Raw genomic sequence first — 56956 nt, forward strand, 5'->3', positions numbered from 1 at the left:
GCGGCCGCTGGTTCAGCGATTCACCGCCGTCGTCGGTGACGACCACGATGTCCTCGATGCGCGCACCCCACTCGCCGCGGAAGTAGATGCCCGGCTCCACGCTGAATGCCATGCCGGGCCGCAGGACCAGATCGTTCCCCATGACGATGTAGGGCTCCTCGTGCACCGACAGGCCGATGCCGTGCCCGGTGCGATGCACGAAGGCGTGCCCGAGACCGGCTTCGGTCAACGGTTCGCGCGCCGCGGCGTCCACCGAGGCCGCGGTGACGCCGGGGCGGACCGCCGCGACCGCGGCGGCCTGCGCGCGTTCCAGTTCGGCGTATCGGGCGGCCACCTGCGGATCGGGCTCGCCGAGGACGTAGGTGCGAGTGGAGTCGGAGTAGTAGCCGGGCTCGACCGAGCCGCCGATGTCGATGACCACCACGTCGCCGGTCTCGATCCGGCGCTCGGACACGCGGTGATGCGGGTCTCCTCCGTGCGGGCCGCTGCCGACGATGACGAACGCCGCCTCGGTATGCCCCTCGGCCACGATCGCGTCCTCGATGTCGCGGCCGACCTCCGCCTCGGTGCGCCCGGCCCGCAAGAACTCGCCCATGCGCGCGTGCACCCGGTCGATCGCGGCGGCCGCCCGCCGCAGCGCGTCCACCTCGGCCGGATCCTTGATCATGCGCAGTTCGCGCAGGACGGGTGTGGCCGACACCGGAAGACCGGTGAACGACTCGGCCAGCGGCAGCAGATGCAGAGCCGGCATGACGTCGGCAACGGCCACCCGGGAACCGACGTGCAGCGCCGACTTCACCAGCGCGTACGGGTTGTCGGTGCCGTCGACCCACTCCAGCACTTGCAGCCCCAGTTCGCCCGCCGCCGAGGCCTCCAGCGACGCCAGCTCCAGTTTCGGGATCACGACCGACGGCGTCGCTCCGTCCGCCGGGATCACCAGACAGGTCAGCCGCTCGAACGACTCGGCCGCCGAGCCGATCAGGTAGCGCAGGTCCGGGCCGGGGGTGATCAGCATGGCATCCAGGTGGGCGGCCCGGATCAGCTCCACCGCCCGCTCCAGCCGTGCTCCGTAGACGTCCGCCGCGAACCTCGAATCCGTATGCGCGCTCATTCGTCCGACGTTACCCGCCGCGACCGCCCGGCGAACGCCCAACTTCGCCGGGCGGTGTCGGTGCGACCGAGTAGCCTCAGCCCGTGACCTCTGCTTCCGGTGGGCCCCTGCTGCTGTTGGACGGAGCCAGTCTGTGGTTCCGCGCCTTCCACGCCATCCCCGACAAGATCACCGCGCCCGACGGCCGCTCGGTGAACGCGCTGCGTGGTTTCACCGACATGGTGGCGTCGCTGATCACCAGGTTCGCCCCCAGCCGGCTGGTCGTGTGCCTGGATCTGGACTGGCGGCCTGCGTATCGAGTCGAACTGGTCCCGTCCTACAAGGCACACCGGCTGGACACCTCGCCGGAGGCCGCGCCCGGCGCCGAGACCGTTCCCGACACGCTCACCCCGCAGGTCGAGATGATCCTGGAGGTGCTCGACGCCGCCGGGATCGCGACCGGCGGCGCCGAAGGCCTGGAAGCCGACGACGTGCTGGGCACCCTGGCGACCAGGGAGCGCGCCGACGAGGTGGTCGTGGTCAGCGGCGACCGCGACTTGCTGCAACTGGTCCGGGACGAACCCGCACCCCCCGTGCGGGTGTTCTACGCCGGGCGCGGGCTGGCAAAGGCGGAATTGTTCGGCCCGGCCGAGGTGTCGGCGAAGTACGGTGTGCCGCTGCGCAACGCGGGCCCGGCCTACGCCGACATGGCGACGCTGCGCGGTGACGCCTCCGACGGCCTGCCCGGCGTGGCAGGCATCGGCGAGAAGTCCGCCGCCACTCTCATCTCCCGCTTCGGTTCCCTGGACGCCTTGGTCGCCGCCGTCGACGATCCCGGCGCCGACCTGGCGCAAGGCGTGCGCGCCAAGCTGCGCGCCGCCGAGGACTACTTGAAGGCCGCCGCACCGGTCGTGCGGGTGGTCCGCGACGCCGAGGTCACCCTGTCCCGCGACGACGTCCTCCGCACCGAACCGGCCGACCCCGACCGCCTGCGCGCCCTCGCCACCGCCTACAACGCCGAAAGTCCGGTCACACGCCTGATCACGGCACTAGCGGCCCGCACCGCCTGACCCGCAAGCGCGTCGCACGAATCACGCGGGGCGTTGGAAGAGTGCGATACGGCCGGATCCCCAGCGCCGAAGGCGCTGGAAAACCGACCTCCCACCTCAGCTGGGGCGGCCGACCTCGTAGGTGCCGTCGTCCTTGGTGATCTTGATGGTCACCTTCTTGGCCTCGCCGCTGACCTTCACGCTGCACTCGAAGGTGGCGTCCACCTTGACTTCCTGGCCGGACGGGCAGGAGACGTCGCTGATGTCCTGGATGCCGTAGGAGTCCGACAGCACCTTCTTCACGCCGTCCTGCACGGCGGCCTGGTCCAGCTGGTCCTTGGCGGTCAACACGAGCACGAGGGCGACGATGGCGCCGACCACCGCGACACCGAGCACCGACAGCCCGATGATCAGGCCTTTGTTCTTGCCGCCCTGCTGCGGCGGCTGCTGACCGGGAGCACCCCACTGCGGCTGCTGCTGCGGCTGCCCCCACTGCGGCTGCTGACCCTGCTGGCCCCAGTCCTGCTGCTGCGGTTGGCCCCACTGCGGCTGCTGGCCTTGGGCAGGCTGCTGGCCCCACTGCGGTTGCTGGGGCTGCTGCGGCTGCTGACCCCACTGCTGCTGGGGCTGGCCCCACTGCTGCTGGTCACCCCAGTGCTGGGTCGGCTGAGCCGAGGCCGGGGTCTGCGGCTGACCGCCCCACTGCTGCGTGGGACCGGCCCCGCCCGGCGCCTGCTGTCCACCCCACTGCTGGGTGGGATCGTTGCGTCCCTCCCCGGGGTCGTTCGGTCCGTACGGGCCGCTCATCTGCTTGCCTCCACTCGCATCGTTGTACACACGGTAGCCCCCCGCGTGGGCCTCGTCGCATGACACGACTACTCCGCCACGGTCGGTACGCGAAAGAAATCAAATCACAATCGAATCCGCCGTGTTGCTATTGCCGCCCGCCGCGCGCCCGTAGCTCGCGCCGCTCAGGCGGCGTCCACCGCCACGACACCTCGCCGGATCGCCCGCACCGCCTTGGCGGCGGTCGCGGCGACCTCGGGATCGTCGGCGGTGCCGTGGATCTGATCGAGCAGATCGATCACCTGTCTGCACCAGCGCACGAAGTCACCGGCCGACAGCGGCGCGCCCTGATCGCCGCTGGCGAGCAACGACTCGGCCAATCCATCGCCGCGCGCCCATTTGTACACGCCGTCGACGAAGCCGAGATCGGGTTCCCTGGTCGGCGGCAGTTTGTGCCGCGCTTCGTCCGAGCGCAGCTCGGACCACACGCCGATGGTCGCGCCGACCGCGCGACGAATCGGGGCCGTCGGTCCGGACGCGCCGAGATAGCCGCCCTCCTGGCGGGATTCGTACACGAGGATCGAGACCACACCCGCCAGCTCCGCCGGGCCGAGGCCGCGCCACAGTCCCTTCCGGAGGCATTCGGCGACCAGCAGATCGCTTTCGGCGTAGATGCGCGCCAACCGGCGTCCGTCCGCGGTCACCTCGCTCTCGTGCACGAATCCGCGTTCCTCCAGCAGACCGAGAATCCGGTCGAACGTGCGCGCCAGCGAGTTGGTGGTCGCGGCAACCTTCTGGCGCATCGCCTCCGTCTCGCGCAGCAGCCGGTTGTAGCGCTCGCCGATCCGGGCCAGTTGCTCGCGATCGGGCCGGGAGTGCGCCGGATGCGCGCGCAGACTGCGGCGCAACGTGGCAAGTTCGCGGTCGTCGGCCGCGGCGGAGTGCCTGCCGCGGCGTGGCCTGCCCGGCACCGAGATGCCCGTGCTGCGCAGCGCCGAGGCCAGATCGCGGCGGGTGCGCGCGGTACGGTGATCCACCCGGCGCGGCAGCCGCATGTGCCCGAGCGCTTCGGCGGGCACCGGGAAATCGGCGACCGAAACCCGTCCGGCCCACTTGTCCTCGGTGAGCACCAGCGGACGCGGATCGCCCGGCGTCGCGTCCGGCTCCAGGATCACCGCCAGCCCGGCGCGGCGGCCGGACGGAATCGCCACCACGTCACCGCGCCGCAGTGCGCCCAGCGCGTCCACCGCCGCGCCACGCCGGTCGGCACGGCTCTGCTGGGCCAGCTGCCGCTCCCGCTGCTTGATCCGCTCACGCAGCGACAGGTACTCGAGGAATCCGCCTTCGGCGCCGCCGAGCTGGCCGCGCAGCTTGCGCAGGGCCCCCTCGTTGCGTTCGATGCCGCGCACCAGCCCGACCACCGAACGGTCCGCCTGGAACTGGGCGAACGATCGCTCCAGCAGGGCGCGCGACTCGTCGGCGCCCATCCGATCGATGAGGTTGATCGACATGTTGTAGCCCGGCCGGAACGAGCTGCGCAGCGGATAGGTGCGCGTCGAGGCCAGGCCCGCGACCGCGCTGGTGTCCACCTCGGGCTGCCACAGCACCACCGCGTGGCCTTCGACGTCGATGCCGCGCCGCCCCGCACGCCCGGTCAGCTGGGTGTACTCCCCCGGCGTGAGCTCCGCGTGTGACTCCCCGTTGAACTTGACCAGCCGTTCCAGCACCACGGTGCGGGCGGGCATGTTGATGCCGAGCGCCAGCGTCTCGGTGGCGAAGACCGCGCGCACCAGCCCGTTGACGAACAGTTCCTCGACGGTGTGCCGGAACGCGGGCAGCATCCCGGCGTGATGCGCCGCGAGACCGCGGTGCAGCGCCTCGCGCCACTCCCAATAGCCGAGCACCTCCAGATCGGTCTTGGGCAGATCGCCGGTGTGCTTGTCGATGATCGCGTCGACCTCGTCGCGCTCCTCCGGACGGCTCAGGTCCAGCCGCGAGCGCACGCACTGCGCGAGCGCGCCGTCGCAACCCGCCCGGCTGAAGATGAACGTGATCGCGGGCAGCAGGCCCTCTTCGTCCAGCTTGGCGAGCACCTCCGGCCGCGGCAACGGGCGGAAATCCCGGCGCGGGCCGCCGCGACCGTTGCGCGGGGAGCCCCAGCTGTTCATCCGGTCGGCCGCCTCGCGGTGGCGGATGAACCGCACCAGGTCTTCGTCGACGAGGACCTTCTGCTCGGTGGATTTGGTGTCGAACAGGTCGAACATCCGCCGTCCCACCATGACGTGCTGCCACAGCGGCACGGGCCTGGTCTCGTCGACCACAACGGCGGTGTCGCCGCGCACGGTCTCCATCCAGGCGCCGAACTCCTCGGCGTTGCTCACCGTGGCCGAGAGACTGACCAGCCGCACATCCGGGGACAGGTGCAGGATGACCTCTTCCCACACGGCGCCGCGGAACCGGTCGGCGAGGTAGTGCACCTCGTCCATCACGACGTAGGACAACCCGCGCAGCGCGTCGGAGGAGGCGTAGAGCATGTTGCGCAGCACCTCGGTGGTCATCACGACCACCGGCGCGTCCGGATTGATCGATTGGTCGCCGGTCAGCAGTCCGACCTTGTCGCGGCCGTGGCGCTCGGTGAGGTCGGCGAACTTCTGGTTCGACAGCGCCTTGATCGGCGTGGTGTAGAAGCACTTCCCGCCCGCCGCCAGCGCCAGGTGAACGGCGAACTCGCCGACCACCGTCTTACCCGCGCCCGTGGGAGCGCAGACCAGGACACTGTGGCCTTCTTCGAGCGCCGCACAGGCGTCGCGCTGAAACGGATCCAGCCGGAACTTCAGTTCGGCGGAGAATACGGCCAACTCGCCCGTCTGCGACCGGTCAACTGTCACTCGTCAGAGCGTATCGGAGTAGTCCGACACCGGTCGTGTGGATTTCTCCGCGGGCGTACCGATCGACCCGGCCGGATCGATCGGCTCCGGTGCGCCGAGTTCGGAGGCCTCCTCGTCCGACAGCGCGGCCAGATCCTCGCGCTCCTTGCGCGCCCTGCGCAGGTCGTTGACGCGGGAGAACTGGATCGCCACCTCGAACAACACCGTCAGCGCCAAGGCCAGCGCCAGCATCGAGAACGGATCCTGCGGCGTCACGATCGCCGCGAACACGAACAAGCCGAAGGTGATCCCCCGCCGCCACGCCTTGAGGCGCTCGTAGGTCAGGACGCCCACCAGGTTCAGCCCGACGATCAGCAACGGCGTCTCGAAGCTGACCCCGAAGATGATCAGCAACTGAATGATGAACGAGAAGTACTGCGACCCGCTCAGCGCCGTGATCTGCACGTTGTCGCCGATGGTGAGCAAGAAGCTCAACGCGTGCGCGATCACCACATAGGCCAGCACCGCTCCCGCGGCGAACAACACCGTGCCCGAGGACACGAACCCGATCGCGTACTTGCGTTCCTTCGCGTACAGCCCGGGGGTGATGAACGCCCACAATTGATACAGCCAGATCGGCGCCGCCAGCACCACGCCCGCGGTCAAGCCGACCTTCAATCGCAGCGTGAACTGCTCGAACGGCGCGGTCGCGAGCAGACGGCATTCGCCGTCCGGGGTCAGCGACGCACGGGCCGACGAGGGCAGCGAGCAATACGGCCCGCGCAGGATCTCACCGAGGCTCTCGATCCCCAGGAACCCGTGCGCGTACCACAGGAACCCCAGCACCGTCGTCGCGATCACCGCCGCGATCGACACCAGCAACCGGTACCGCAGCTCCTGCAGATGCTCGACCAACGACATGGTGCCGTCGGGATTGGTCCTGCGCTTACTGCGCCGCGGATCGAACGGGATTCGCATGGTTGGTGATCGCCCCTGGGGTCACGTGCCTCGCACGGCTCGGCAACAGCACTGAGTCCGGAGTGAGCTGTTCCTCACTCCGGCGCGAGCGGCTCCGCTCAGACCGACTTCTGCTCGGTGCGGGACTCGGTGGCCTGCGGCGTCGACTGCTGTGCGGCGGGCAACTGCGGCGCGGGCTGCTGAGCCTGCGCGCCGCCCGCGGGCGCGTTGCTCTCGTTCTGCATCTGACTGACTTCGCTCTTGAAGATGCGCAACGACCGGCCCAAGCTGCGGGCCGCGTCGGGCATCCGCTTCGCGCCGAAGAACATCACGAAGACCACCGCAATGATCAGCCAGTGCCAGATGCTCAGACTGCCCATGATCTACCTCCCAAGACTGTGATGTTTCGATGCTACCGGAGGGTGACGTGCGCGAACGCCGCCGTCACCGCTCGTTCGTCCCGCGTTCGGGCCCGCCGCCCGCCGTGGCGGTCCGCAACTGGCCGAGCAGCTCCCCTCCGCTCCACACGCGCCTGCCGCCAAGCTCGGCCGCGACGATCAATTCGGTCAGCCGCTGATTCACCGGCGTCGGCATCCCGACCATCGCGCCCAGTTCGACGATTTCCCCGCACAGCCAGGAGATTTCGGTCTTACGACCCAGTTCGAGGTCGTCGGCCATGGACGAACGCGCCACCGGATCGATCGCCAGCACCTGGCCGGCTACCCGCCGGAACAAGCCGTCGGGCACAGTCAGCAGCGCCGCCATCACCCGAGGCGGCAGCGGCGTCAGCCGGGCGGGGCGAATTCGCGCCTTGTTCATCACCGCGAGCGCTTCGCGCTGGGTCAGCGCGAGACAGCGGCGGTAGTCCCGGTCGGCGAGTTCCTCCCGCAGCGGGAGCCCCGACAGCGCGTTGATCGGGTTGTTGAGGTTCAGCAGCAGCTTCGCCCACTGCACCGGGCGCAGGTCGGGGTACCGGCGCAAGCCGAGCCGCGCTCGCTCGAACACGTCGAGGAACGGCGCCAGGGCCGGATCGTCCTGTACCGCGAGACCGCCTTCGGTGCCCCGATGGAAATGCCCGCCGGGGTGGTGCACGACGTTGAACATCACCATTCCGGCCAGCACCACGCAGTGCGGCAGGATCTCCCGGATCACCGAGTCGTTGCCGATGCCGTTCTGCAGGCTGAGCACCACGGTGCCGGGCCGGATCTTGCCCGCCAGCTCGCGCACCGCCTCCGCCGTCGCCGCCGATTTCACCGTGACCAGCACCAGGTCCGCCGAGCCGACGTCGTCGGGTTCGGTCGCGCGATGGAATCGGTCCGGCGGCAGCGCCTCGTCACCGCCGTCGAGGTCGGTGAGCCGGAGCCCGGACGCGCCGAGCTCGTCCAGCACCCGCTTGCGGCCGACCAGGGTGACCTCCGCGCCCGCCACGCCGAGCTTGCCGCCGACGAAATTGCCGATGCTGCCCGCGCCCACCACCAGCACACGACTGTTCATGCCGGGAGGGCCTGTGCCTTCCTCATCCGGCCTCCGGATATCCGGCTTCCTCGTAGGCGGCCAGCGCGGCGTTCGACCGCTCGCGCACCGCCGCCACCAGCTCCGGCGGGCCGAGGACGGTGACGCCTGCGCCGAAACCGAGCAGCAGGCGGGCCATCCAGTCCAGCGTGGCGAACCGCATGGTCGCCTCCAGGCTGCCGTCGGGATGCACCGCCAGCCGGTGCATCGGGTACTGATCCAGAACCCACGCGTAGTCGGCGTGAATCCGCAAACGCGCCAGAGGAACCGTTGGATCGTCCTGGAACAGGTCCAGGCCCGCCGTCGCGTCGGTGGCGTGCACGGGCGGCCGGGCCGGCTCCGCCAGTTCGGTCGCGGCCTCGATCCGGTCGAAGCGGAACAGCCGCACTCCCTCGGCCTGTCGGCACCAGGCCTGCAGATAGCTGTTGTCGTCCACGAGGACGATGCGGATCGGATCGACGATGCGTTCGGACACCACGTCACGACTGGCGGAGTAGTACACCAGCCGCAGCGCCCGGCCCAGCGCCAGCGCCGACCGCACGGCGGCCACCGCGGGCGCTTCCTGCGGCGGGGTGCGCGACCTCCCGTTCCCGGCGGATTCCGCGCCGCCCGCGATCGCCGCTTCGATCTTCGCGATGGCCGCGTGGGCCGCGGTCGGGTCGACCATGCCGGGCATGTCGACGATCGAGCGCAACGCCACCAGCAGGGCGGTCGCCTCGGTGGAGGTCAGTCGCAGCGGACGATCGATGCCCGCGGAGAAGGTGACCTCGATGCTCTCCTCGGAAAACGACAAGTCGATCAGGTCACCCGGGCCGTACCCGGGCAGTCCGCACATCCACAGCTGATTGAGATCGCTCATCAACTGCTTGGTGGTCACGCCCAGATCGGCGGCGGCCTCGGCGGCGCTGATGCCCGGGTGGGCGATGAAGTACGGGATCATGTTCAGCAACCGGGACAGCCGGACCGACAGCCGTGAACTCATGCCCGCACCTCCGTGCGGTCGAAGACCGAACGCAGCCGCGCGATGACATCGGCACGCAGCGACTCGGGGGCGAGTACCACGGCGTCCGGGCCCAGCCCGGTGATCAGCCGGGCCACCCAATCCCGGGATCGCACCGGAAGCTCGACCACGGTGCCCGCACGGCCGCCGACGACGCGCTCCCCGGTCACCTGGCCGAGCCTGCGGATCTCCCGTCCGCGCCCTTCGGCCACCCACACCGTTGCCGTGCCGCTGACCGGCGCGGTGCTGGTGACCTGGTCGACGATGGCGCGCAGATCGAGATCCTCCGGCTTGTGGACGGCGTTGCGCGGGCCGTACGGAGTGACATCGTCGCCGATGCGCGACAGCCGGAAGCTGCGCACCGCGTCCCGGTCCCGGTCGTGCCCGACGAGGTACCAGCGGCCGTGATGGGTGACGACGCCCCAGGGTTCGACGTCGCGCATCAGATAGGGGGCGTTGATCGCGCCGCGGTGCTCGAACCGCACCGCCTGGCCCGCGTCGATCGCGGCGAGGAGTTTGCCGAGCACGGGTTCCGAGCCGCGAGCGCGGGCCGGAACCGCGGGCACCGATGCCACGGCGGCGTCGGTTTCCACGTGCACGCCCGCCGCGCGCAGCTTGAGCAGCGCGCCTTCCGCGGCGGCGGCCAATTCCGGCGATTCCCACATCTGCACGGCCACCGCGACGGCGGCGGCCTCCTGGTCGGTCAGGTCGATGTCGGGTAGCTCGTAGGCGTCGCGGTTGATCCGGTAGCCCTCCACCGTCGAGTACCGGCTCACCGGACCGACCTCCAGCGGGATGCCCAGATCACGCAGTTCGTTCTTGTCCCGCTCGAACATGCGGCTGAAGGCCTCGTCGCTGGCGGAGTCCTCGTAGCCGGCCACGCTCTCCCGGATCCGCTCGGCGGTCAGGAACTGCCGGGTCGACAGCAGCGCGATGACCAGATTCATCAGCCGCTCGACCTTGGATATCGCCACCCGATAGAGGGTAATCTGCGCGGCCAGGCTGTGTTGTTTTGGCCGCGACTTCGTCGCGGCGTGTTCGCGGCCCAGGCTCGGTCTCGCTTCGCTCGAAAGGCGTAGTCGAGGTGCGTTGGGCACGCTGGAAGATGCATGTCCCGACCTCGGCGTTTGCCCCTCGGGCAATCGTTTCGGCTGGAATACGACTTCGCGGTGGCGGCCTTGGCCTTGGATTCGCGTCCGAGGAGCGGACCGGGCGCGGCAGCGACAAGGGTCGGTACCGCGCTGCGGAGGTGGACCATCGGCTCGGCTGGAACGCGCGGGTCCTCAGCCTTCGGCCAGGTAGCGCTCCACTTTCTCCACCTTGGCGGTCATCGCGTCCGTCACGCCGGGGCGGATGTCGGCCTTCAGCACCAGGCTGCAGCGCGGCGCGACGGCGAGGATGGCGTCGGTCGCCTGTTTCACCACGGCCATCACCTCGTCCCATTCGCCCTCGATGGTGGTGAACATGGCGTCGGTGCGATTGGGCAGTCCACTGGCACGCACCACGCGGACCGCCTCCGCGACGGCGCGCCCGACGTCGACGCCGGTCCCGAGCGGTGTGACGGAGAAGGCGATGATCATGTCTCGATCATGCACGCAGGCGCAACCTCAGGCACCGAAGCCCCAGCGCACCCCAACGACGACCTTCGAGCGAAGCGAGACCGAGCATCCGCCGTTCCCGGCCCGGCGCCGCGCACACGCGAGCCACAAGAGGGCCGCGAACACCCAGCGCCGCAGGCGCTGGGGATTACATCGACGCGATCAGGCGATCGACGCGCTCGTCGACCGAGCGGAACGGATCCTTGCACAGCACGGTGCGCTGCGCCTGGTCGTTCAGCTTCAGGTGCACCCAGTCGACGGTGAAGTCGCGGCCGGCCTCCTGGGCGGCGGTGATGAAGTCACCGCGCAGCTTCGCCCTGGTGGTCTGCGGCGGGGTGTCGACGGCGGCGTCCACGGCCTCGTCCTCGGTGACGCGCTTGGCCAGGCCCTTGCGCTGCAGCAGGTCGAAGACGCCGCGTCCGCGCTTGATGTCGTGATAGGCCAGATCCAGCTGGGCGATCTTGGGATCGGACAGTTCCATGCCGTAGCGGTCCTGGTAGCGCTGGAACAGCTTGCGCTTGATCACCCAGTCGATCTCGGTGTCGACCTTCGCGAAGTCCTGCGCCTCGACCGCGTCCAAGGTGCGGCCCCACAGGTCCACCACCTGGTCGATCTGCGGATCGCGGTCCCGATTGCGCAGGTGCTCCACGGCGCGGGCGTAGTACTCGCGCTGGATGTCCAGGGCGCTGGCCTGCCGGCCGCCCGCCAGGCGCACCGGACGACGACCGGTCAGGTCGTGGCTGACCTCGCGGATCGCGCGGATCGGATTGTCCAGCGCGAAGTCGCGGAACGAGACGCCCGCCTCGATCATCTCCAGCACCAGGGCGGCCGTGCCGACCTTGAGCATGGTGGTGGTCTCGGACATGTTCGAGTCGCCGACGATCACGTGCAGGCGGCGGTACTTCTCCGCGTCGGCGTGTGGCTCGTCGCGGGTGTTGATGATCGGCCGCGAGCGCGTGGTCGCCGAGGAGACGCCCTCCCAGATGTGCTCGGCACGCTGCGACAGGCAGAAGGTGGCGGCCTTCGGGGTCTGCAGCACCTTGCCCGCGCCGCAGATCAGCTGGCGAGTGACCAGGAACGGCAGCAGCACGTCGGAGATCCGGGAGAACTCCCCCGCCCGCACCACCAGGAAGTTCTCGTGGCAGCCGTAGGAGTTGCCCGCGGAGTCGGTGTTGTTCTTGAACAGGTAGATGTCGCCGCCGATGCCTTCTTCGGCCAGACGCTGCTCGGCGTCGATCAGCAACTCTTCGAGGACCCGCTCGCCCGCACGGTCGTGGGTCACCAATTGCGCCAGGTTGTCGCATTCCGCGGTCGCGTACTCCGGATGCGACCCGACGTCGAGGTAGAGCCGGGCACCGTTGCGGAGGAACACGTTCGAGCTACGGCCCCAGGACACCACCCGGCGGAACAGATACCGGGCCACCTCGTCGGGGGACAGTCGACGGTGACCGTGGAAGGTGCATGTCACACCGAACTCGGTCTCGATCCCCATAATTCGTCGCTGCACACCATCGACATTACAGCCATGTCGGCGTGTTGCGTGGGGCACCGAACAACCCGGATGCATACGTCTTCACAACGATTTGGCCCGCTTTGTCGGAATTCGGCCGGGTGGAACGCCGGTTTCACCGGAGGATGCACGGTTCGGTCCGGCACCGGACATGTCGATACGGCCCGCGAACCTGCCGTGGTTCGCGGGCCGTCGAACTCGTCGCCGCTGGGATCACTCCCGCCGGATCACTCCGCTGACGGAGTCTCCTTCGCCGACGGCTTGTCCTGCTCCGACTCGGAGCCGGACTGGTCCGCAGCGGGCTGCTCGGCGGCTTCCGCCGGGTTCAGCAAACGCTCCAGCGCCGCGTTGGGCACCCGCCGGAACGCCCGGCGTGGACGCGCCTGCTCCAAGGTCGCGACCTCGAGCGAGCTCACACCCAGCACCCGCTTCTCCTTCTCCGCGCCTTCCGGGACGCCCGCTTGCAGCGCGCGCACCGCGACGCCGACCGCCGACGCCAGGTCGAGGCCCGGTTGGTAGGACGACTTCAACGCGGTGACGATCGGCTCGGTCGTGCCGCCCATCACCACGAACTCCCGCTCGTCCACGATCGACCCGTCGAAGGTGATCCGGTACAGCACCGATTGCGCGGCCTGTTCCGGATAACCGACCTCCGCCACACAGATCTCCACCTCGTAGGGCTTGAGCTGATCAGTGAAGATCGTGCCGAGAGTCTGCGCGTAGGCGTTGGCCAACGCGCGGCCGGTGACATCGCGGCGGTCGTACTGATACCCCCGGATGTCGGCCTGCAGGATGCCGCCCCTGCGCAGATTCTCGAACTCGTTGTACTTCCCGACCGCGGCGAACCCGATGCGGTCGTAGAGTTCACTCACCTTGTGCAGCGTCGCGGAGGGGTTCTCGGCGACGAACAGCACACCCTTGTCATACGTCAAGACCACGACGCTGCGCCCCCGAGCGATGCCCTTGCGCGCGAGCTCGGTCTTGTCGCGCATGATCTGCTCGGCCGACGCGTAGTACGGCAACGTCATGATCAGGCGCTCCCTTCTTCGGCGGCCTCGCGGTCGGCGACGATGCCGCGGGTGATCTCCGCCAGCCGCGACTCGGCCACCTCGACCGCACCCTCCTCGTCGATCACGATCGCCGTCGGGAAGATGCCGCGCACCAGATCCGGGCCACCCGTCGCGGTGTCGTCGTCGGCCGCGTCGAACAGCGACTCGACGGCGATGCGCAACGCGCGGTCCTGATCGAGTCCCTTGGCGTACAGCTTCTTCAGCGAAGACTTCGCGAACATCGAGCCGGAACCGACCGCGGCGTACCCGAAACGCTCCTCGCTGCGTCCACCCACCACATCGAACGAAACGATGCGGCCCGCCTTGTCCGGATCGGTGGCGTCCAGGTCGTAGCCGACCAGCATCGGCACCACCGCCAGACCCTGCAGGGCCGCGGGCAGATTCTCGCGCACCATCTTCGACAGCTTGTTGGCCTTGCCGTCGAAGGTCAGCGGCACGCCCTCCAACTTCTCGTAGTGCTCCAGCTCCACCGCGAAGATCCGCACCATCTCCACCGCCATACCCGCGGTGCCTGCGATGCCTGCCGCGGAATAGCTGTCGGTGATGTACACCTTCTCGATATCCCGGCTGGCCAGCAGGTTCCCCTGCGTGGCGCGCCGGTCGCCGGCGATCAGCACACCGCCGCGATAACTCACCGCGACGATGGTGGTGCCGTGCGGAGCGATCTCCTTCGCGGAAGTGCCGCCGGGGATTCCGGCGGCACCCTGGGCGAACCTGTTGCCTGGCAACAGATCCGGTGCATGCATACGGAGATAGTCGGAGAAGGAAGAAAGGGCGTACCCCAGGTGGAGACGCGAGGGGTCACCGACTGTCACTGGCCACCTTTCTGCACGTACGCGCGGACGAAGTCCTCGGCGTTCTCCTCGAGCACGTCATCGATCTCGTCGAGCAGGTCGTCGGTTTCCTCCGCCAGCTTCTCGCGGCGCTCCTGACCGGCGGCGTCTACACCGTCGGGGCCCTCGTCCTCGTCGCCACCCCCGGCGCGCTTGGTCTGCTCTTGTGCCATGGCAGCCGACCTCCTCTGTCCTCATCATGACCGGAACACATGGTGAGCACGATCCCGATCATGAGCATTGTCCGTGCTCGTCCCTCAACACTACCTACCAGCACCGACAGCGTGCCTATTTTGTGTGCGGTGTTGGTTCGGCAGCGCCTTCGGCGCTGTGTCGATTTTGCAGCGACTGCGGCGCCGAGTGTTCGCGGCCCCCTTGTGGCTCGAGCCGCGAACGGACAATGCCCGATCTCGCTTCGCTCGAAACCCGCGGTGGCGCCCGTGTGGTTTACGTCGTCAGCTGCTCCACCAGGTCGGCGGCGGTGGTCACCCCGTCGAGGAGTTTGCCGACGTGGGCCTTGGTGCCGCGGCGCGGTTCCAGGGTGGGGATGCGGACCAGGGAGTCGCCGCCCAGGTCGAAGATCACCGAGTCCCAGCTGGCCGCCGCGATGTCGGCGCCGAAGCGGCGCAGGCACTCGCCGCGGAAGTAGGCGCGGGTGTCGGTGGGCGGATTGGTCATGGCGTCGAGGACCTGCTGCTCGGTGATCAGCCGCTTCATCGAGCCGCGCGCGACCAGGCGGTTGTAGAGACCCTTGTCCAAGCGCACGTCGGAGTACTGCAGGTCCATCAGGTGCAGCTTGGGGGCCGCCCAGCCGAGGCCCTCGCGGCTGCGCATGCCCTCGAGCAGGCGCAGCTTGGCGGGCCAGTCGAGCAGGTTCGCGCACTCCATCGGGTCGCGTTCGAGCAGGTCGAGCACCATGGCCCAGTTCTCGATGATGTCCTGCACGCGCTTGTCGTCGTTGCCGGTGCGGTCGACGAACTTGATCACCCGGTCCAGGTACACACGCTGCAACGCGAGGCCGGTGAGTTCGCGGCCGTCGGCGAGCGCGACGGTCGCCCGCAGCGTGGGGTCGTGGCTGATCGTGTGCACCGCGGTGACCGGGCGCGCCAGCTGCAGATCCGACAGGTCCTCGCCCGCTTCGATCAGGTCGAGGACCAGGGCGGTGGTGCCGACCTTCAGGTAGGTCGACATCTCGGCCAGGTTGGCGTCGCCGATGATGACGTGCAGCCTGCGGTACTTGTCGGCGTCGGCGTGCGGCTCGTCGCGGGTGTTGATGATGCCCCGCTTGAGCGTGGTCTCCAGGCCGACTTCGACCTCGATGTAGTCCGAGCGCTGGGACAGCTGGAAGCCGGCGTGGTCGCCGGACTGGCCGATGCCGACCCGGCCGGACCCGCACACCACCTGGCGGGACACGAAGAACGGCGTGAGCCCGACGATGATCTGGTTGAACGGCGTGTCCCGGCTCATCAGGTAGTTCTCGTGGGTGCCGTAGGAGGCGCCCTTGCCGTCCACGTTGTTCTTGTACAGCTGCAGCCGCGGGGCCCCCGGCACGCTGGAGGCGTGCCGCGCGGCGGCCTCCATCACCCGCTCGCCCGCCTTGTCCCAGATCACCGCGTCCAGCGGGTCGGTGACCTCGGGCGCGGAGTACTCCGGGTGGGCGTGGTCGACGTAGAGCCGGGCGCCGTTGGTGAGGATCATGTTCGCCGCGCCCACCTCGTCGGCGTCGATCACCGGCGCGGGCCCGTTCATCCGGCTCAGGTCGAATCCGCGCGCGTCGCGCAGCGGCGACTCCACCTCGTAGTCCCATCGGGTGCGCTTGGCGCGCGGCACGCCCTCGGCCGCGGCGTAGGCCAGGACCGCCTGGGTCGAGGTGAGGATCGGGTTGGCCGACGGCTCGGTCGGGGTCGAGATGCCGTATTCGACCTCTATTCCGATGATGCGCTGCATGGCATCGAGCCTAGGTCACGCAACCGGCCGGACCCGCCGCGACCGGCGGAGTCCAATGTCATACCGCAGGTGGTACTTCCGGAGGACTCGTCGCGGCGCAGGTCGGCGCGATAGTCGGGACATGTCCGAGTCGACCGCAGCCCGCCCCGTCGAGACCACCGAGCAGCGCCGTCCGGCGCTCGAGCCGCCGCAGGAACCCGCCCGGCTCGTCGCGTTGGACGTGCTGCGCGGGATCGCGATCCTCGGCACGCTCGCCACCAACATCTGGATCGTCACCAACCCGGAGGGGCTGATCGGCTATCTGCACGATCTGGGTGCGCCGGCCGGTGGATGGACCTGGACCGAGCGCGTGCTCCAGCAGGTGGCGCAGGGCAAGTTCCTCGGGCTGCTCACCATCATGTTCGGCGTCGGCCTCGCCATCCAGCAACGCTCGGCCGGCAAGGCAGGGCGCCGCTGGCCGGGGAAGTATCCCTGGCGCGCGGGACTGCTGTTTCTGGACGGTCTGGTCAATTTCGTCTTCGTCGCCGAGTTCGACGTCCTGATGGGTTACGCGGTGACCGGGCTCGTGGTCGCGTTCGTGCTCGCCACCGGTGAGCGGGCGCGGCGGCGCTGGCTGGTCGGCGCGGCGGCCGTGCACGTGGCGCTGCTGACGCTGATCGCGCTCGCTCTGGCGTTCGCGCCGCGACAGGGTGCTGCGGCGCGTCGTGCGCTGGACCCGAATCCCTATGCCGACGGCTCGTTCTGGGAGCTGGCGCTGTTCCGCCTCGGCAACGCCGGGCTGTTCCGGGCGGAGACGATCTTCGTCTTCGCGATGTCGGTCGCGCTGTTCCTGACCGGCGCGCGGCTGTTCCGGGCGGGTGTGTTCGCCCCGGATGGCGCGCGGCTGCGCAAGCGGCTGATGGTCCTCGGCTTCGGGATAGCCGCGCCGATCGACCTCGGCGTCGGGATCCTGGGCGGTGGCGACCTCATCCTGTTCACCCGGTACGGCAGCGCCCCGTTCGTCGCGCTCGGCATTCTGGCCGCGGTCGCCGAGTGGTACCTGCGACGCCCCCGCCCCGGTTTCGCCGGGCGGCGTTTCGCCGAGATCGGCCGCACCGCGCTCAGCTGCTACATCCTGCAGAACCTGGTGGCATCGATGCTCTGCTACGGCTGGGGTTTCGGACTCGCCGCGCGCGTCTCGGCCGACGACCGCGTCCCGTTCACCATCGGTGTCTACGTGCTGGTGGCGCTGATCATCGCGTCCGGAGCGCACCTGTGGCTGCGACGCTTCGAGCGGGGACCGGTGGAGTGGTTCTGGAACGTGAGTTACCGGGCGCTGGCCAGGGAACGCTGAACACCGGGATGCGGACAGGCCGATTCCATTGCGGCCCTGCACTAGTCGCAGCCGCGGCGATCCGGCGGACACGTCGCTCGGCGACCGCTACCGTCGTGCTGTGACGCTCGCCGATCGCTACCCCTTGCTGCACACACCGGCCCACTGGGCGTGGGGCGACCTGGATGTGCGGTTCTCCACCACGCTCCCGTCCGACGGACTGGTCACCAATATCCACGTCGTCTGTTTCGTCGGCGACGAGATCGTGCTGTGCCGTGACGACCGCGATGTCTGGCTGATCCCTGGCGGCACCAGGGAACGCGGCGAGTCGATCGACGCGTGCGTGCGCCGCGAACTGCGGGAGGAGGCGGGAGCACGCCCGGTGGGCCCGATCCGATGGATCGGCGCGCATCACGCGACGAGCAACAGGTGCGCACCGCATCGCGAGTGGCAGCCGCATCCGCACAAGGCGTGGCTGTGGTGCACCGCGGATGTGGTGCTCGACTCCGACCCGACCAATCCGGACGACGCCGAGCAGATCCTCGAGGTGCGTACCTTCCCCTTGGCCGAAGCGACGCGGCGGGCCGGATCGGACGGCGCGTACCTGAGCGAACTCGTGGCATTGGCCGTCGAACTCCACCGGCCCGGCCATCGCGAGTGATCTCGGCCTCCGGCCGCACCTGCTCGGCCACCGCCCACCGGTAGGACCGGGGCAGAATCGAAGTATGGCAACGGCAACTTGGCACGGCCGCGTCCTCGCGACCAGCAATGACACCATCATCGTCGAGGGCAATCACTACTTCCCGCCGGACTCGATCCGGCCCGAGTTCTTCCAGCCCTCCGACACGCACAGCTACTGCCCGTGGAAGGGCACCGCCAGCTACTACACCGTGGTGGTCGACGGAGACAGCAACCCCGACGCCGCCTGGTACTACCCGGAGCCGAAGACCAAGGCGGCACAGATCAAGGATTACGTCGCGTTCTGGCGCGGCGTCGAGGTCACCGAGAGCTGACCGGCGGTAATCGGAGGAATCGGGAATACCACCCGGCTCAAACCGATACGCTCATCCCAGGATTCAGCGCGAGTGTCTCAGCCGGGAGCATCCCATGATGAAGGCTCTGGTCACCAACGGCTTCTCGACGGCGCCGGGGAGCGCGGCGGACGAACCGGCGCGGGCGGGTCTCGCGCTGCTGCGGCCGGGGGTGCTGGCCTTCGCCGGATCGATCGGTCCCACGGAGTTGCACGCGCATCACGCGGTGCAGATCGTCGCCGCGAGCACGCCGATCGTGGTGGTGGACGGTAGCGGTGTCCGCAGGCAGGGCACCCACGTCATCGTGCCGACCGACGCGCCGCACCGGATCGACGTGGGCGCCGCGCACGGCACGGCCGTCTACCTCGACCCCGAGACGGCCGCGGGCGCGGCGGCCGATCGCAGGGCCCACCTCAACGGCTGGGTCGACGACGCCGACAACCTGGGCATCACCGCCGGTGGCGGGGATCTGACCGCGCAGGTCACCGCGGTCGTCGACGATCTGCTGCCCCAGGACGGCGCCGCGGGCCCGGGCGAGCGGCACGCGGTGATCACGGCGGCCCTGCAACTGCTGCCCGCTCTGGTGCGCACGGGGTCGGTGCGCGGCGCGGATGTCGCACGGCAGTTGGGCATTCCCGCGCCCCGGCTGTCCCACCTGTTCACCGAGCAGATGGGAATTCCGTTGCGTCGCTACATCCTGTGGCTGCGGCTGCACATCGCGCGCACCCGCGCGCTGGCCGGAGACGATCTCACGACGGCCGCGCACGCGGCGGGCTTCTCCGACGGCGCTGACCTCACCCGCACCTGCCGCCGGACGTTCGGGTTGTCTCCCGCGGTGCTGAGCCACACCGGCGAATAGACGCACCCGCGCGATGGGAGCGCGGTGCGGCGATGACGCTGTTGCCGGTGCACGGCGGACAAGCGGGGACGGGATCAGTCCGCCGGACGGGCCTCGACGTAGTAGTCCGCCGAGATCGTCTTCAGCACCTGGCGCACACCGAGCGGCGCCCACGCGGCGGACGGGTCATGCCGCACGACCGGGTCGGTCAGCTCGACGACATGGCCGCGGGTTTCCAGGGCGAAACCGCCCGCGGCGCGGATGTTCTTGACCCAGTCGACATCCCGGCCGTAGGTCAGCGCGATCCGGTAGGCGCCGTCCTGCTCGAAGACCATGACCGGGGTGCGGTAGGCCCGTCCCGACTTCCTGCCCTTGTGCAGCACGATGCCGAAGCCGGGCGCGCGTCCCGCGACCAGGCCCGCGGTGGGGTTGGTGACATGCCGGTTGAAATTCGCCAGTGCGTGCGGAAGCACCATGGGCGGCGATCCTCTCTCCCTGTGGCGTGCGGTGTTCACGTTACTCTCGACCCATGTCCGCTCCGCCGTGTCATCGCGAGCCGCCCCACGCCGGAGATCCGGGCGGCGAAACGATCGCGGTCTACGATGCGGCGGGCAACCCGGTGGGCGCCGCCGAGCGGTCAACGGTCTACCGCGACGGATTGTGGCACGCCAGCGCGGGCGTGCTCCTGCGGTCCGGTGACGGCGAGCGCGTCTACGTGCACCGCCGCACCGAGTCCAAGCTCGTTTTCGCGGGCATGCACGACTGCCTCGCCGGTGGTGTGGTCGCGCCGGGCGAAGCGCCACGCCGGACGGCCGTGCGCGAACTGGCCGAGGAACTGGGCGTCACGCCCGACCTCGCCGCCGTCTCCCCCCAACCCCTGGCGACGGTCTCCTGGGACGGTGAGTGGGCCGGGCGGCCGATGCGCTGTCACCTGTTCGCGTACGAGGCGCGCTACGACGGGCCGATCCGCCACCAACCCGACGAAATCGCCGCGGGATGGTGGTGGACCGACGCCGAGCTGCTGGCGCGTCTGGCCGATCCGGACTGGCCGTTCGTCCCGGACACTCGCCTGCTCATCACCGACCTGCTGAGCTGCGCCCGGCCACCGGAGGACGCCGGGACGCGACCCTGATCAGCTGGACGACGCGACGGACGCCGCCCAGGCGGCGAACGCACCGGGGTTGCGCGTCTGCAACAGCACCCGGCCGGGACCGGTGAAATCGAAGACGAAGCCCTCGCCGGATTTCAACGATTGGATCGATCGACCCGACACCGCTCGCCGGATGCTGAAATTCATCGCCAGGTCGTAGGCGACCACGTGCCCGGTGTCGATCGTGATCGGCTCGCCCGGTTGCAGATCGATCACGTCGATCGCGCCGAACACGCCGACCACGATCTCGCCCTCGCCGTGCGCGCGCAGACCGAACCCGCCCTCGCCGCCGAACAGATTGGCGAAACCGCCCCACTTGCTCTCCACCTGCACGCCGTGCGAGTTGGCGATCCAGCCCCCTCGGCTGATGAAGAACGGCCGGTCCGGCGTGATCTGCAAATTGAGCATGTCGCCGGGAAGCGCGGGCGCCACGTCGACCCATCCGCCCTGCGGCGGCGCGGTGAACGTCGAGACGAAGAACGATTCCCCCGCCAGCACCGACCGCTTGAGTCCGGCCAGGATGCCGCCCTCGGCCTTGGCCTGCAACGTGACTCCCGCCGAGTGCGCCACCATGGCGCCGCTCTCGACCCGCATCGGCTCGCCCCCGGCGAGGAAGCACCGCGCGACGGCGGCGGCGGGACTGTGGCGCAGTTGTACCTTCATGTCCGCCGACCCTACCGCCGGGTTCCGTACGGCGGGAACGCGACTCAGAGCAGATCGCGCAGTGCGGCGTCGTCGCGGGCCAGCACCGCGCCGCCGTCGGCGGTGAGCACGATCGGCCGTTGGATCAGCGCTGGATGTTCGACCAGCGCGTCGATCCAGCGGTCCCGGTCCGCGGCGGTCCGCGGCCAGCTCGCCATGCCGAGATCCTTGGCGACCTGCTCGCCGGTGCGGGTGATCTCCCACGGTTCGGCGTCCAGCCGGCGCAACACCTCACGCAGTTCGGCGGCCGTCGGCGGCTGGTCCAGATACTTGCGCACGGTGTAGTCGACACCGGCCTCGTTCAGGAACGCGGTGGCGTTGCGGCTCTTGCTGCACCGCGGGTTGTGCCAGATTTCGGTCTGCCCGGAAGTCATGCACGCAGGGTACCGAGGGCGCGCGTCCTCGTCCGCCGCGCGTCCACTGGCGGATCTCGGACTTCGTAGCGCCGAGCGCGGCGCGTGCTCCGATACTGGAAGCCATGACTGAGCACGCGTCGCCCGAAAACCCTTACGGCACACCGACCACCTCCGGTCCCGAACGCATTCCCGCGTATCAGGGCGTGATGAATCGGGTCGTGCGCACGCTGCTGCGCGTGCCCGGCCTGTCGGGCATCGTCGGCAAGCGGCTGATGATCCTGCACGTCGTCGGGCGCAAGTCGGGGAAGGTCTACGACGTGCCGGTGGCCTACACCCGGCACGGTGACAGTCTGCTGATCGGCACCGCCCTGCGTCCGTGGGTCAAGAACCTGAAGGCGGGCGATCCGGTGCGGGCCTCCTTCGGCGGCGAGCCGCGCACCTTCGACCCGGTGGTGCACACAGGCGAGGCAGAGGTGCTGCGGCTCTACGAGATCGTCGCGCGGGACAACAAGCAGAACGCCAAGTACAACGGCATCGGCTTCACCGCCGACGGTTCGCCCTCCAAGGCCGATATCTACCAGACCTGGCAGCAGGGCGGCGTGGTGGTGGAACTGACGCCGCACCGAGCGGCTCAGCTGCCGAGGTAGCCGTCGGCGACGTCGAGCACTTCGTCGACGATCTCCAGGCCGGTGCGCAGTTCGTCGGCCGTCGTGGTCAGCGGCGGCGCGATCTGGAAGCGGTTGCCCGCGTTGAACGGCCACAGCCCGCGCGCCTTCGCCGCCGCGGTGACCGCGGTCATCGGTTCGGCGTCCGCGCCCGTCGCCGCGTATGGGATCAGCGGCTGCCTGTCGCGCTGGTCCCGGACCAGTTCCAGCGCCCAGAAGAAGCCCAGCCCGCGCACCTCGCCGACGCTCGGATGACGACCGGCCAGTTCGCGCAGGCCTTTGCCGAGCACATCGGCGCCCACCGCCCGCACGTGATCGAGGATGCCCTCCCGCTCGAACACCGCGATCGAGGCGACGCCCGCCGCGCAGGCCAGCGGGTGGCCCGCGTAGGTGAGTCCGCCCGGATACGCCACATGGTCGTAGCGCTGCGCGATCCGCTCGGCCATGAGCACGCCGCCGAGCGGGACGTAGCCGGAGTTCACCCCCTTGGCGAAGGTGATGATGTCCGGCTCGACGCCGAACGCCTGCACCGCGAACCATTCGCCGACCCGGCCGAACCCGACCATCACCTCGTCGGCGATGTAGACGATGCCGAACTCGTCGCACAGCGCCCGCACGCCGGCGAGGTAACCGGGCGGCGGGACGAGCACACCGTTGGTGCCGACCACCGTCTCCAGGATCAGTCCCGCGATGTGCTGCGGCCCCTCCAGTTCGATGACCTGCCGCAGGTGCCGCAGCGCGGCGGCCGTCTCCTCCTCGGGAGTCGCCGTGCCCCACGGTGACCGGTACGGGTAGGGCCCGAAGAACCGCACCACGTCGACATTGGTCGGTTCCGCGCCCCAGCGGCGCGGTTCCCCGGTCAGGCCGATCGCGACGCCCGTACCGCCGTGGTAGGAGCGGTAGGCGGCGAGCATCTTCGTTCGGCCGGTGTAGCTGCGCGCCAGACGCACCGCGTGCTCGACGGCCTCGGCGCCGCCGGTGGTGAACAAGATCCGGTTCAGGTCGCCGGGAGCCCGCTCGACGATCAGCCGGGCCAGTTCGCTGCGCACGTCGTTGCCGACCGTCGGCGAGATCGTCGCCAACCGCTGCGCCTGCGCGACGATCGCCGCGACGATGTCCGGATGCTGGTGGCCGATGTTCACATTGACCAGCTGGGAGGAGAAATCCAGGTAGCGCTTGCCGGTGTCGTCCCAGAAGTAGGAACCGAACGCCCCGGTGATCGGAGCCGGGTCCAACTCGGCCTGCGCGCTCCAGGGATAGAAGACGTGATCGGCCACGCTAGTCGCTCCCTTCGTTCGATCGGGTCGCGGTGACGAGGGAGGCGAGACTTGGCAGCACCGATTCACCGTACGCCGCCAACGTCGCGTTCTTCGCGTCGTGCTGGAGATACACGGCGAATTGGTGCACGCCGAGCCCCTCCAGCTCGCGCAGCCGGGACAGGTGCTCGTCGGGTGTGCCCAGCAGGCAGAAGCGGTCCACGATGGCGTCGGGCACGAATTCGGCGTGCACATTGTCCGCGCGTCCGTGCAGGTTGTAGTCGTAGCCGCGCCTGCCTTCGACGTAGTCGGTGAGGGCGGCCGGGATTTCGCCAGCGGTACCGTATCTCGCCACCATCTCCGCCACGTGGTTGCCGACCATCCCGCCGAACCACCGGCATTGTTGCCGCGCGTGCGCCAGCGCCGCGTCCGTGCCGTCGGTGACGTACGCGGGTGCGGCGACGCAGATCCGGACCGTCGCCGGGTCGCGGCCCGCGCGCTCGGCCGCGGCGCGCACCCTGGCGATGGTCCATGCCGCGATGTCCGGGTCGGCCAGTTGCAGGATGAACCCGTCGGCGACGGCGCCGGTCAGCTCGAGCGCGCGCGGCCCGTAGCCCGCCGCCCACACCTCCAGCCGGGAGCCGGACGCCCACGGCAACCGCACGACGGTGTCGTCCACCCGCGCGCTGCGACCGTTGCCCAGCTCGCGGATCACCTCGATCGCTTGCCGCAGCGTCGCCAGCGTGGCGGGCTTGCCGCCCAGCGTGCGCACGGCCGAGTCGCCGCGGCCGATCCCGCAGACGGTGCGGTTGCCGAACATCTCGTTGAGCGTGGCGAAGGTCGACGCGGTCACCGTCCAATCCCTGGTGGCCGGGTTGGTCACCATCGGACCGACGACGACCTTGCGGGTGGCGGCCAAAATCTGGCTGTAGATGACGTAGGGCTCCTGCCAGAGCAGATGCGAGTCGAAGGTCCAGACGTGGGAGAACCCGTAGGTCTCCGCGAGCCTGGCCAGTTCGATCACGCGCGAGGCGGGGGGCGTGCATTGCAGCACCACACCGATGTCCATGCGGGCACTTCTCCGTTTCGAGGATCGAAGGTCAGATCAGGTTCTGCGCGAGTCCACGCGTGACGAAACGACCGTGCCCGGCGCGTCCGAGGTAGACGCCGTCGTCCACGATCACCCGGCCCCGCGACAGCACCGTGTCGACATGACCATCGATCTCGAATCCCTCATAGGCCGAGTAGTCCATGTTCATGTGATGGGTCTTGCCGAGACCGATGCTGGTGTGGCCGTCCGGGTCGTAGATGACGATGTCGGCGTCCGCACCCGGGCTGATCACCCCTTTGCGCGGGTACATGCCGAACATCCGGGCCGGTGTGGTGCAGCAGACGTCGATCCAGCGTTCCAGCGGGATCCGGCCGGACCGGACGCCCTGGAACATCAGGTCCATCCGATGTTCGACGCCCCCGATGCCGTTGGGGATCTTGCTGAAGTCGCCGAGCCCCATCTCCTTCTGGTCCTTCAGGCAGAACGGGCAGTGATCGGTGCCCACCGCCGTGACGTCGCCGGTGCGCAGGTAGCGCCACAACTCGTCCTGATGCCCTTCGGCCTTCGACCGCAGCGGCGTGGAGCACACCCATTTGGCGCCTTCGAATCCCGGTGCGCCGAGTTGGTCTTCGAGCGACAGATACAAGTACTGGGGGCAGGTCTCGCCGAAGACGTTGCGCCCGGCGTCGCGGGCGGCGGCGATCCGGGCCAGCGCCTGCTTGGCCGACACGTGCACGACGTAGAGCGGCACACCGGTCAGCTCCGCCAGCATGATCGCGCGGTGGGTGGCTTCCTCCTCGAGCTGCCACGGTCTGGTCGTGCCGTGGAAGTACGGCGCGGTGTCGCCTCGCGCGAGCGCCTGCTCGACCAGCACGTCGATGGCGATCCCGTTCTCCGCGTGCATCATCACCAGCGCGCCCAGCTCCGCCGCGGTCTGCATGGCGCGCAGGATCTGGCCGTCGGTGGAGTAGAAGACACCCGGGTAGGCCATGAAGAGTTTGAAGCTGGTGACGCCTTCGGCCATCAGTTCGCTCATGGCCTTCAGGGACTCGTCGTCGACGTCGCCGATGATCTGATGGAAGCCGTAGTCGATGGCGCACTGCCCGGCCGCCTTCTCGTGCCAGGCGGCAAGGGTGTCCTGGACCCGTTCGCCGTGCCGCTGGACGACGAAGTCGATGATGGTGGTGGTGCCGCCCCAGGCGGCCGCGCGGGTGCCGGTCTCGAAGGTGTCGGAGGCTTCCGTCCCGCCGAAGGGCATCTGCATGTGAGTGTGGCCGTCCACGCCGCCCGGGAGGACGTATCTGCCGGTCGCGTCGAGCACGTGATCGGCGGACGCGGCGAGGTCCGCGCCCAGCCCGACGGATCCCGGCCGCAGGACGGCGGCGATGGTCTCGCCGTCGACGAGCACGTCGAGCGGCTGCGCTCCGGTGGCGGAGACCACCGTGCCGCCGTGGATGAAAGTGCGCGCCATGTCGATCTTCCCGGTCTCAGGGGGCCACCAGCGGCCCGTAGGCGTCGGGGCGGCGGTCGCGGTAGAAGGCCCAGCGGTCGCGCACCACCTTGATCAGATCCATGTCCAGATCGCGGACGACCAGCTCCGGGTCGCTGTCGGAGGCGACATCGCCGACGAACTTGCCCTCTGGATCGACGAAATAGCTGGTGCCGTAGAAATCGTCGTCGCCGTACTCCTCGGCGCCCACCCGGTTGATGGCGCCGATGTAGTACTCGTTGGCCACCGCGGCCGCCGGTTGTTCCAGTCGCCAGAGGTAGCCGGACAGGCCCCGCGACGTGGCCGACGGATTGAACACGAGTTCCGCGCCGGCGAGGGCCAGCGCGCGCCACCCCTCCGGGAAGTGCCGGTCGTAGCAGATGTACACGCCGAGCTTGCCCACCGCGGTGTCGAACACCGGCCAGCCGAGATTGCCCGGCCGGAAATAGAACTTCTCCCAGAATCCGCGCACGTGCGGCAGGTGGTGTTTGCGGTACTTGCCGAGATAGCTGCCGTCGGCGTCGATCACCGCCGCGGTGTTGTACAGCAGACCCGGCTGTTCCTGCTCGTACACCGGCAGGATCATGACCAGGCCCAGTTCCCTCGCGAGTGCGGCGAACCGCTCGGTCGTGGGCCCCGGGACGGATTCGGCGTAGTCGTAGAACCGCGCGTCCTGGCGCTGGCAGAAATACGGCGCGTAGAACAGCTCTTGGAAGCAGATCACCGCGGCCCCGTGCGCGGCGGCGCGGCGCGCGTAGTCCTCGTGCGCCGCGAGCATCGACTCCTTGTCGCCGGTCCAGTTCGTCTGGACCAGCGCTGCTCGAACGATTCCCATGCCCCGTTATACGTCAACGGCAACCGGCTACGTGGCTCGAAAAGTGCCGATAAGTGTTTTGTAGCCAATCCGTGGCAACCGATACACCGACGTCCCAGGGGCCGTGCGCGCCCTGCCAATCGAGCGGTACTCCCCTGCGGAGCCGGGCGAGGTGGAATGATTCGCGCTGCATCGTCCGGTGCGCAACCCCGAGTGAAGGAGATTTCCAGCGGTGAGCAGCGAAGTGCAAGCGCGAGAACTCGTCGACGGCCGGCGGGCGGGGCGCCGGAGCCTACCGTGGCGATCGCTGCGGCTGCTCGGGGTCCTCGCCGTCAGCGTGGCGCTGGTGGCGTCCGCGACGGGTGTCGTCTCGGCGACTCCGTCACCGGCTCGGGAGCAGGGCCCGGCGGGCTGTGGCGTGCCTGCGGCGGGGCAGCCGAACGGCAAGCAGTGGCCCGCCGAACCGGGCATGACCATCGATCCCACCGCGCACTACACCGCGACGCTGATCACCACTTGCGGCACCGTGACCGTCGCCCTGGACGCCGCCCGCGCGCCGCGCACGGTCAACTCCTTCGCTTTCCTGGCCGGGGAACGGTATTTCGACCACACGAGGTGCCATCGGATCACCACCGACGGCATCTACGTCCTGCAATGCGGCGACCCCACCGCGACCGGCATGGGCGGGCCCGGCTACCAATTCCCGGACGAGAACCTGGCGGGCGCGACCTACCCGGCGGGCACGATCGCGATGGCCAACGCGGGCCCCGGCACCAACGGCAGCCAGTTCTTCCTGGTCTACCGGGACGCGCCGCTGCCGCCGAGCTACACCCCATTCGGCCGGGTTACCGCGGGCATGGACGTGCTCGACGCCATCGCCGCCGCCGGGGTGAAGGACGGCTCGTCCGACGGCGAGCCGGCCGTCGACGTGGTGCTCGATTCCGTCGCCGTGCGCAACTGAATTCCGGGCGGCCCACGGTGGCGGCGACGATCGCGTGCCGCCACCGTGAGCGTCAGGACACCGCGGCGCGCCGCCGCAGCAGCAGCGCCATCGCCGGTTCGACGAACCGGCTCACGACCGGTCCGAGAACCGCCATCAGCAGCACGTACGTGGTCGCCAGCGCGGCGAATTCGGCGGGGACCGCGCCCGCGGCCACCGCGAGCCCCGCGATGACGATCGAGAACTCGCCGTGGGCGACCAAGGCGGTGCCCGCGCGCGCCCGGCCCAAGCGGCCGGCACCGGCCCGCTTGGCCGCCCACCATCCGGTGGCGATCTTGCTGGCCGTGGTGACCAGCGCCAGCAGGCACGCCCAGCCCAGCACCGGTGGGATGCTCGCCGGGTCGGTGCTCAGGCCGAACAGGACGAAGAACAGCGCGGCGAACAGATCGCGCAGCGGTTCCAGCAGCTTGGTCGCGTTGTGCGCGGTCGAGTCCGAGATCGCGATGCCGAGCAGGAACGCGCCGACCGCAGCGGACACCTGCACCGCCGAGGCCGCGCCCGCAACCAGCAACGCGGAGCCGAGCAGCTTCAACAGGAAGATCTCGCGGTCGGCGCTGTCGACGATCGCGGAGACGTAGCGGCCGTACCGCAGCGCGACGATCAGCACCACGGTGACCGCCGCCAAGGCGATGCCGAGCGTCTTCAGTCCGGCCAGGAAGCCCACGCCGGCCAGCACCGCGGTCAGCACGGGCAGGTATCCGGCCATCACCAGGTCTTCGAACACCAGGATGGACAGGATCACCGGCGTCTCCCGGTTACCCAGCCTGCCCAGATCGTTGAGCACCTTCGCGACGATGCCCGAGGACGAGATGTAGGTGACCCCGGCCATCGCGATGGCGCCGGTGAACCCCCAGCCGAGGACGAGCGCAACGAGGACACCCGGCGTCGCGTTGAGCACGATGTCCACCACGCCGGCGGCCCATGATCGGCGCATGCCGGTGACCAGCTCCGGCGCGCTGTATTCCAGGCCGAGCAGCAGCAACAGCAGGACGACGCCGATTTCGCTGGCGAGATGGATGAAATCGTCGACCTGCCGCAGCTCGACCAAGCCGCCGGTGCCGAACACCAGCCCGCCGATCAGATACAGCGGAATGGGCGACATGCCGATGCGCGCGGCGATCCGGCCGAGCAGGCCCAGGCCGAAGAACACCGCGCCCAGCTGGATCAGCGCGAGCGCGGTCTCGTGTGCCACCATGCGCTCAGCCGTCTAACAGGATCTTGGCGGCGGCCTCGAGGCCATCGACCGTGCCGACGACGACGAGCACGTCCCCGGCGGTGAAGGTGAAGTCCGGCCCCGGCGACGGGATCGGTTGCCCGCTGCGGACCACAGCGACGATGGACGCTTTCGTCCTGGTGCGCATCTGGGTCTCCCCCAGCCTGCGGCCGTCGAAACGGGAGCGGTCCGGGATGGACAGCTGCCGGGTGGTCAATCCGGTGAACGCGCGGTGCTCTTCGCGCAGTTGCTCGACCAGTTGCGGCGCGCCGAGCAGGCTGGCCAGCACGGCCGCCTCCTTGCCCGACAGCGGTACCTGTTCGGTCTCGTCGGGGTTGTCCGGCTTGCTCACGATGAGATCCATCGTGCCGTCGCGATGGTCGATCACCCCTATCCGGCGTCGTGTATTGGTCAGCGGGAAATCCTTGCGTACACCGATACCCGGCAGGGGTGTCACCTCGACATTCACGATCCCACCCTATCGACCGGCCCGCCGCGCATGACGGACAGGTGCCCGAATTGTCCGTATTATCCGCCGTTTCCGCACGCCACTCCGGCCCGGCGAGTTGGACCGCGGTTCACCGCCCGTGGTAAGAGAAATGACGTGTCCCGTACCCGCCTCCGTCGCCGAGCCGTCGCGTTCCGTCGCCGCGACGAACGCGCCGTGCGAGTCCGGTGACCGTCTCGCGAGCGGTGAACCGGTTGCTCCGGCCGGGCGCGGTCGCCACCGCGGCGGCGCCGCGGGCGGGGGCCGCCGAGTACCGGCACGATCTGGACGGGCTGCGCGGCGTGGCGATAGCGCTGGTCGTCGCGTTCCACATCTGGTTCGGCCGGGTGTCGGGCGGGGTGGACGTGTTCCTGGTGCTGTCGGGGTACTTCTTCACGGGCTCGCTGCTGCGCGGCGTGGCGGCCACCGGCACGGTCCGCGTCGTGCGCACGGCGCGCAGGCTGGCACGAAGGTTGCTGCCCGCCCTGGTGACGCTGTTGGCGGCCGTGATCGTGGCGACCGTGCTGCTGCGCCCGTTCACCCAGTGGGGCGAGATGGCGGCGCAGACGCTGGCGTCGCTGCTGTACTACCAGAACTGGTATCTGGCGTTGTCCTGGTCGGACTACCTCGCCGCCGATCCGTCGGTGAGCCCGTTGCAGCACTTGTGGTCGATGGCGGTGCAGACGCAGTTCTACCTGCTCGCGCTCGTCGCCGTGGCGGCGGTCGCACGCCTGTGCCTGCGTTTCGCCCGTCCCGGCGCGGTGCGCCCGGTCCTGGCGATCCTGCTCGGCATCGGCGCGGTGGCCTCGTTCCTCTACGCCGCGCACGGCGCCGCGGCCCATCAGGGCTGGAACTACTACGACAGCTTCGCCCGCGCCTGGGAACTCTTCGCCGGGGCACTGCTGGCCATCGTCGCCCCCTTGCTGTCGCCGCCACGCTCGGCGCGGGTCGCGGCGGCGGTCCTCGGCGCGGTCGCGGTGCTCACCTGCGGTTGGCTGATCGACGGCGCCGATCGGTTCCCCGGTCCGGCCGCGCTGGTACCCGTCGGCGCCACGGTGGCGCTCATCGTCGCGGGCGGCGATCTCGCCGCCGCCCAGCAGCCGCTGCCCAACCGGCTGCTCGGCGCGCCCGCCATGGTGCGTCTCGGCGAGCTGTCCTACGCGCTGTATCTGTGGCATTGGCCGATCCTGATCTTCGTGCTGGCGCGCACCGGAGCCGCGACCGCGGGGCTGGGCGTCGGCCTGGGTGTCATCGGGGCGTCGCTGGTGCTCGCCTATCTGACGAACCGGTTCGTCGAGGAGCCGCTGCGGATGCGGTCGGGCCGTCCGGTCGCGCAGCCGCCCGCCCGCGCCGTCCGCACCGGCCGGTTGGTCGCGGCCCTCGGTGTCGCGGTGCTGGCGGTGGCGGTCGGCGAGCAGGTCGCGACAAGGGCGAATCCGCCGCGGGCGGTGGCCGTGCTCGATCCAGGGCACTATCCCGGCGCGGAAGCGCTGGTCAACGGCGCGAGTACGCCCGAGGCACCGATGCGGCCGAGCGTGTACGAAGCGCCCGCCGACGCCGCCTACCCCTCGCGCGACGGCTGCATCGCGGACTGGGACACCCGCGACGTCGTCACCTGCACCTATGGTGACGCGGACGCGCAGCGCACCATCGCGGTGGTGGGCAGCTCGCACGCCGAGCACTGGGTGCCCGCGCTCGATCTGCTCGCCCGTGAGCACGCCTTCCGGGTCGAGGTGTACCTGAAGATGGGCTGCCCGCTGACGGTGGCGGCGGAACCGATGTACAAGGGTGAGGCGAATCCGGACTGCCGCGACTGGTCCGTCGAGGTGATCGACCGCCTCGGCCTCGAACGCCCGGAGTGGGTCTTCACGACGGCGACCCGGCCTCGCGACGGCGCGGGCGACGAGACCCCGCCCGACTATCCAGAAGTCTGGACGCGGCTGGCCGATCGTGGACTCAATGTGCTCGCCATCCGCGATACGCCGTGGCTGCGCCGCGACGGCGTGCGGTACCGGGCCATCGATTGCCTGGCCCAGCACGGCGACCGGATCAGTTGCGGGATGCCACGCGCGGCCGCGCTGGACGAGGTGAACCCGGCGCTGGAGTTCGCCGCCTCGTTCCCCAACGTTTTTCCGCTGGATCTGTCCGACGCGCTGTGTGAACGCGACGTCTGCGCGGTCAGCGAGGGCAACGTCCTCATCTATCACGACGAGCACCACCTCACGGCCAGCTATTCGCGGTCGCTGGCGCCGGAACTGGGCAGGCACTTGTCGCCGATCCTCGGCTGGTGGTGAGAGCGCGAACGGATCAGTTCAGCCGCAACATGTCCGGCCAGGCGCGCGACCACGGCACGAGCGGTTGCGCGCAGCGCCAGACGGTGACGCCCCGGGTGACTCCCGGATATCCGAGCCGGGCGTCGACCTGCCCGGCCGCGCTCACCTGGGCGCAGTGCGCGCGCACGTCGGTCTCGGCGCCGCCTACCCACAGCACCGTCGTCGCCGTGTCCGGCGGGGTGCCGAAGTAGCCGAAACCGCGATTGGGGCTATAGCTGGCGGGCAGACCATAGGACGCGCGGGCGAGGTCCAAAGCGCTTGCCTGCCAATAGGAATCGGCGATCACCACGGCCGAGGCCCGCTCGTGCTCCGGCAGCGCCGCGTAGGCCGCCGCCGTCCCGGCCGCGAGTTCCGACCAGCCGAACCGCCCGTAGATCGCGATCTCGAATCCCGCCTGAGCCCGGGTGTCGACCGGCTCGATGTCGGACTCCGGACGCAAGGGCAGCGAGAAGACAACCGCGGCAACGGACAACGCGGCCACCGCAGCGGTGAGCAGCAGGCGCGAGCGCCGCCGGTTCTCCATCCACCGCACCGCACCGACCGCGATCAGCGCTCCGTAGCAGCCCGCCGCGTAATACGGCCGTCCGCCGGTCACGATGAAGATCACGGCCAGGACCACCGGCATCAGCCCGAGAAACCGGTAGGGCCGCAGACTTTCGGCGCGCAGCAGCGCCCACACTCCATACACCAGCAGCAGTCCGCCGATCACACCGGCGGAGGCGAGGGCCAGCGGCAGCCAGCTGTAGCGCCCGCCGATCGTGGCTTGTTCCGCGGCGACCACCCCACCCAGACGCAGCTGCGGCCAGTCACGTTCCGCCTGCCACACGAGGCTGGGCGCCGACGTGACGACGACGATCGCGCCGCCCCACCACAGGGCGGGGCGGCGCAGCAGCTCGCGGGGTCCGTAGATCGCCACCCCGATCGCGAGCGCGATCCAGAAGAATGGGATCAGCCACTTCACCTGCATGTCCACGGCGGTGACCAGCGCAGCGGCCAGCAGCAAGCCGTCGCGGCGGGTGCGCACCCAGCGAATCACCAGCCAGCTCACCACCACCCACAACGCCGTGTCGATCGTGTTCGTGGCCAGCAAAGTACCCTGCACCAGCAGGAACGGTGAGGTGGCGTAGGCTGCGGCGGCCAGCACCTGCGCCGGCCGGTCGCCCCCGAACTCCCTGGCGATCTGGGCGGTCAGCACCACCGCGGCCACCGTGACGAGCACGGCCGGAAGACGCAGCGCCACCAGCGAATCCGGGGCGAGCAGATCCATCGCCCGCGCGATCGCGGGCAGCAACGGTCCCTGATCGGCGTAACCGACCGTGAGCCTGCGGCCCGCCGCGACGAAATACAGTTCGTCGCCGAAGAATCCGTACCGCCCGATCGAGGCCAGCAGCGCCACGGCGGCCGATGCCGCCACCGCCGCGACCCCGCCGAAGGCGAACGGGGGCAACGGTTCGGCGTGATCATCCGGGCGCCGCCGGCCGCCCAGTACTTCAGTCATCCTTATCCCTTCCGGGTGGCCGCGTCGAACAGCCTGCACAGGTGCGACGCATACGCGTCCATCGCGAAATCCGGTTCCCGTACCGCCCGCCCGGCCGCGCCGTCGATGGCGTCACGAATGGACTTGGCCATCAACAGCGGGTCGAACTCGCCGAACTCGCCGCCGCGCTGCCCTTCGGCGAGGATGTCGGCCAGGGGCGCGATGATGTCGCGCTCGCCGTCGGCGGAGCTGAACTTGGGGTTGCCGTCCGCGTCCCGCAGATTGGTCACCACCTCGACCAGAGCCGCCACGTACGTGGTGTTGGCGTCGATGAAGCCGAGATTCGATTCGAGATAGGCCAGCAGGCCTGCGCGCGGTCCGGCCGCCGCGGCGACCCGCGGCGCGATGTACTCCGCGGCCGAGACGTACAGCTGCACCACCAACTGCGTCATCAGATCGTCTTTGCCCTCGAAGTGGTAGGAGATGACGCCTTTGGAGATGCCCGCGCGCTCGGCGATCCGCGCCAGTGAAGCATTCGCGTACCCGCCCTCGGAGATCACCTCGACGGCGGCGGCGATGATCTGCCGCCGCCGCGCCTCCTCGATGAACGACCTCCGCTGGCCGCCCGTGCTACTTTCTGGCCGCATGGTCAAAATTTAGCACGGACGGCCAGGCGCGGTACGTCAGCTGGCCGCGGCCCTGGCGGCGTCGAACGGCGCGCGGTCGAAGACGATCCGGATATAGGTGATGCGACCGTCGACCACCGTGTGCCACTCCGCACCCGGCGCGTGTGCGACCGGAACCGTCGTGGTGTCGTACATCAGCAGCGCGGTGCGGTCGTCACCGAACGACGCGAGCAACGTCGCGCCGGTCAGGATCCGGCTGAACGGTTCGAGGAATTCGCGGAAGGCCGCGGCTCCGACGATCCGCCCGGCGGGCGCGTCGCAGACGATCTCCTCGGCGACATAGGTCATCGCCGCGGCGAAGTCGTGCCCGGTCCAGGCGTGGTAGAACGCCAGCGAGGTCCCGAGGGCGGTTCGGTCCGACATGATGTCTCCTTCCAGTAGGCATCGGCGCGTCGCCGTGCTGTAGGTAGTGACACCGCGAACGGCCGCGAGGGAACGCGCCGTGTGGAAGAGCCCGCGAACTGGCAACATCGGCGGCGTGCGGCAGAGCATCCTGGAACGGGCGCGGGCGGGCGACGAGACGGCGTTTCGCGCCCTCACCGACCCGTACCGGCGCGAACTGGAGCTGCATTGCTACCGGCTGCTCGGCTCGCTGACCGACGCGGAGGACATGCTCCAGGAGACCTTGCTGGCGGCCTGGCGCGGCTTGCCCGGGTTCCAGCAGCGGTCCTCGCTACGCTCCTGGCTCTACCGCATCGCCACCAATCGCTGCCTCAACGCGTTGCGCGACGCCCGTCGCCGCCTCCCACCGGAGCCGGTGCCGCCGTTCGCGCCGCCCGAACCCACCCGCAGGGACGGAATCCGCTGGTTGCAGCCGTACCCGCTCGGCGAAGCCGAGCTCGCCGATACCGCGCCCGGCCCGGAAGCCCGCTACGCGGCCGCCGAAGCCGTCGAACTCGCCTTCGTCATGGGGTTGCAGCGGCTGCCGCCCCGGCAAGCCGCGTGCCTCGTGCTGCGCGACGTGCTCGGCTTCCCGGTCGCCGAAGTGGCCGAACTGCTCGGCGTCACGCCCGTCGCGGTCAAGGGGAACCTGCAACGCGCACGAGCATCGCTGGACCGCCATCGCGGGCACCGCGTCCCGCGGCAGGCCACACCCGACGAGCACGACCTCGCCCGCCGCTTCGCCGTGGCCTACCTCGCGGGCGACATCGACGGTGTCGTCGCACTGCTCACCGATGACGCCTGGCTGTCGATGCCCCCAGCGCCGCACGAGTACCAGGGCCGCGCCGCGATCGCGGCGTTCCTGTCGGCCTCCTTCGCCTACCGCGGCGCACGCCGCGCCCACCTGCTGCCGACGCACGCCAACGGGCTGCCCGCGTTCGGCACCTATCTCGACGACTCGTTCCGGCCGGTCGCCACCCCGGCCGGCCTGCTCGTGCTCGCCTCCGCCGGCGACCGCATCAGCGCAATCACCCGCTTCCATCTCGACGCCCTCTATCCCCGGTTCGGGCTTCCCCCGCAGCTGGCGACCGGCCCGTCACCGGCATGACCCGCACCCGGGCAGCGAAAGGGCCGCGCCTCCGGAGAGACGCGGCCCTTCGTGGCCGGCGCGACCTTACAGGTACTGGCCGGTGTTCGACTCGGTGTCGATGGCGCGGCTGGCGCTGGCGTTCTTGCCGGTGACCAGCGTGCGGATGTAGACGATCCGCTCGCCCTTCTTGCCGGAGATGCGTGCCCAGTCGTCCGGATTCGTCGTGTTGGGCAGATCCTCGTTCTCGGAGAACTCGTCCACGATCGAATCGTAGAGATGCTGGATGCGCAGACCGGGGCTGCCCGTGTCGAGCACCGACTTGATCGCGTACTTCTTGGAGCGGTCCACGATGTTCTGGATCATGGCGCCGGAGTTGAAGTCCTTGAAGTACAGGACCTCCTTGTCACCGTTGGCGTAGGTGACCTCCAGGAAGCGGTTGTCCTCGCTCTCGGCGTACATCCGGTCGACGACGCGTTCGATCATGGCGTTGATGCACAAGACCTTGTCGCCGCCGAACTCGGCCAGATCGTCGTCGTGCAGCGGCAGGTCCTCGGTGAGGTACTTCGAGAAGATGTCCTGCGCCGACTCCGCGTCCGGACGCTCGATCTTGATCTTCACATCCAGGCGGCCCGGCCGCAGGATCGCCGGATCGATCATGTCCTCACGGTTGGAGGCGCCGATCACGATGACGTTCTCCAAGCCCTCGACACCGTCGATCTCCGACAGCAGCTGCGGCACCACCGTGGTCTCGACGTCCGAGGAGACGCCGGAGCCGCGGGTGCGGAAGATCGAGTCCATCTCGTCGAAGAACACGATCACCGGCGTGCCCTCGGAGGCCTTCTCCCTGGCCCGCTGGAAGATGATCCTGATGTGGCGCTCGGTCTCGCCCACGAACTTGTTGAGCAGCTCGGGGCCCTTGATGTTCAGGAAGTACGACTTGGCTTCCTTGGCATCCTCACCGCGCGCCTCGGCGATCTTCTTGGCCAGCGAGTTGGCCACCGCCTTGGCGATGAGCGTCTTACCGCAGCCGGGCGGACCGTAGAGCAGCACGCCCTTCGGCGGACGCAGCGCGTACTCGCGGAACAGGTCCTTGTGCAGGAACGGCAGCTCCACCGCGTCGCGGATCTGCTCGATCTGCCTGCCGAGACCGCCGATGTCGCTGTAGTCGACGTCGGGCACCTCTTCCAGCACGAGATCCTCGACCTCGGCCTTGGGGATGCGCTCGAAGGCGAATCCGGCCTTCGTGTCCACCAGCAGCGAGTCGCCCGGCCGCAGCTTGCGGATGGGGGAATCGGGATCGTCCAGATCGTCCATCTCGGCGACCTTCGCCAGCGGGCCCGCCAGCCACACCACGCGCTCCTCGTCGGCATGGCCGACGACCAGGGCGCGACGCCCGTCGTCGAGGATCTCCCGGAGGGTGCCGATCTCGCCGACCGCGTCGTAGTGCCCGGCCTCGACGACCGTGAGCGCCTCGTTGAGGCGGACGGTCTGACCGTATTCGAGCGTCGAGGTCTCGATGTTCGGTGAACACGTCAACCGCATCTTGCGACCCGAAGTGAACACGTCGACCGTCTGATCGTCGTACACACCGATCAGAATGCCGTATCCGCTCGGCGGCTGACCCAGCCGATCGACCTCCTCGCGGAGCGCGACCAGTTGCTGGCGCGCTTCCTTGAGTGTGTCCATCAGCTTCGTGTTGCGAATGGTCAGCGAATCGATGCGGGCTTCCAATTCCCGTGTGCGATCCGGCGAGTCGGCGAGTTGCCTTCGGAGTGCAGCCGCCTCGGCGCGTACCGCCTCGAGCTCTCTCCAGGCCGCCGAATCCGAATTCTCGATGGGGCTCATGTGCTGCTCCTCCCAGTCCCGGTCTATCAACGCTACCGGGCGCGACCCGTTCTCGCTTTCCGACATGGTTTCGTGGTGATCACATCTGGGCCGCGATCGGCGGCCGGACCACCATGTTAGCCTGCCCTAACCCGACCATGGCGAGCGTGCTCGCCGCCGAGCCGAAAGGTTGCCGACCATGCTCCTTCCCGCGAGAACCTTGCGTCTTTCCCTTGTCACCGCCGCGGCGGCGGTGGCCATTTCCGGCGCGGTGGCGGCGTGCGGCTCCGACGACGACTCCACCGGCGCGGCGAGCTCCGCCACCACCAGCGCCGCCGCGTCGGGTACCCACGATCACTCCGCCCATGCGACCGGTGCGCCGACCGCCGAGACCCTGCAGGCCGTGCTGGTGAAGCTCGCCGATCCGACTGTACCCACCGCGGAGAAGACCGAGCTGATCGTCGACGGTGAGAAGCGCACGGCGAACATCGACCAGATGAACAAGGGCCTGCAGGGTTACGCGCTCACCTTCGCCGTCGCCGACATCACCACCCAGGGCAACACCGCGAACGCCCAGGTGACCATCACCTCCCCGCACGGCTCCGCGCCAGCCGTGCCGCTGAGCTGGGAGAACGTCGACGGCACCTGGAAGCTGTCGGACGCAAGCGGCTGTCTGCTGCTCGGCTTCGCGCAGGCGCCCTGCGTCCCGGCCTGAGTCGCGCCGAGCGGCCACGCCCTTTCGCCCGCCCGGCCGCGCTCAGCCCTTCGACGGCCTGCGCTGCGGCTTGGGCGTGACGGTGCCCTCGGCCAGCCTGCGGGCGCTGACCAGGAAGGCGGTGTGGCCCTGCATGCGATGTTCGGGCCGCACCGCGAGGCCGACCACGTGCCACGGCCGCACCAGCGACTCCCAGGAGCGCGGCTCGGTCCAGCACTCCTGCTCGCGCAGCGCTTCGACCACCTTCGACAGCTGGGTGACGGTGGCGACATAGACGATCAGCACGCCGCCCGGCACCAGCGCCTTGGACACCGCCGGTAGCGCGTCCCACGGCGCGAGCATGTCCAGCACGGCGCGATCGACCGGCTCCCCGGTGTAGCCGGCCACGTCGCCCACGGTCAGCGACCAGTTCGCCGGCCGCTCGCCGAAGAACGTCTCGACGTTGCGGATCGCGTGCTCGGCGTGATCGTCGCGGATCTCGTAGGACACCACCTGCCCCTGCGGACCCACTGCCCGCAGCAGCGAGCAGGTCAGCGCACCGGATCCGGCGCCGGCTTCCAGCACGCGCGCGCCGGGGAACATGTCGCCCTCGTGCACGATCTGCGCGGCGTCCTTCGGATAGATGACCGCGGCGCCGCGCGGCATGGACAGCACGTAGTCGATCAGCAGCGGACGCAGCGCGAGGTAGGGCGTGCCGTTGGTGGAATGCACCACGCTGCCCTCGTCGGCGCCGATCAGGCTGTCGTGCTTGATTCCGCCGCGATGGGTGTGGAATTCCTTGCCCGGCTCCAAGACCACCGTGTACAGGCGCCCTTTGGCATCGGTCAGCTGCACCCGGTCACCGATGGTGAATGGCCCGGTCCGTCTGGCCGTCATGAATCTCCGTCCCGCTCGTTGGGTTCCGTGCTGTCCGGCACCGGAGTGTCGGTGCCGCCGGATAGCCTGCCAGGTATGTGCTCGCCCGTGTCCACGCCCCCTGCCGACGACGCGCGGACCTCCCAGCCCGATGCGACGGCCCGCCGCGCCAGGCCCGCGCTGTCGCCCTCCCGGGCAATGGATTTCAAGCAGTGTCCGCTGAAATACCGGTTCCGCGCGATCGATCGGATACCGGAGCGGCCGTCGGTGCACGCGGTGCGCGGCACGGTGGTGCACGCGGTGCTGGAGGATCTCTACGGGCTGCCCGCCGCCGAGCGGGTGCCCGAGCGCGCCGAGGCCCTGGTGCCGTCGTCCTGGGCGCGGGTGCACGCGCAACAGCCGGAGGTGGCGGAACTGATCGCAGCCGGGCAACTCGAGGCGTTCCTCGACGAGGTGCGCGCACTGGTGCGGCGGTACTACCGGCTGGAGGATCCGACCCGGTTCGATCCGGAATCGCGGGAAGCGCGGGTCGAGGTGGAACTGGCCGACGGCGCGCCGCTGCGCGGATTCGTCGACCGGATCGACATCGCGCCGAACGGTGCCCTGCGCGTCGTGGACTACAAGACCGGCCGAGTACCCGGACCGACGCAAGAGACCAAGGCGCTGTTCCAGCTGAAGTTCTACGCGCTGGTGGTGCTGCGCACCCGCGGCCTCGTGCCCGCCCAGCTACGGCTGATCTACCTGGCCGACGAGCAGATCCTCACCTACGCCCCCGATGAGCAGGAGTTGCTGCGCTTCGAACGCACGCTTTCGGCGCTGTGGGCGGCCATCCTCGAGGCGGGGCGCACCGGGGACTTCCAGCCGAACACCGGCTGGTTGTGCTCCTACTGCGACTACAAGCCACTGTGCCCGGCGTTCGGCGGCACGCCACCGCCCTATCCCGGCTGGCCGCGCGAGGGCGTCACCGAATCCCCGGACGAGACCCTCGCCGAAGCCGTCTCGGACTGACGTTCTAGTGGCCCAGAGCGGTCACAGGAAGTCCGATGAGGTCCCGCGCTCGCCGAGCAGGAGAACCGCCACGATCAGGACCGCGACCAGAACCGCGTCACCCGCGACGATCAACAGATCGCGAATGCGCGTCTACGCCGCGCCGTTCCCGGAGGCACCGTCGTCCGCCGGGGCGCTCGCTCGCAGACCCGGCTCCGCCGCGGCCTTCTGGTCGTCGATCCTGTCCGGCACGACCGACAGCCTTCCCGGTGAGCCCGGTGGTTTCGAACCGACCCGCGAAACCGGCCGGTGAACGTTTCTCCAACGGCGGGCCGCCCGCTACCGGAGTCCAGGAGCGAGCGACACCGCGTGCCCAGGTTTCGGTTGCGTATCCACCGCAGCCGGCTTCAGGCGGTGAAATCGCGGAACAGCAGCACCGAGAGCCCGAGCCCCACCGCGAGATTCACGACCGCGGCCGATCCGAACACCACGACCGGCCGCCAGCCCGCTTCCCGCAGCCCGCGCAGCGAGAACTCCAGGCCGATGGAGACGAACGCGAAGATCAGGAACCAGGTGCGCAGATCGTTGACGATCGCGATGTGCGCCGCGCCGGACTTCTTGTCCACCGCCTGCAGGTACAGCGTGCCGATGATCGATGCGGCGACGAAGCCGAGCACGAACTTCGGGAACCGCTCCCAGAACTGGCGCGGCGACGGCCGCACCGCACCGGGCGTGCGCTCGACACGCAACGTGAAGTACGCGGTCAGCGCGATGGCGACCACGCCGATCAGCGCGTTCTGCGTGGTCTTGACGATCGTGGCGATCTGCAGCGCCTTCTCCCCCGCGATCGCGCCCGAGGCCGCGACCGCCGCCGTGGTGTCTATATTGCCGCCGATCCAGGCGCCCGCGACCTCGTCCGAGAGCCCGAGCACCTCCGCCAGCCAGGGCAGCAGGAAGATCGACGGCAGCGCGAAGACGATCACCAGCGAGGCCGCGTAGGCGATCTGCTCGCGCCGCGCCTGCACCGCGCCCGCCGCGGCGATGGCCGCGCTGACACCGCAGATCGACACCGCCGAGGACAGCAGCGCGCGCAGCTTGTCGTCCAGCCCGAGACGTCCGCCCAGCCACCAGGTGAAACCGAACACGGTGGTGATCAGCAGCAGCGCTTGCAGGATCGACGGGCCCGCCGCGGTGACCAGCACCTTCAGGTTGATCGATGCGCCGAGCAGCACCACGCCGGTCTTGATGAAGAACTCGGTGCGGAAGCCCGCCGAAAGCCGGTCCCGCAGTCCGAGTTTGCTCAGTACGAGATTGCCGAGCAGGCCGAGGGCGATGGCGTACACCGGGAATTCGATCGACTTGGCGACCCGCTGGAACGGGGTGTCCACCGACCACCGCGGGACGTGTGTCTCGAAGTAGCGGGTGAGAGCGCCCAGTACCAGCACGACCGCGACACCGGCGGCGATGGCCGCGATGGTCGGCCGGGACGTCGCCTGCACCACCTCGGTCTCCGACGAGGGCAGCCCGGACGGCGCGTCGGCCGCAGATCGGTTGTCGGCCAGCGTTTCCGGTTCCTTCGCCGCTCCGGCTCCGGTCTCGGCCATCACGGCACCAGCCAATCCGGAATCGCGCCGAGCAGGACCAGCGCGATCAAGACCAGCCCGGCGATCGCCGCCAGCCAGTCCTCGTTCCAGGTGAATGTGCTGCCCGACTGCTCATCGGGTGGTGACTGTGACACGGGGGCTCCTTGCGTTTCCTCATCGAGAGGCCGCACGGTAGCAACACCCGGTCACAGCGCACACCGATTGCGCTCAGCCTGAACGGATCAGGCGGATCGGGCGAATCCGGCGTTCAGAATGCCCGGCAGGAGCGGATGTCCGTGGCCAGGATGGCTTTCGCGCCCAGATCTGCCAGCTTGTCCATCAGCTCGTTGCTCTGCTTGCGCGGAACCATCGCGCGCACCGCCACCCATCCGGTGTCGGCCAGCGGCGCCACGGTCGGCGACTCCAGCCCGGGGGTGATCACGACCGCCTCGTCGAGCAGGTTCTTCGGGCAGTCGTAGTCGAGCATGACGTACTGCTGGGCGAACACCACGCCCTGGATCCTGGCGACGAGCTGATTGCGCGCCCGGTCGCCGCGATCGGCGTCCTCGCGCTCGACCAGCACGCCCTCGGAGTCGCACAGCGATTCACCGAACGCGACCAGGTTGTGCTGGCGCAGCGTGCGCCCCGAGCCGACCACGTCGGCGATGGCGTCGGCGACGCCGAGCTGGATGGAGATCTCCACCGCGCCGTCGAGGCGGATCACCTCGGCCTCGATGCCGCGGCGGCGCAGATCAGCGAGCACCAGGTTCGGGTAGGACGTCGCGATGCGCTTGTCACGCAGGTCGTCGACCTTCCATTCGCGTCCGGCCGGGGCCGCGTAACGGAAGGTGGAGCGGCCGAAGCCGAGCGCGAGCCGTTCCTGCACCGGCGCGCCGGAGTCGAGGGCCAGATCACGTCCGGTGATGCCGAGATCCAGTTCGCCGGAACCGACGTAGATCGCGATGTCCTTGGGCCGCAGGAAGAAGAACTCGACCTGATTGGCCGGGTCCAGCACGGTGAGGTCGCGCGAATCGGTGCGCTTGCGGTAGCCCGCCTCCGCGAGGATCGAGACGGCGGATTCGGAGAGGGCGCCTTTGTTGGGGACTGCGACGCGCAGCATGGAGGGAGTCCTTTCGGGAGGTGTAACGGGTGTCGGACGTGCCGTCACAGATGTCGGTACACGTCCTCGAGCTTCAGCCCGCGACCCACCATCAGCACCTGCACCCAATACAGCAGCTGGGAGATCTCCTCGGCGAGCGACTCGTCGCTCTCGTGTTCGGCGGCCAGCCACACCTCGCCGGCCTCTTCGAGCACCTTCTTACCCTGGGTATGCACGCCTGCGTCCAGCGCGGCAACGGTTCCGGACCCCTCGGGGCGGTTGACCGCACGATCCTGCAGCTCGGCGAACAGGGATTCGAAGTTCTTCACGATGAGCCATTGTTTCAGACCCGGATGCGGGCCTGTTGCTCCGGCCCACGAAGGCCGGTGAAGGCAACCGCCCGGTGCGCCCGCCCCTTGCCGTGGCGGGCGCACCGGGCGGAGAACGCTAGTTTCCGGCGAGCAGCGCCTGCAGATCGGCGACGGCCGTGCGGAGGTGGTCGGCGAAGGCGTACATCTGGTCGGCGACCGGTTTCGGGGTGGCGAGGTAGAGATTCCAGCGGTCCGGCAGCAGGACGTAGGCGATGCCGATGCAGCGGGAGCTGGTGGAGCCGAAGCCGAAGTAACGGATGTTGACCGACGGCGCCGAGCTGGTGCTCAGGTAGTCGTCCCGCATGATCGTCCAGCCGGGGCTGTCGTAGAGCGGGATCGGGTCGGTGACGCCCAGTTCCGCGCCGCGGCGACGCTGGATCCACTGCAACTCCCACAGGTGCTGCTCGGGCGCGTCCCCGGCCTGGCACTGCTTGGCCCGCTCCACGTGCGCGGCCGCGGCGGTGCGCGCCGCGGCGAGCTTCGCCTCGGCGCTCGCGTCCTGGTCCTGCATCGCGTCCACGAAGGCGATCATCTCCGGGGTGATCACCCGCATGGCCTCGGTGCGGCCGTTGCGGTACTGCCTGGTGGCGATGGACTCGTAGGTCGCGCCGGTGAGCCCCTTGCTGCGCCGGTGGGCCAACTGGTAGCTCAGCTGCGCGAACGCGTCCGGCGAGATGCCCAGCTGCTTGGCCTTGGCGGTGCCGAAATCCGGGAACGACACCGTCTGGGTGGCGTTCGCCGCCGCGTACTGGGCGAAGGCCGCGCCCGCCGCGGCGATATCGCTGCGCTGTGCCTCGTCCAGCACGAACTCGACCGCCTCCACCGCGGGCAGCCCCTGCGCCTGCGCGCCGGAGTGGGCGGCGTGTTCCTGCACCGTGGTCTCCAGCAGGGTGTCCACGAACGACAGGATGGTGGTGCCGTCCAGCCCGCAGTGCTCGACGTTGATGCCGGCCTGTCCGTCGGCGAAGACGATGAAGGACACCGACTTGTCGAACCACCGGTTCGCGCTGTCGCCGTGCAGCAGCTCGTCGCAGGCGTGCAGCTCGTCGCGCGGAGCGAAGTCCTCCAGGCAGACGGCGAACAGTGCGGTCTCGATGGTGTCCAGCGCCGCCGCGTTCGCCGGCTCGGCCAGCAGCCGCTGCCTGCTCTGCGCCCATTCCGCGCGAGCCTTGGTGGTGAGGTGCCCCACGGCGGTGTCGGTGTGTGCCGGGCGCGCGCCCGCCTTCAGCACCGCGCGCAGCCCGTCGGCGAGATCCTCCGGCGAGTACGGCGCTCCGTCCGGACCGATCACGTCCATCCGGAACGTGCTGCCGTGGAAGAACACCACGATGTGCCGGGCCTGCGACGGGCCCGGCCATTCCGCGCTGTAGGGCACGCGCACCGTGTCCTGCTCCACGCCGGGGATCCTGGTCTCGGAGAACAGGTACTTGTTCTGCCACATGGACAGTTGCTGCCCGCGCTGGGTCACCGGCGGGATGGCCTCCCGGTCGAGCGCCAGCTTGTAGTCGACGGCGGCGGAGATGATGCCCGCCGCACGGTCCACCTGGGTCGCGGCGGTGGACGTGGCCAGTGGGGTGTCGTCCTGGAACAGGAAGAAGAAGTTCGCGTTCAGGGCGATCCGGTCGCGCCTGCCCAGATACCGCGACGGCCAGAACAGGTCGAGCCAGCTGCCGACGCCGGGCGTCGCGTCGTACTCCGCGAGCGCCGCGTGCAGCGTGCGCCCCGGCCCGTCGGGCCGCAGCAGGTCGTCGACCGCGGCCCGGGTGGCCGCGATCTCGTCGGCGGTCAGCAGCGGCTCGCACCACTGCAGGAACCGGCTACAGCTGTCCTCCAGCGTCGGCAGGGGCACCCGGGGTAGGTGGTCGTCGGCGGCGAAGGTGCGTTCGGTCAATGCGAGTCCTCGGTGTCGGCGTGATGTTTCGGCAGCGGCCTGGAGACATACAGGTTGGCATACAGCCAGCCCTGATCTTCCCGGCCGGTCGTGTCGATCCCGTTGGCGGACAGGGTGTTCAGCACCTGCGCCTGTTCGGCCGCGGAGGCGAACCGGCGTTGCTGGTACAACCCCGGCGCCTGCTCGGTCCGGTAGCCGAGCGCGGCGAGTTCCGCCTCGATCGGTGCGAAGTCGAACATGCGCAGTACGAAGTGTGCCATCCACGGCCGCCTGCGCGGGTGCGCGGTGGCCACTCGGGTCAAAGTCTTCTCGGTGATGTAGCCGACGCAGCCGGTGGAGACGACCAGATCGGCGGTCGCCAGCAGGGCGCGCTGCTCGTCGGTCGGTTCGCCGGACTCCAGGTCGGCGTGTACCGCCTCGTGCAGGAGCCCGGCCTCGCGCGCGTACTCGAGGGCCGGGCGCGCGGCGTCCATCCCGATGAAGCGGACGTCCTCGGCCTCGGCCCGCGCCGCGACGCGGGCTCGATCGCGCCGGATCAGATCGGCGCGGTCGGCGTCCGCGGCGGCGTAGTGCTCGGCCAGCTCGCCGATGGTGGTGTCCAGACGCAGCAGCGCGGCGTTGACGCCGTAGGAGCACCCGAGATCGAGCACGGTCGGCACGCCGACCCGGGCGGAGGCGCGGAACTCCCGGATCTGCTGCTGGAAGAGCGGTTTCGCCAGTTCCGGAATGCGGTAGTCCAGTTCGGACATGCGCGCGTAGTAAGCGCGTGGATCCGGGCGGACGTAGATATCGTCGAAAGACGCTTTCCCGGTGGTGTCTAACGGCACTGGCACTGTCGGTCCTCTCGGGTCGAGCTCGGTCAGTCGAGCCGTTCGGCTCAGTCGAGCAGTCGATCGCCCCGGACGGCGTCGGCCGCGGCGGCTAGGTGGTCGGGTAGCACGCGGCCGAACAACTGCCGGGTGCGTTCCACCGTGCCGACCATCCCGGGACGATCGGTGTAGGCGAAAATGGCCGAATGGCGCTGGCGCGCACCGCCGACGGGTGAGACGCGGTGCAACGAGAAGCGACCCTGGAACAGCTGCAGGTCGCCCGGACGCAGTTCGAGCCGCTGGACGAATCGTTCGCCGGTGCCGGTGAGCACGGCGCGGACGTCGTCGAGATGTTCCGCCTCGGGTGTGCGGATATTGGGGCAGTACTCGAAGACACCACCGTCCTCGGCGGGCTGGGTGAGCATCGAGACGGTGAATTCGTTGGTGTCGAAATGCCAGGGATGCGACATTCCCGGCGCGACGACGTTGAGGCACAGTCCCGCCAGGGGATCGGCGAACTCGTGCAGTTCGGACAGGCCGAAGCAGTCGGCGACGAAGCGCTGGAACAGTTCGTCGGTGTAGAGCCGGTGGATCAGCGCGTCGGCGGGAATGCGGTCGCGGGGGACGAAGGCGTTGCCCCGTTCCAGCACGATCCGGCCGGGGTGGTCCTGCGGCAGGTCGGCGTCCAGGGGAATGTTGTAGGCGTTGACCCGCTCGACCTCGTAGTGCGCGTGCGGGGCCATCAGCTCGCCCTGCGCCCGCAGGGTTTCGGTCAGTTCGGGACGGATGAATCCACGTAGCACCGTGCAACCGGTCTCGGCCAGCTCGGCACGGGCGCGCCGGATCGCTTCCCGCAGCGCGGGTCCTTCCGGGTCCGCCAGGGGATATTGTGCGGTATCAACGATCTCGTCGAGGACGCCCAACGCTGCCATGGCGTCATTTTGGTGGAGCGCTCGCCGACACGCCCGGGATTCGGCGAGATTGCCGGTGATCACGGTCACACCTATCATCTGCGCGCACACCCGTTGCGGCACAGTAACTCTCGACGAACTCAGGGGGCGGCGCGATCACCCTGTCGACTCAACCCCGCACGCGCAGAGCGTGTTCGAGATCCGCGACGGTCAGTCCGATCAGCGAATCCCGGAACACCCGCCGCGGCGCGTCCGGCACGGGGATCTCGCACGGGACGACCAGCACGGCGCAACCCGCCGCCTGCGCCGCACGCGCACCGGTCGGCGAATCCTCCACTGCCACACACTGCCTCGGATCGAGCCCGAGCAGCCCGGCGGCGCGCAGGTAGACGTCCGGCTCCGGCTTGCCGTGCGCCACCTCGTCGCCGCAGACCGAGACGTCGAAGAAGTCACGCCCCAGCGTGTCCAGACCGAACTCCGTGAGCGACCGCTTGGTATTGGTGACGAGCGCGCTGGACAACCCCGCGGCACGCACCATGGCGAGCGCGTCTTTCGCACCCGGCCGCCACGGGATGGGGCCGGTCATCAATTCGGTCACCCGCCGCTCCAGGAACTTCCCCGCCGCACGCAGCGAATCGGGGGTCGGCTCGATGCCGAGACCGGTGAACATGATCCGCAGCGCGTTCGGGCCGGACGCCCCGATCAGCGCGTGCCGGATCGCGTCGGTCATCTCGTGGCCGTGCTCGCGCGCCAGCTCCCGCACCGCGACGTCCCAGAGCTTCTCCGAGTCGAGCAGCGTGCCGTCCATGTCCCAGAGCACTCCAGCCAGTCGCGCTGTCACGTTTCGGTCCTTCTCCTAGATCATGTCCACGGTTACGGGCACGGCTCGGCCCCGGCCGCCGAAGCGGCCGGACGAACGTACCGAACCCGTGCCATCGAAGGTCTGCCACCGGGCACCCGGCCGACCTCTGGACTTCACCCCTAGGTGCCCGATGCGGCGATCTGCAGTTTGGCACTGTCGCCGACGACCTCGATCCAGCGGTTCTCGGAGGTCGTCGTGCCGTTCTTCAGGGTATAGGTCAGCGCGACCACCGCCCGGTTCGCACCGTTCTGCGTGACCGAGCCCACGCGCACCGACCGAATCGTGCCCCAGAAGTTCACGTAGGAGTCGTAACCGGTCTGCGCCTGGTATCCGGGTGCGAGCTGGGTCCACGCGCCGGACACGTTGGCGGGCAGCATGCCGTAGTAGCCCTGGATGAACGAGGCGATCCGGTCGGATGTCGGCGCGGACGGGGTGGTCGTCGCGGTGGCGGTCGGGCCGGTCGTGGTCGGGGCCGGGCTGGAGGTGGTGGGCTGCGGCGTGCTGCTGGGCGGCGGAGTGGTGGTGTTCGGGACAGGGTTCGTCGTCGGCGCCGGCGCGGTGGCTCCCGGGGCCGGCGGAGGCGGTGGGACGCCCACGGACGTGGCCGCGGGCCCCGGCACGGCCCCGGAGGTGGGCGCTGGGGAAGCCGAAGCCTGCGGCGGGGTTTGGGCGGGAGCTTGTGCCGGGGCCTGTCGTGGCTCCGGGCCGGCCGCGCCGGACGGTGCCACCGTGTTCTCGGGCGCCACGGCAGCCGGAGGCGCCACCGAGGACGTCGGCGCGGCGTCACCCTCGCCGTCCGCTCTGGTCAGCGTCGCGATGACGGCGACCAGGATCAGCACCGCGACCACCGCGGCGGCTTCCACGGCGATCAGCCGGCCGCGCTGCCGGACGCGCAGAACGCCCGGCAACGTCGCCACCAGCCCGGCCGCTCGCTTAGGCGCCGGCGGTGGCGTAACGGGTTGCGGCGCGGACCTACCCGGCACGATCGCGGTGACTCCGGTCTCGTCCGGCCGCTCCGGCGAAACCGTGGCGGCTCGGTTCGGCAGGACGGTCGTCGCGGCGGCAGCCGTTCCCGGCGCGGGGATCACCTTCGTCACCGGCGCGGGCACCTGGGGATCCCGTCCCGCCGCAACGGCTTCCAGGGCCTCTTTCGCCTCGCGCATGGTCGGACGGTCGGCGACGGACGGGGCGAGCAGGTACATCAGCACCGGCCCCAGCGCGCCCGCGCCCTCCGGCGCCGGGATCTCGGCCTGCGCGACCGCGTGCAGCAGGGCGAGCGGGTTGTCCCCCTCACCGAAGGGCGGGGTGCCCTGCACCGCCGCGTACAGCGTGGAACCGAGCGCGAAGACGTCCGACGCCGGTTCCGGGTCCTCGCCGCGGGCGACCTCGGGTGAGAGATAGGCCGGTGTCCCGGCGAGGAAGCCGGTGGCCGTGACCGTCACGTCGCCGACCGCCCTGGAGATGCCGAAATCGGTGATCTTGACCGTGCCGTCGTCGGCGACCAGCAGGTTCGCCGGCTTCACGTCCCGGTGCATGATCCCCGCGTCGTGCGCGGCGGCCAAGGCGCTCGCCGCCTGCGCGCCGATCCGCGCGACCTCGAGCGGCGGCAGCGTGCGATCGCCCGACAGTTTGGTCGCCAGGCTCGGCGCGTCCATGTACTCCATGACCAGCCAGGGCTGGCCGTCGTCCTCGGCCACGTCGAACACGGTGATGGCGTTCGGGTGGTGCAGCCGCGCGGCGATCCGCCCTTCCCGCATCGCACGCCGTTTCGCCTCCAGCGCAGCCGATCCGGTGAGTCCTGGACCGAGCAGCACCTGTTTGACCGCGACGGTGCGCTGCAGCCGGACGTCGGTGGCCCGCCAGACCACACCCATGGCGCCGGTGCCGATCGGATCCGTGAGCCGATACCGTCCCGCGATCAGTCGATCCGCCGTCATGGTGGTGTGCCTCTCCTACTTGCGCGCCTAGCCGTTCCGCACTCCACGCGCAAGCCGGGAGGGACTCCGAAAGCGTACGCGCCGAGGTGCTTTGCACCACTGAGCAGTGACGCGAACGCATCCGCCGACTGCCCCGGATGCAGTTACAACGCCTTCGACAATGGCACATCCACCCGACAGACATCCACCTCCCCACGCCGGCACCGGTGATCTCGCAGGTCAGCAGCGCGCGCCCACCCACGATGACGCGCCGACGAGCGCGCCGGGCGGTGCGTGACGCCGCATCCGGCCAGGTAGCGAAGGCCCTTGACGCGAGAGCATTTCGCTATGACCGGCAGGCCAAGGCTTACGCGTTGAAGTACTTCGCCTCCGGATGCAGCAGGACGAAGGCGTCCGTGGACTGCTCCGGATGCAGCTGCAGCTCCTCGGAGAGTTCGACGCCGATGCGACCGGCCTCGAGCAGGTCGACCAGTTTGGCGCGGTCCTCCAACTCCGGGCAGGCGCCGTAGCCGAAGGAGTACCGCGCGCCGCGATAGCCGAGCTTGAAGTACTCCTGCACGTCCGCCGGGTCGGAGTCGGCGACCGCGTGGCCGTCGAGGACGAGTTCCTCACGGATGCGGCGGTGCCAGTACTCGGCGAGCGCCTCGGTGAGCTGGACGCCGATGCCGTGCACCTCGAGGTAGTCGCGGTAGCTGTCGCCCGCGAACAGCTCGTTGGCGAAGTCGGCGATCGGCTGACCCATCGTGACCAGCTGGAACGGCAGCACATCCACCTGGCCGGTCGTTCGGGCGTAGTCCCGCGAACGGATGAAGTCGGCGATGCACAGGAACCGGTCGCGCTGCTGACGCGGGAAGGTGAACCGGTGCCGTTCCGGCGCGTCGGGGTCCGGTTCGGTGAGCACGATGACGTCATCGCCTTCGGACACCGCGGGGAAGTAGCCGTACACCACCGCGGCATGCTGCAACACGCCCTCGGTGCTCAACCGGTCCAGCCAGGCGCGCAGCCGCGGCCTGCCCTCGGTCTCCACCAATTCCTCGTAGCCGGGTCCGTCGCCGCCGCGCTGCCCACGCAGGCCCCACTGCCCCAGGAACAGCGCCCGCTCGTCCAGCAGACCCGAATACTCGTGCACCGCGAGGCCTTTCACCACGCGGGTGCCCCAGAACGGCGGTACCGGCACGGGCAGGTCGGCCGCGACGTCGGATCGCTCCGGCACCACGACGGGCACCTCGGCCGCCCGGCGTTCCGCGGCGATCCGCTTGGAGCGCTCGTGGCGCGCTTTGCGCTCGGCCGCCTTCTCCCGCTCGGCGATGGCCTCGGGGCTGTCCGGGTCGAGGTCGCCGCCGCGCTTACGGGTCATGATGTCGTCCATCAGCCGCAGTCCCTCGAACGCGTCGCGCGCGTAGTGCACGTCGCCCTCGTAGACGTCGGCCAGGTCGTTCTCCACGTAGGAGCGGGTGAGCGCCGCACCGCCGAGCAGCACCGGGAACTGATCGGCCACGCCTTTGGCGTTGAGCTCCTCGAGGTTCTCCTTCATCACCACGGTCGACTTGACCAGCAGCCCGGACATGCCGATGACGTCGGCCTTCTTGTCCACCGCGGCGTCCAGGATGGTGCCGATCGGCTGTTTGATGCCGAGGTTGACCACTTCGTAGCCGTTGTTCGACAGGATGATGTCGACCAGGTTCTTGCCGATGTCGTGCACGTCGCCCTTCACCGTGGCCAGCACGATGCGGCCCTTGCCGCTGTCGTCGGTGGCCTCCATGTGCGGCTCGAGGTAGGCGACGGCGGCCTTCATCACCTCGGCGGACTGCAACACGAACGGCAGCTGCATCTGTCCTGACCCGAACAGCTCGCCGACCGTCTTCATCCCGGCGAGCAGGGTCTCGTTGATGATCTGCAGCGGCGGCACCTCGGTCATCGCCGCGTCCAGGTCGGCTTCCATCCCGGCGCGTTCACCGTCGACGATGCGCCGCTCCAGCCGCTCGAACAGCGGAAGCGCGGCCAGTTCCTCCGCACGCGAGGCCTTCGACGAGGAGGTGGACACGCCTTCGAACAGGGCCATCAGTTTCTGCAGCGGGTCGTAACCCTCCGCGCGGCGGTCGTACACCAGATCCAGCGCGACCTCCCGCTGTTCCTCCGGAATGCGGCTGATCGGCAGGATCTTGGAGGCGTGCACGATCGCGGAATCCAGACCGGCCTGGACGCATTCGTGCATGAAGACCGAATTGAGCACCTGCCGGGCGGCCGGATTGAGGCCGAAGGAGATATTGGACAGGCCCAAAGTGGTCTGCACCCGAGGATGGCGGCGCTTGAGCTCGCGGATGGCCTCGATGGTCTCCAGCCCGTCGCGGCGCGACTCCTCCTGGCCGGTGCCGAGGGTGAAGGTGAGCGTGTCGATGATGATGTCGCTCTCCGCCAACCCCCAGTTGCCGGTGATGTCGGCTATCAGCCGTTCGGCGATCTCCACCTTCTTCGCCGCGGTGCGGGCCTGGCCCTCCTCATCGATGGTCAGCGCGACCACCGCCGCGCCGTGCTCGGCCACCAGGCGCATGGTCTGCTGGAAACGCGAATCGGGACCGGCGCCGTCCTCGTAGTTCACCGAGTTGACCGCGCACCGCCCGCCGAGGTGTTCCAGCCCGGCCCGCAGCACCGGGGTCTCGGTGGAGTCGAGCATGATCGGCAACGTCGAGGCGGTGGCCAGCCTGCTCGCCAGCTCCGCCATGTCGCGGGTGCCGTCGCGGCCGACGTAGTCGACGCACAGGTCGAGCATGTGCGCGCCGTCGCGGGTCTGGTCCTTGGCGATGTCCAGGCACTTCTGCCAGTCCCCGGCGAGCATGGCCTCGCGGAACGCTTTGGAACCGTTCGCGTTCGTCCGCTCGCCGATCATCAGCACCGAGGCGTCCTGCTCGAACGGCACCGCGGTGTACATGCTGGACACGCTCGGCTCGTGCACCGGCGCGCGCCGCTCGGCGATCGGCGGCAGGGTCGGCTCCACCTCGCGCACCGCGGCGGTGACCTGGCGGATGTGCTCGGGCGTGGTCCCGCAGCAGCCGCCGACCAGGGCGAGGCCGAACTCGGTGACGAACCCGCGCAGCGCCACGGCCAGTTCCTCGGGGGTGAGCGGGTAGACCGCCCCGTCGGCGCCGAGCACGGGCAGGCCGGCGTTCGGCATCACCGAGACCGGCACCTGCGCGTGCCGCGACAGGTGGCGCAGGTGCTCGCTCATCTCGTCCGGGCCGGTCGCGCAGTTCAGGCCGATCATGTCGATGCCGAGCGGTTCCAGCGCGGTCAGCGCCGCGCCGATCTCGCTGCCGACCAGCATGGTGCCGGTGGTCTCCACCGTGACGTGCGTGATGATCGGGATCCGGCGGCCCAGCTTCGCCATCGCGCGCTTGCTGCCGGTCACCGCCGCCTTGACCTGCAGCAGGTCCTGGCAGGTCTCGATGAGGATGGCGTCGGCGCCGCCGTCCAGCATGCCGAGGGCGGCCTCGGTGTAGGCGTCGCGCAGCGCGGCGAACGGGGCGTGACCGAGCGTGGGCAGCTTGGTGCCCGGCCCCATCGAGCCGAGCACATAGCGTGGCGTACCGTCGGAGGACGGCCCCATCTCGTCGGCGACCTCGCGGGCCAGCCTGGTGCCACGCTCGGAGAGGTCGCGGATCCGGTCGGCGATGTCGTAGTCGGCGAGGTTGGGCAGGTTGCAGCCGAAGGTGTTGGTCTCGACCGCGTCGGCGCCCGCTTCGAAGTAGGCGCGGTGGATACCGCGCAGCACGTCGGGGCGGGTGTCGTTGAGGATCTCGTTACAGCCCTCCAACCCGCGGAAATCGTCCAGGGTCAGATCGGCCGCTTGCAGCATGGTGCCCATCGCACCGTCGCCGATGACGACACGGCGGCGCAGCGTGTCGAGTAGCGTGGTGTCGAACTCGGCGGGGATGGACGCAGACATGCGCTCCAGCGTAGTGGGCGGGGCCGACGATCCAGGCCACGGCGTCGCGCCTCGGTGTCCTGGACCACACGCGCCGTGCGGCGCCGCCCTGTCCGCGCGCGGAAACACGCCACCCGGTCCGGCCGTCATACGACACGCCATTTCGCCGCACGCCGTAGGCTGACCGAGTGAACGCCAGTGAAACTCCCGATCCGGAACTGCCGACGTTGCGGGATCCGGTACTGGTCGCCGCCTTCGAGGGGTGGAACGACGCCGGTGACGCGGCCAGCGGCGCCGTCGAGCATCTGGAACTGATCTGGGACGCCGAGCCGTTGGCCGAGCTCGACTCCGAGGACTACTACGACTATCAGGTCAACCGGCCGACGGTGCGTCAGGTGGACGGTGTGACCAGGGAAATCCAGTGGCCGTCGACAATGCTGTCGGTCTGCTCGCCGCCCGGCAGCGACCGCGACGTGGTCCTGCTGCGCGGCATCGAACCGAATATGCGCTGGCGCAGCTTCTGCGGCGACCTGCTGGAGTTCATCGAACAGCTCGGGGTGCAGACCGTGGTCATTCTCGGCGCGCTGCTGGCGGACACTCCGCACACCCGCCCGGTGCCGGTGACGGGCTCGGCCTACAGCAAGGAGGCGGCCGAGCGGTTCAACCTGGAACAGACCAGGTACGAGGGTCCGACCGGGATCACCGGCGTGCTGCAGGACCAGTGCGTGAAGGCGGGGGTCCCCGCGGTGTCGTTCTGGGCCGCCGTCCCGCACTATGTCTCCCAGCCGCCCAATCCGAAGGCGACCATCGCGCTGCTGCACCGGGTGGAGGACGTGCTCGACATCGAGGTGCCGCTGGGTGAGCTGCCCAAGCAGGCCGAGGACTGGGAGACCGCGGTGAACGAGATGACCGTGGGCGACGAGGAGATCAGCGAGTACGTGCGCTCGCTGGAGGAGCGCGGCGACGCGGCGGTCGACGTGAACGAGGCGATGGCCAAGATCGACGGCGACGCCATCGCGGCGGAATTCGAGAAGTACCTGCGCAGACGGGGTCCGGGCAGCTTCGGTCTCTGATCGGTTGCGCGGCGGCGCGTTCGGCGCCGCCCGCCGGGTTCACCGGAAGTTCGCCGGGGGGCCACCTCCGGGTCGGAACGACCGCCTCCTACACTTTCGCCGGTGACCGCCCATCCGATCGTCGAGCGTCTGCGCACCTTCGACGAGCGGATCGCCGTCCGGTGCCCCGACCGCGCGGGCGCGAACGGCGGCGACCGGGCCTCGGTCCCCCGGCAGGTGACCTACGCTCGGCTTGCGTCGCTCGTCGAAGCCTTCGCCACCGAACTCGGCTCCGCCCGCCGCCTCGTCGCGCTCGCCGCGCGCAACGATCTCGCCTCGCTCGTCGCCTACCTCGCAGCGCTCGACGCCGGATGCGTCGTCTTGCTGACCGAGCGGATCACTGCGGAGTTGCGGGACGCCTACGACCCGGACGTGCTCATCGAGGACGGACGCACCCGAGTGGTCCGGCAGCACTCGGCGCATCGCCTGCATCCGGATCTCGCGCTGCTGCTGAGCACCTCGGGGTCCACCGGATCGCCCAAGCTGGTCCGGCTGTCGGCGACGAACCTGCGCTCGAACGCGGCGGCCATCGCCGAGTACCTGGCCATCGGACCGGACGACTGCGCGGCCACCACCTTGCCGATGTTCTACTGCTACGGACTGTCGGTGGTGCACAGCCACCTGTGGCGTGGGGCGAGCCTCATGCTCACCGACCAGTCGGTATTGGATACCCAGTTCTGGCACGCCTTCCGGGACTGTCGCGCAACGTCGTTCGCCGCTGTTCCTTACACCATCGATCTGCTCGACCGTATCGGTTTCGCCCGCATGGACCTGCCGCACCTGCGCTATGTCACCCAGGCCGGTGGGCGGCTCGCGCCCGAGCGGGTGCGGGAATACGCCGCGCTCGGCCGGGAACGCGGCTGGGAGTTCGTCGTCATGTACGGCCAGACCGAGGCCACCGCCCGGATGGCCTATCTGCCCGCGCATCTGGCCGACGCGCACCCCGACTGCATCGGAATCCCGATCCCGGGCGGTGAATTCACCCTCGAGCCGGTCGAAGAAGCCGACGACGGGGACGAATCGCGCGAACTGGTCTATCGCGGGGCCAATGTGATGATGGGGTACGCGACGTCCGCCGCCGACCTCGCACTCGGCCGTACGGTCGATGCCCTGCGCACCGGCGACCTGGCCCGGCGCACACCCGATGGCCTGTATCAGGTGGTCGGCAGGCGTAGCCGGTTCGCCAAGATCTTCGGACTGCGCATCGATCTGGAGCGTCTCGAATCCGGGCTCGCGGAGGCCGGTTGCACGGCGTGCTGCACCGACGACGACGCCCACCTCGTCGTCGCCGTGGAGACCTCCCGGTCCGATCCCACCGAACTCGCCGCCCGGCTGTCCGGACTGCCCGCAGCCGCCATCCGGGTCCACTCGGTCGGACGAATCCCTCGGCTACCGAACGGCAAACCCGACTACCCCGCTATCCGCCGCTTGGCCGAAGCCGCGCCGCAGGTGCGCGACATCCGCGCCGTCTACGCCACGACGCTCGGCATAGATCCCGCGCGGATCCACCCGGACAGCACGTTCGTCGACCTCGGCGGGAACTCGCTCACCTACGTGACCACCGCGGCACGCCTGGAGCGGGCGCTCGGCCGCCTGCCCACGGACTGGCCGAACACGTCCGTAGCGGAATTGGAACGGATACCGGCGGGGCGGAGGCGTTTCGGGCGCGCGCTCGACACCGGGACGCTGCTGCGCGCGATCGGCATCGTGCTCATCGTGAGCTCGCACGCCGGAGTGTTCGTGCTCTGGGGCGCGGCGCACGTGCTGCTCGGCGTGGCCGGCTTCAACTTCGCCCGGTTCGGCGTCACCGCCGCGCCGCCCGCCGAGCGATGGCGCCACACCATGCGCGCCGTGGGATACATCGCGGTGCCCACGGCGGTCTGGGTCGCGCTGACCCTGACCCGCACCGACTATTACGGCTGGCAGAATGTCCTGTTACTGAACAAGATCCTCGGCCCGCACGACAGCGCCACCGCCGGGCACCTGTGGTTTCTCGAGGTGCTGGTGTATTTCATGCTGGCGGCCGGGCTGCTCATCCGGATTCCCCTGGTGGACCGGTGGCAGCGGGCCGAGCCGTTCTGGTTCGCGATGGCCCTGGTCGCGCTGAGCCTCGTCTTTCGATACCAGGCGTTCGGTCTGTATTCGGCGAAGGATGTTCCGTTCTCTCCGCTGGCGGTGTGGCTGTTCGCGCTCGGCTGGGCGGCGGCGAAGGCGACGTCGATGTGGCAGCGGATGACGGTCAGCGCCGTCGTACTGATCACGGTGCCCGGCTATTTCGGTGTTCCCGAGCGGGAACGGTTGATCATGGCGGGTCTGCTCGCGCTGGTGTGGTTGTCCGCGGTCCGGGTCCCCGGCGTCGTCGCCGTCTGCGCGGCGGTGCTGGCCGACGGCTCGCTGTTCGTCTATCTGCTGCACTGGCAGGTATACCCGCTGTTCGAACAGCACCGGTTGGCGGGGCTGCTCGCTTCCCTGGCAGCGGGTGTACTCGTCACCGGCGCGGTGACCGGGCTGCGACGCTGGGGGTCGGT

At 69.5% G+C, this 56956-nt stretch carries 53 protein-coding genes (2 of these 53 only partly in view); 15 read left to right on the forward strand and 38 right to left on the reverse strand.

The features are described 5' to 3' along the window. A protein-coding gene (locus ACH49X_RS01030) for a Xaa-Pro peptidase family protein (protein WP_195080027.1) crosses the window boundary here: on the reverse strand, positions 1–1111 show its 5' portion. It extends 20 nt beyond the left edge of the window; the window shows 1111 of its 1131 coding nt (coding positions 1–1111); the start codon lies at positions 1109–1111; the stop codon falls past the left edge of the window. Positions 1112–1194: 83 nt separating this feature from the next. On the opposite strand from ACH49X_RS01030, the gene ACH49X_RS01035 reads away from it, so the two are divergent. Then, positions 1195–2160: a 5'-3' exonuclease gene (locus ACH49X_RS01035; protein ID WP_357207258.1), complete on the forward strand. Its 966-nt coding sequence runs from the start codon at positions 1195–1197 to the stop codon at positions 2158–2160. Positions 2161–2256: 96 nt separating this feature from the next. Here the strand turns inward: ACH49X_RS01035 and ACH49X_RS01040 are convergent, their stop codons facing one another. The 13 genes from ACH49X_RS01040 to dop form a co-directional block, all read right to left on the reverse strand. After that, positions 2257–2946, reverse strand: coding sequence for a DUF4333 domain-containing protein (locus ACH49X_RS01040; RefSeq protein ID WP_195080029.1), 690 nt, complete (start codon positions 2944–2946; stop codon positions 2257–2259). Positions 2947–3110: 164 nt separating this feature from the next. After that, positions 3111–5813, reverse strand: a complete 2703-nt coding sequence (locus tag ACH49X_RS01045; protein ID WP_357105817.1) for an RNA helicase — start codon at positions 5811–5813, stop codon at positions 3111–3113. A 3-nt stretch (positions 5814–5816) separates the two neighbouring features. Further along, the gene (gene tatC, locus ACH49X_RS01050; protein WP_195080031.1) at positions 5817–6770 is read right to left on the reverse strand and encodes a twin-arginine translocase subunit TatC; all 954 of its coding nucleotides are present in this window, start codon (positions 6768–6770) and stop codon (positions 5817–5819) included. Between the two features lie 98 nt (positions 6771–6868). Then, entirely contained in the window at positions 6869–7129 is a 261-nt protein-coding gene (gene tatA / locus ACH49X_RS01055) for a Sec-independent protein translocase subunit TatA (RefSeq protein ID WP_195080032.1), read from the reverse strand. Positions 7130–7193: 64 nt separating this feature from the next. Continuing rightward, positions 7194–8243 carry a 2-dehydropantoate 2-reductase gene (locus tag ACH49X_RS01060; RefSeq protein ID WP_357105813.1) on the reverse strand — a complete coding sequence of 350 codons (1050 nt, stop codon included), beginning with the start codon at positions 8241–8243 and terminating at the stop codon, positions 7194–7196. Between the two features lie 22 nt (positions 8244–8265). Continuing rightward, positions 8266–9243 carry a YafY family protein gene (locus ACH49X_RS01065; RefSeq protein ID WP_357207256.1) on the reverse strand — a complete coding sequence of 326 codons (978 nt, stop codon included), beginning with the start codon at positions 9241–9243 and terminating at the stop codon, positions 8266–8268. Beyond that, on the reverse strand, positions 9240–10235 hold the full coding sequence (locus tag ACH49X_RS01070) for a YafY family protein (protein WP_195080035.1): 996 nt from the start codon (positions 10233–10235) through the stop codon (positions 9240–9242). The genes ACH49X_RS01065 and ACH49X_RS01070 overlap by 4 nt, the downstream gene beginning before the upstream one ends. 309 nt (positions 10236–10544) lie before the next feature. Next, positions 10545–10841 (reverse strand): MTH1187 family thiamine-binding protein, encoded by a 297-nt coding sequence (locus ACH49X_RS01075; RefSeq protein WP_195080298.1) that lies wholly within the window; start codon positions 10839–10841, stop codon positions 10545–10547. A 166-nt stretch (positions 10842–11007) separates the two neighbouring features. Then, complete coding sequence (pafA, locus tag ACH49X_RS01080; protein WP_174186519.1) at positions 11008–12366, reverse strand: Pup--protein ligase; 1359 nt, start codon at positions 12364–12366, stop codon at positions 11008–11010. Positions 12367–12596: 230 nt separating this feature from the next. Continuing rightward, entirely contained in the window at positions 12597–13397 is an 801-nt protein-coding gene (gene prcA, locus ACH49X_RS01085; RefSeq protein ID WP_195080036.1) for a proteasome subunit alpha, read from the reverse strand. A gap of 2 nt (positions 13398–13399) precedes the next feature. Further along, complete coding sequence (gene prcB / locus ACH49X_RS01090; protein ID WP_195080037.1) at positions 13400–14254, reverse strand: proteasome subunit beta; 855 nt, start codon at positions 14252–14254, stop codon at positions 13400–13402. Then, positions 14251–14445 (reverse strand): ubiquitin-like protein Pup, encoded by a 195-nt coding sequence (locus ACH49X_RS01095; protein ID WP_014986166.1) that lies wholly within the window; start codon positions 14443–14445, stop codon positions 14251–14253. The genes prcB and ACH49X_RS01095 overlap by 4 nt, the downstream gene beginning before the upstream one ends. Positions 14446–14719: 274 nt before the next feature. Next, positions 14720–16219, reverse strand: coding sequence for a depupylase/deamidase Dop (gene dop / locus ACH49X_RS01100; RefSeq protein ID WP_195080038.1), 1500 nt, complete (start codon positions 16217–16219; stop codon positions 14720–14722). Between the two features lie 121 nt (positions 16220–16340). On the opposite strand from dop, the gene ACH49X_RS01105 reads away from it, so the two are divergent. From ACH49X_RS01105 to ACH49X_RS01120, 4 genes are all read left to right on the forward strand, one after another. Beyond that, the gene (locus ACH49X_RS01105; protein WP_357207254.1) at positions 16341–17552 is read left to right on the forward strand and encodes a DUF418 domain-containing protein; all 1212 of its coding nucleotides are present in this window, start codon (positions 16341–16343) and stop codon (positions 17550–17552) included. Between the two features lie 100 nt (positions 17553–17652). Then, complete coding sequence (locus ACH49X_RS01110) at positions 17653–18192, forward strand: NUDIX domain-containing protein (RefSeq protein ID WP_357207253.1); 540 nt, start codon at positions 17653–17655, stop codon at positions 18190–18192. A gap of 64 nt (positions 18193–18256) precedes the next feature. Continuing rightward, positions 18257–18544: a DUF427 domain-containing protein gene (locus ACH49X_RS01115; RefSeq protein ID WP_195080040.1), complete on the forward strand. Its 288-nt coding sequence runs from the start codon at positions 18257–18259 to the stop codon at positions 18542–18544. A 97-nt stretch (positions 18545–18641) separates the two neighbouring features. Then, a complete protein-coding gene (locus ACH49X_RS01120) occupies positions 18642–19421 on the forward strand; it encodes an AraC family transcriptional regulator (protein WP_195080041.1) in 780 nt (259 codons plus the stop codon). 74 nt (positions 19422–19495) lie between these two features. Here ACH49X_RS01120 and ACH49X_RS01125 read toward each other — a convergent pair whose 3' ends face one another. After that, positions 19496–19876, reverse strand: coding sequence for a nitroreductase family deazaflavin-dependent oxidoreductase (locus ACH49X_RS01125; protein ID WP_195080042.1), 381 nt, complete (start codon positions 19874–19876; stop codon positions 19496–19498). Between the two features lie 53 nt (positions 19877–19929). Between ACH49X_RS01125 and ACH49X_RS01130 the strand changes: the two genes are divergently transcribed. Further along, entirely contained in the window at positions 19930–20532 is a 603-nt protein-coding gene (locus ACH49X_RS01130) for an NUDIX domain-containing protein (protein WP_357207251.1), read from the forward strand. On the opposite strand, the gene ACH49X_RS01135 is transcribed toward ACH49X_RS01130, so the two are convergent. Together ACH49X_RS01135 and ACH49X_RS01140 are read right to left on the reverse strand one after the other, a co-directional pair. Next, positions 20533–21213 carry a TIGR00266 family protein gene (locus ACH49X_RS01135; RefSeq protein WP_195080044.1) on the reverse strand — a complete coding sequence of 227 codons (681 nt, stop codon included), beginning with the start codon at positions 21211–21213 and terminating at the stop codon, positions 20533–20535. A 44-nt stretch (positions 21214–21257) separates the two neighbouring features. After that, positions 21258–21626, reverse strand: coding sequence for an arsenate reductase family protein (locus tag ACH49X_RS01140; protein ID WP_195080045.1), 369 nt, complete (start codon positions 21624–21626; stop codon positions 21258–21260). Between the two features lie 104 nt (positions 21627–21730). Here ACH49X_RS01140 and ACH49X_RS01145 point away from each other — a divergent pair, with 104 nt between their 5' ends. Then, positions 21731–22255, forward strand: a complete 525-nt coding sequence (locus tag ACH49X_RS01145; protein ID WP_357207249.1) for a nitroreductase/quinone reductase family protein — start codon at positions 21731–21733, stop codon at positions 22253–22255. Here ACH49X_RS01145 and ACH49X_RS01150 read toward each other — a convergent pair. From ACH49X_RS01150 to ACH49X_RS01165, 4 genes are read right to left on the reverse strand one after another with little or no spacing between them, the layout of a single operon-like run. Further along, on the reverse strand, positions 22240–23550 hold the full coding sequence (locus ACH49X_RS01150) for an aspartate aminotransferase family protein (protein ID WP_195080047.1): 1311 nt from the start codon (positions 23548–23550) through the stop codon (positions 22240–22242). The genes ACH49X_RS01145 and ACH49X_RS01150 overlap by 16 nt on opposite strands. Before the next feature lies 1 nt (position 23551). After that, on the reverse strand, positions 23552–24598 hold the full coding sequence (locus tag ACH49X_RS01155) for a TIGR03842 family LLM class F420-dependent oxidoreductase (protein ID WP_195080048.1): 1047 nt from the start codon (positions 24596–24598) through the stop codon (positions 23552–23554). Between the two features lie 31 nt (positions 24599–24629). Further along, complete coding sequence (gene hydA / locus ACH49X_RS01160; protein WP_357207247.1) at positions 24630–26051, reverse strand: dihydropyrimidinase; 1422 nt, start codon at positions 26049–26051, stop codon at positions 24630–24632. Between the two features lie 16 nt (positions 26052–26067). Further along, positions 26068–26904 carry a nitrilase-related carbon-nitrogen hydrolase gene (locus ACH49X_RS01165; RefSeq protein ID WP_357105785.1) on the reverse strand — a complete coding sequence of 279 codons (837 nt, stop codon included), beginning with the start codon at positions 26902–26904 and terminating at the stop codon, positions 26068–26070. 211 nt (positions 26905–27115) lie between these two features. Between ACH49X_RS01165 and ACH49X_RS01170 the strand changes: the two genes are divergently transcribed. Then, positions 27116–27844, forward strand: a complete 729-nt coding sequence (locus ACH49X_RS01170) for a peptidylprolyl isomerase (protein WP_357207245.1) — start codon at positions 27116–27118, stop codon at positions 27842–27844. Positions 27845–27896: 52 nt separating this feature from the next. On the opposite strand, the gene ACH49X_RS01175 is transcribed toward ACH49X_RS01170, so the two are convergent. Together ACH49X_RS01175 and ACH49X_RS01180 are read right to left on the reverse strand one after the other, a co-directional pair. Beyond that, positions 27897–29078 carry a cation:proton antiporter gene (locus tag ACH49X_RS01175; protein ID WP_195080051.1) on the reverse strand — a complete coding sequence of 394 codons (1182 nt, stop codon included), beginning with the start codon at positions 29076–29078 and terminating at the stop codon, positions 27897–27899. Between the two features lie 4 nt (positions 29079–29082). Beyond that, entirely contained in the window at positions 29083–29565 is a 483-nt protein-coding gene (locus ACH49X_RS01180; RefSeq protein WP_195080052.1) for a cation:proton antiporter regulatory subunit, read from the reverse strand. A gap of 206 nt (positions 29566–29771) precedes the next feature. Between ACH49X_RS01180 and ACH49X_RS01185 the strand changes: the two genes are divergently transcribed. Then, the gene (locus ACH49X_RS01185) at positions 29772–31877 is read left to right on the forward strand and encodes an acyltransferase family protein (RefSeq protein WP_323124000.1); all 2106 of its coding nucleotides are present in this window, start codon (positions 29772–29774) and stop codon (positions 31875–31877) included. 13 nt (positions 31878–31890) lie between these two features. On the opposite strand, the gene ACH49X_RS01190 is transcribed toward ACH49X_RS01185, so the two are convergent. The 3 genes from ACH49X_RS01190 to ACH49X_RS01200 are packed head-to-tail and all read right to left on the reverse strand — an operon-like array spanning position 31891 to position 34442. After that, complete coding sequence (locus ACH49X_RS01190; RefSeq protein WP_357207243.1) at positions 31891–33414, reverse strand: glycosyltransferase family 39 protein; 1524 nt, start codon at positions 33412–33414, stop codon at positions 31891–31893. Positions 33415–33416: 2 nt separating this feature from the next. Beyond that, entirely contained in the window at positions 33417–34040 is a 624-nt protein-coding gene (locus ACH49X_RS01195; protein ID WP_195080054.1) for a TetR/AcrR family transcriptional regulator, read from the reverse strand. 36 nt (positions 34041–34076) lie between these two features. After that, positions 34077–34442 carry a nuclear transport factor 2 family protein gene (locus ACH49X_RS01200; protein WP_195080055.1) on the reverse strand — a complete coding sequence of 122 codons (366 nt, stop codon included), beginning with the start codon at positions 34440–34442 and terminating at the stop codon, positions 34077–34079. Between the two features lie 115 nt (positions 34443–34557). Here ACH49X_RS01200 and ACH49X_RS01205 point away from each other — a divergent pair, with 115 nt between their 5' ends. Next, positions 34558–35568 (forward strand): RNA polymerase subunit sigma-70, encoded by a 1011-nt coding sequence (locus ACH49X_RS01205; RefSeq protein ID WP_195080056.1) that lies wholly within the window; start codon positions 34558–34560, stop codon positions 35566–35568. Between the two features lie 66 nt (positions 35569–35634). Here ACH49X_RS01205 and arc read toward each other — a convergent pair whose 3' ends face one another. Next, positions 35635–37395 carry a proteasome ATPase gene (gene arc / locus ACH49X_RS01210; RefSeq protein WP_195080057.1) on the reverse strand — a complete coding sequence of 587 codons (1761 nt, stop codon included), beginning with the start codon at positions 37393–37395 and terminating at the stop codon, positions 35635–35637. Positions 37396–37573: 178 nt separating this feature from the next. Here arc and ACH49X_RS01215 point away from each other — a divergent pair, with 178 nt between their 5' ends. Continuing rightward, positions 37574–38089 (forward strand): hypothetical protein, encoded by a 516-nt coding sequence (locus ACH49X_RS01215; protein ID WP_195080058.1) that lies wholly within the window; start codon positions 37574–37576, stop codon positions 38087–38089. Between the two features lie 42 nt (positions 38090–38131). On the opposite strand, the gene ACH49X_RS01220 is transcribed toward ACH49X_RS01215, so the two are convergent. Next, a complete protein-coding gene (locus ACH49X_RS01220) occupies positions 38132–38965 on the reverse strand; it encodes a tRNA (adenine-N1)-methyltransferase (RefSeq protein WP_195080059.1) in 834 nt (277 codons plus the stop codon). Between the two features lie 75 nt (positions 38966–39040). On the opposite strand from ACH49X_RS01220, the gene ACH49X_RS01225 reads away from it, so the two are divergent. Then, positions 39041–39952 (forward strand): RecB family exonuclease, encoded by a 912-nt coding sequence (locus ACH49X_RS01225; protein WP_195080060.1) that lies wholly within the window; start codon positions 39041–39043, stop codon positions 39950–39952. Positions 39953–40076: 124 nt separating this feature from the next. Next, complete coding sequence (locus ACH49X_RS01230; protein WP_195080061.1) at positions 40077–40244, forward strand: hypothetical protein; 168 nt, start codon at positions 40077–40079, stop codon at positions 40242–40244. A 94-nt stretch (positions 40245–40338) separates the two neighbouring features. Here ACH49X_RS01230 and ACH49X_RS01235 read toward each other — a convergent pair whose 3' ends face one another. The 10 genes from ACH49X_RS01235 to metH all read right to left on the reverse strand — a co-directional run bounded on the left by ACH49X_RS01235 (position 40339) and on the right by metH (position 53337). Beyond that, complete coding sequence (locus tag ACH49X_RS01235) at positions 40339–41535, reverse strand: YeiH family protein (RefSeq protein WP_195080062.1); 1197 nt, start codon at positions 41533–41535, stop codon at positions 40339–40341. After that, positions 41535–41669: a hypothetical protein gene (locus ACH49X_RS01240; RefSeq protein ID WP_323123999.1), complete on the reverse strand. Its 135-nt coding sequence runs from the start codon at positions 41667–41669 to the stop codon at positions 41535–41537. Before ACH49X_RS01240 ends, ACH49X_RS01235 begins: the two co-directional genes overlap by 1 nt. A 113-nt stretch (positions 41670–41782) precedes the next feature. Continuing rightward, complete coding sequence (gene hisG, locus ACH49X_RS01245) at positions 41783–42634, reverse strand: ATP phosphoribosyltransferase (RefSeq protein WP_195080063.1); 852 nt, start codon at positions 42632–42634, stop codon at positions 41783–41785. A 44-nt stretch (positions 42635–42678) separates the two neighbouring features. Beyond that, positions 42679–42942, reverse strand: a complete 264-nt coding sequence (locus tag ACH49X_RS01250; RefSeq protein WP_039798430.1) for a phosphoribosyl-ATP diphosphatase — start codon at positions 42940–42942, stop codon at positions 42679–42681. Positions 42943–43060: 118 nt separating this feature from the next. Further along, entirely contained in the window at positions 43061–44875 is a 1815-nt protein-coding gene (locus ACH49X_RS01255) for a choline/carnitine O-acyltransferase (RefSeq protein ID WP_357207241.1), read from the reverse strand. Then, positions 44872–45708 carry a class I SAM-dependent methyltransferase gene (locus ACH49X_RS01260; protein ID WP_357207240.1) on the reverse strand — a complete coding sequence of 279 codons (837 nt, stop codon included), beginning with the start codon at positions 45706–45708 and terminating at the stop codon, positions 44872–44874. Before ACH49X_RS01260 ends, ACH49X_RS01255 begins: the two co-directional genes overlap by 4 nt. Before the next feature lie 44 nt (positions 45709–45752). Next, positions 45753–46616: an arpA protein gene (locus ACH49X_RS01265; protein ID WP_195080066.1), complete on the reverse strand. Its 864-nt coding sequence runs from the start codon at positions 46614–46616 to the stop codon at positions 45753–45755. A 148-nt stretch (positions 46617–46764) separates the two neighbouring features. Next, positions 46765–47436, reverse strand: a complete 672-nt coding sequence (locus ACH49X_RS01270; RefSeq protein WP_323123997.1) for an HAD family phosphatase — start codon at positions 47434–47436, stop codon at positions 46765–46767. A 140-nt stretch (positions 47437–47576) separates the two neighbouring features. Next, positions 47577–49394: a protein kinase gene (locus ACH49X_RS01275; RefSeq protein WP_357207238.1), complete on the reverse strand. Its 1818-nt coding sequence runs from the start codon at positions 49392–49394 to the stop codon at positions 47577–47579. 346 nt (positions 49395–49740) lie between these two features. After that, positions 49741–53337: a methionine synthase gene (gene metH / locus ACH49X_RS01280; RefSeq protein WP_195080068.1), complete on the reverse strand. Its 3597-nt coding sequence runs from the start codon at positions 53335–53337 to the stop codon at positions 49741–49743. Positions 53338–53504: 167 nt separating this feature from the next. Here metH and ACH49X_RS01285 point away from each other — a divergent pair, with 167 nt between their 5' ends. Together ACH49X_RS01285 and ACH49X_RS01290 are read left to right on the forward strand one after the other, a co-directional pair. After that, complete coding sequence (locus ACH49X_RS01285; RefSeq protein WP_039798445.1) at positions 53505–54389, forward strand: PAC2 family protein; 885 nt, start codon at positions 53505–53507, stop codon at positions 54387–54389. Positions 54390–54491: 102 nt separating this feature from the next. Next, positions 54492–56956, forward strand: the 5' portion of a protein-coding gene (locus ACH49X_RS01290; protein WP_357207236.1) for an AMP-binding protein. Its footprint extends 127 nt past the window's final position; 2465 of the gene's 2592 nt are visible here — the first part of the coding sequence; the start codon lies at positions 54492–54494; its stop codon lies off the right edge, out of view.

Source organism: Nocardia sp. NPDC019323, from assembly GCF_044389845.1.
Lineage (GTDB): Bacteria > Actinomycetota > Actinomycetes > Mycobacteriales > Mycobacteriaceae > Nocardia > Nocardia implantans.

Coding starts and splice junctions, on each gene's coding strand:
- ACH49X_RS01040 (WP_195080029.1), bottom strand. CDS start 2,946: ATGAGCGGCCCGTACGGACCGAACGACCCCGGGGAGGGACGCAACGAT.
- tatC (WP_195080031.1), bottom strand. CDS start 6,770: ATGCGAATCCCGTTCGATCCGCGGCGCAGTAAGCGCAGGACCAATCCC.
- tatA (WP_195080032.1), bottom strand. CDS start 7,129: ATGGGCAGTCTGAGCATCTGGCACTGGCTGATCATTGCGGTGGTCTTC.
- ACH49X_RS01060 (WP_357105813.1), bottom strand. CDS start 8,243: ATGAACAGTCGTGTGCTGGTGGTGGGCGCGGGCAGCATCGGCAATTTC.
- ACH49X_RS01065 (WP_357207256.1), bottom strand. CDS start 9,243: ATGAGTTCACGGCTGTCGGTCCGGCTGTCCCGGTTGCTGAACATGATC.
- ACH49X_RS01075 (WP_195080298.1), bottom strand. CDS start 10,841: ATGATCATCGCCTTCTCCGTCACACCGCTCGGGACCGGCGTCGACGTC.
- prcA (WP_195080036.1), bottom strand. CDS start 13,397: ATGACGTTGCCGTACTACGCGTCGGCCGAGCAGATCATGCGCGACAAG.
- ACH49X_RS01095 (WP_014986166.1), bottom strand. CDS start 14,445: ATGGCACAAGAGCAGACCAAGCGCGCCGGGGGTGGCGACGAGGACGAG.
- dop (WP_195080038.1), bottom strand. CDS start 16,219: ATGCAGCGCATCATCGGAATAGAGGTCGAATACGGCATCTCGACCCCG.
- ACH49X_RS01105 (WP_357207254.1), top strand. CDS start 16,341: ATGTCCGAGTCGACCGCAGCCCGCCCCGTCGAGACCACCGAGCAGCGC.
- ACH49X_RS01115 (WP_195080040.1), top strand. CDS start 18,257: ATGGCAACGGCAACTTGGCACGGCCGCGTCCTCGCGACCAGCAATGAC.
- ACH49X_RS01120 (WP_195080041.1), top strand. CDS start 18,642: ATGAAGGCTCTGGTCACCAACGGCTTCTCGACGGCGCCGGGGAGCGCG.
- ACH49X_RS01125 (WP_195080042.1), bottom strand. CDS start 19,876: ATGGTGCTTCCGCACGCACTGGCGAATTTCAACCGGCATGTCACCAAC.
- ACH49X_RS01130 (WP_357207251.1), top strand. CDS start 19,930: ATGTCCGCTCCGCCGTGTCATCGCGAGCCGCCCCACGCCGGAGATCCG.
- ACH49X_RS01135 (WP_195080044.1), bottom strand. CDS start 21,213: ATGAAGGTACAACTGCGCCACAGTCCCGCCGCCGCCGTCGCGCGGTGC.
- ACH49X_RS01140 (WP_195080045.1), bottom strand. CDS start 21,626: ATGACTTCCGGGCAGACCGAAATCTGGCACAACCCGCGGTGCAGCAAG.
- ACH49X_RS01145 (WP_357207249.1), top strand. CDS start 21,731: ATGACTGAGCACGCGTCGCCCGAAAACCCTTACGGCACACCGACCACC.
- ACH49X_RS01155 (WP_195080048.1), bottom strand. CDS start 24,598: ATGGACATCGGTGTGGTGCTGCAATGCACGCCCCCCGCCTCGCGCGTG.
- hydA (WP_357207247.1), bottom strand. CDS start 26,051: ATGGCGCGCACTTTCATCCACGGCGGCACGGTGGTCTCCGCCACCGGA.
- ACH49X_RS01165 (WP_357105785.1), bottom strand. CDS start 26,904: ATGGGAATCGTTCGAGCAGCGCTGGTCCAGACGAACTGGACCGGCGAC.
- ACH49X_RS01175 (WP_195080051.1), bottom strand. CDS start 29,078: ATGGTGGCACACGAGACCGCGCTCGCGCTGATCCAGCTGGGCGCGGTG.
- ACH49X_RS01190 (WP_357207243.1), bottom strand. CDS start 33,414: ATGACTGAAGTACTGGGCGGCCGGCGGCGCCCGGATGATCACGCCGAA.
- ACH49X_RS01195 (WP_195080054.1), bottom strand. CDS start 34,040: ATGCGGCCAGAAAGTAGCACGGGCGGCCAGCGGAGGTCGTTCATCGAG.
- ACH49X_RS01200 (WP_195080055.1), bottom strand. CDS start 34,442: ATGTCGGACCGAACCGCCCTCGGGACCTCGCTGGCGTTCTACCACGCC.
- arc (WP_195080057.1), bottom strand. CDS start 37,395: ATGAGCCCCATCGAGAATTCGGATTCGGCGGCCTGGAGAGAGCTCGAG.
- ACH49X_RS01215 (WP_195080058.1), top strand. CDS start 37,574: ATGCTCCTTCCCGCGAGAACCTTGCGTCTTTCCCTTGTCACCGCCGCG.
- ACH49X_RS01220 (WP_195080059.1), bottom strand. CDS start 38,965: ATGACGGCCAGACGGACCGGGCCATTCACCATCGGTGACCGGGTGCAG.
- ACH49X_RS01225 (WP_195080060.1), top strand. CDS start 39,041: ATGTGCTCGCCCGTGTCCACGCCCCCTGCCGACGACGCGCGGACCTCC.
- ACH49X_RS01230 (WP_195080061.1), top strand. CDS start 40,077: ATGCGCGTCTACGCCGCGCCGTTCCCGGAGGCACCGTCGTCCGCCGGG.
- ACH49X_RS01235 (WP_195080062.1), bottom strand. CDS start 41,535: ATGGCCGAGACCGGAGCCGGAGCGGCGAAGGAACCGGAAACGCTGGCC.
- hisG (WP_195080063.1), bottom strand. CDS start 42,634: ATGCTGCGCGTCGCAGTCCCCAACAAAGGCGCCCTCTCCGAATCCGCC.
- ACH49X_RS01265 (WP_195080066.1), bottom strand. CDS start 46,616: ATGGCAGCGTTGGGCGTCCTCGACGAGATCGTTGATACCGCACAATAT.
- ACH49X_RS01275 (WP_357207238.1), bottom strand. CDS start 49,394: ATGACGGCGGATCGACTGATCGCGGGACGGTATCGGCTCACGGATCCG.
- metH (WP_195080068.1), bottom strand. CDS start 53,337: ATGTCTGCGTCCATCCCCGCCGAGTTCGACACCACGCTACTCGACACG.